Origin of the sequence: Micromonospora sp. NPDC005173 (assembly GCF_040608515.1) — a bacterium.
Classification (GTDB): Bacteria; Actinomycetota; Actinomycetes; order Mycobacteriales; family Micromonosporaceae; genus Micromonospora.
This window is the reverse complement of sequence record NZ_JBEXIK010000003.1, coordinates 335,871-392,564: the sequence shown is the minus strand read 5'-3', so window position 1 is coordinate 392,564 and position 56,694 is coordinate 335,871. Positions and strand designations below refer to the sequence as shown.

Genomic DNA, 56,694 nt, shown 5'->3' with positions numbered 1-56,694 from the left:
GTCACCGTAGCGGGTCGTTGGCGACCCGGCGTACCCCGCCGGCCAGCCCGCACTAGGGTCGATGGCGTGAGCAGCGCAGCCCCCACGGCCCCCGACGCCGCCCCTGAGCAGGCATTCCGCCGCTCCGATCAGATCAACCGCCTCGCCTGGGCCGTCCGGCTGCTGTCCGCCGTTCACCGGCACCGGGCGGACCTGCTGGTCGCCTTGATCTGCACTGTCCTGGCTGGCTGGCTGACCCACGGCCTGTGGCCCGACCCGGGCGGGCGGGTCATGGCGCTCAACCCCGAGGACCAGGCCCTCTACGAGTGGTTCCTGGCGGTCGACGCGCGAGCGCTCCTCGGCGACTTCAGCCTGCTCACCGACCGGCTCAACGCCCCCGACGGGGTCAACATGATGGCCAACACCACGGTCATCGCGCTCGGCATCGTCTGTGCACCGATCACCCTGCTGCTCGGCGCGCCGGTCACCTTCGCGCTGCTCGCCGCCGCCAACCTGGCCGGCACCGCCGTCGCCTGGTACCTGCTGTTCCACCGGACGCTGCACGCCCGCCGGCTCGCCGCCGCGCTCGGCGGAGGGCTGTGCGGGTTCGGCCCGGGCATGATCTCGCAGACCAACAGCCACCTGCACATGACCGCCCAATGGCTGGTGCCGGTGATCGTCTGGCTGGTGATCCGGCTACTGCGAGCGTCCGACCCGAAGCCCACGTCGCCCGCCACCCACAGCGGGATCGACGGCGCCCGGCCCGCAGGGCTGGACCGGCGGCGGATCTTCAGCTCCGCGGCCGGGCTGGCCGCCGCCGTCACCGCGCAGGTCTTCATCGGCGAGGAGGTGCTCTTCCTCGCCGCCGTCACGCTGCTGGTGATGGCGGTCAGCTACGCCATGGCGGACCGGGACCTGGCCCGGCGGGCGCTGCCCGCGTTCGCCGGCGGGCTGGCCATCGCCGCCGGGCTGGCCCTGCTGGTGCTGGGGTATCCGCTGTGGTTCCAGTTCGCCGGGCCGCAGGGGGTCGCCGACGGGATGTTCAGCCCCGACTACTTCTCGGCCGACCTGAGCAGCTGGTGGACAGTCTCCCCACTGTCGGTGGCCGGCAGCGACGAATCCGCCCGGCTGACCACCGGCCCGGCCGAGTACAACACGTTCCTCGGCTGGCCGCTGCTGCTGGTCGCCGTGGCCAGCGCGATCTGGGCCGGGCGGCGCCGGCTGGTGCTCGCGTGCGTGGCAGCCGCCCTGGCGATGGGCGCGCTCTCGCTCGGCCCGGAGGTGGTGCTCGGCGGCACCCGGACCGCGCTGCCCGGCCCGTACGCCCTGCTGGCCGGGCTGCCGGTGGTGGACGGCGCCCTGCCGATGCGGTTCGGCCTGGCGCTGCTCCCGATCGTCGCGACGCTGCTGGTGCTGGCGGTCGACCGGGCACTGCAGAGCACCGGTCGGGCGCGGCGGCTGGTGCCGCTGGCCGTCGTCGCGGCGCTGCTGCCGATCTTCCCGGCCCCCCTGCCGACCGCCGAGCGACCCGCCCTGCCGGAGTTCATCACCGGCGGGCACTGGCGGCAGTGTGTCCGCCCCGGCGGGGTGCTGGTCCCGGTGCCGCTGCCCACTCCCAAGGAGCCGTGGCCGATGCGCTGGGCGGCCGCCGCCGACGCCGGCTTCGGTCTGCCCGAGGGCTTCTTCATCGGCCCGTACGGCCGGGGCGGCACCGCGGCGATGGGCACCTTCAAGCAGCCCACCTCCGCGCTGCTGGCGGACGTGGCCCGACGCGGCGACCAGCCGCCCATCGGTGACGAGCAGCGCCGGCAGGCAGCCCGGGACGCGGACTTCTGGGGCGCGTCCTGCGTGGCGCTGGCCGACGACGCCCCCCACGTGGAGAGCCTGCGCGCAACCCTGGAGCAGCTCTACGGCCCGGCCACCCGGATCGCCGACGCCTGGACATGGCGGGTCTGACCCGGACGTCGAACAGGGCCCCTCGCGGCACCAGGAACGGTGCAGCGGGGGCCCTGTTCGTCGATCGGGTCAGACGCGGGGGGCGCCAACCGGCTGGGACGCCTCGACGAACTCCTCGCGCGGGTCGTGCAGCTGGCCCAGGGCGACCACCTCGCGCTTCAGGAAGAACGCCAGCGACCAGTCCACCACCACCCGGACCTTGCGGTTGAACGACGGGATCCGGCTCATGTGGTACGTCCGGTGCATGAACCAGGCCGGCCAGCCGGTCATCTTGATCCCGTACACCTGGGCGACGCCCTTGTGCAGACCGAGGCTGGCCACGCTGCCGACGTGCTTGTGCTTGTAGTTGACCGGCTCGCGGCCTCGGATCACCGCCGCGATGTTGTCGGCCATCTGGGCGGCCTGGCGGACCGCGTGCTGGGCGCTCGGCGAGCAGTAGTTGCCCGGCTCCTTGGTCAGGTCGGGCACCGCGGCGCAGTCACCGGCGCTCCACGCGCCCTCGACCACCCGGTCACCGTCGACCACCTGGAGGGTCGGCAGGCAGGTGACCCGCCGACGGTCGTCGCGCGGGAAGTCGGTGGCGTCCAACATCGGCGACGGCTTCACGCCGGCCGTCCAGACGATCGTGTCGGAGCGGAAGCTGTCACCGTCGGAGAGCTTGACCACCCCGTCGACGCAGGACTCCAGCCGGGTGTCCAGCCGGATGTCCATGTTCCGCTTGAGCAGCTGCTGCACCGTGTAGGCACCCATGTCCCGGTCCACCTCGGGCAGCACCCGCTGGGTGGCCTCGACCAGCACCCAGCGCATGTCCTCCGGCTTCAGCTCCGGGTAGTAGCGCATGGCGTCGCGGGCCATGTCCTCCATCTCGGCGAGCGCCTCGATGCCGGCGTAGCCACCACCGACGAAGGTGAACGTCAGCGCCGAACGGCGGACCTCCGGGTCCGGGGTGACAGCCGCCACGTCCAGCCGGTCCAGCACGTGGTTGCGGAGGTAGATCGCCTCACCGATGGTCTTGAACCCGATGCCGTGCTCGTGCAGGCCGGGGATCGGCAGCGTCCGGGACACCGAACCGGGGGCCACGATCACGTGGTCGTACGCGATCTCCCGGACCGGGCCGGCGATCGGCTGCACGGTGGCCACCTTGCGGTCGTGCTCGACACGGGTGACCGTGCCCGCCACCACCGTGCACCGACGCAACTCCCGCCGCAGCGGCACCACGGAGTGCCGGGGGGAGATGTTGCCCGCTGCCGCCTCAGGCAGGAACGGCTGGTACGTCATGTGCGGCTGGGGGTCAACCACGATGACCTCAGCCTCACGGGAGCTGAGCTTCTTCGACAGGCGCAGGGCGGCGTAAAGACCGACGTGCCCGGCACCCACCACAAGGATCCGCTTCGGATTCACGTCATCTATCTTTCCCCGAGCGGCTCAGGTAATCCCGCTCGCGCCCCCCATCTGTGACGGAACACAACCCCTGTGACCCGGGTAACCCGGTCGGCACGCCCGGTTTACCTGCGGCGCAGCAGCCAGCCGAGCAACCCGGCCGTCCCCACCGCCACCAGCAGCCCCAGCACGGTGGCCCACTGGTGGCCGCTGTCCCCGCCCAGGCCGGCCACCTGCAACAGCAGCACCCCCAGCACGGCGGTACCCAGCAGCACCGCGGCCGCCCGCAACAACCAGCGAGTGATCAGCTCCGGGTCCACCACCCCGTCATAGGGCAGCAGCGCGGCCAACGCGCACAGGGTGTGCGCCAGGTAGAGCAGCGCGGCGAGGGCAAGCAGCCGCCACAGCGCCACCGGCCGGCCGTACCCATCGGTGGCGAGCAACCAGCCACCGACCGTGACCAGCGCCGTGAAGGTCGGCCAGACCCGGCGCGGGCCCACCGCGGGCAACAGCGCGGCCACCGCCATGAAGAGCAGCGGCCGGCCGGTCAGCACCTCGGCGGGGAACGCCAGCGCGAACCCGGCCAGCACACTGACGAAGATCCCGGCCCGGACCATGAGCGGGGCGGGGCTGATCCGGGCGAAGGCGTCCTGCGCCGCCCTGACCCGCCCGGTGACGGTGTCGATCATGGATGCCCGCCCTCACTCCTCGCGCTCACCGGCCACCAACCCTCGGGGCGGTGGCCAGCCGGGCGACGTCCCGCAGCACCTGGTCCAGGCTGCCGGCGCCGGCCCAGCGCACCACGGGCACCCCGTGCTCCCGGAGCTGCCCGATCATGGTTTCCCGGTCCAGCCGCCACAGCCGGTACGCCACCTCGGCCCAGCCCCGGTCCCTGGGCGGCGTCAGGTCGGTCGGCAGCGTGTCGACCGCCACCACGAACCGCCCGGCGCGGGTCAGCCGGGCCAGCATCTGTGCCGACCGCTCGTCCAGCAGCGGGGTGAGCACCACCACCAACGCGTCCGACGAGAGCAGTTGAGGGCCGAACACCTGGTCGTACGGCTCGTGCTGGGAGGCTTGGGCGCGCACGTCGAGCAGCCACTCCAGCACCGTCAGGTACTGCCGGCGACCGGCCGCCGGGCGCAGCCGCCGGGCCGCCGGGCCGTACTCCAGCAGCGAGACCCGGTCGCCCCGGTGCAGGTAGTGCTCGGCGATCGCGGCGGTGGCCCGCACGGTGGTGTCCAGCACCGAGGCCGCGCCGCCCACGCCGCCGGACCGGCCGGCCTCGGCGAGCACGTCGAGCAGCACCACCACCTCCGCGTCCCGGTCGGAGAGGGTAGCCGCCACGTGCAGTTGCCGGGCACGCAGTGAGACCCGCCAGTCGATGCGGCGCAGCCGGTCACCGGGGGCGAAGATCCGGACGCCGGCCAACTCGCCGCCCTCGCCCGGCCGGCGGGAGTGGTGTGCCCCGACCAGGCCGGCGGCCCGGGGCATCGCCTCCACCGCCTCGAACGGCTCGGTCCGCGGATAGACCCGCACCCGGACCGGCTCGGTGATCACCGCCCGGGAGACCAGCAGGCCACCCGCCGTGGCGACCCGGGCGCCGGCCGGACCGACTGGATGCCGACCCCAGCGCAGGGCCCGGCCGGCCAGTTCCAGGTCCACGGCCTCCGACCTCGGCACCGAGGTCACGAACGGCCGATCGGCGACAGAGCGGCCCGTCCCGCCGGTCGGTACCGCACCACCGTTGGGGGTCGCACCACCGTCGGGGGTCGCGTCGCCGGGCGACTCATCGCGGGCGAAGCCGGCCCGCTCGATCCGCAGCCACGGCGACACCCGGGACCGCACCACCACCAGGTCGTAGTCGACCGTGTCCGGATTGCCGACGCTCACCGCCGCCGTCACCTCGCCGCCCTCGACCAGCGGCCCATCGTCACCCGGGGTGATCCAGACCTGCGGCAGCGCGGTGGGCCGGCGGCGCAGCGCGTACGCGGTGCCCAGCGCGAACGGGGCGGCCAGCACGATCAGGTCGACCCGTCCCAGCAGCACGCCCGCCACCAGCAGCAGGCCGGCGAGCAGCACCGCCCGGCTGAGCGCCCAGGTGGGTGCCCAACCGGTCGCCGGCTCCGGCTCGGTGGATCGCGGCACGGGCACGGTCGGTCCGGTCATCAGCGCCGGGGCCCGCCGGCGGCGTAGCTGGGCAGTGCGCCGCTGGCCGGCGCGGGGGTTGCCTCCAGCACCTCGCCGACCACGAACGCCGGGTCGACCCGGCGCAGCCACATCTCCGGGCGCAGGGTGATCCGGTGGGCCAGCGCGGGCGCCGCCACCTCCTTGACGTCCTCCGGCACCACATAGTCCCGGCCGCCGAACACCGCGCGGACGCGGGCCAGCAGCAGCAGCGCCAGCGAGCCACGCGGCGAGGCGCCGACCAGCACCGACGGGTGCTCCCGGGTGGCCGCCGTGAGCGCCACGATGTAGCGGCCGATGGAGTCCTCCACCACGACGTCCTCCAGCGCGGCCTGCATCGCCCGCAGGGTGGCCGCGTCGACCACCGGCTTGATCTCCGCCTCCTCGCGGCGGCGGCTCATCCGGCGACGGAGCACCTCCCACTCCTCCTCGTGGTCCGGGTAGCCGAACGAGACCCGGAGCAGGAAGCGGTCCAGCTGCGCCTCGGGCAGCGGGTACGTGCCCTCGTACTCGATCGGGTTGGCGGTGGCCAGCACGTGGAACGGCTCGTCCAGCTTGTAGGTCACCCCCTCCACCGAGACCTGCTTCTCCTGCATCGCTTCGAGCAGCGCGGACTGGGTCTTCGGGGGCGTCCGGTTGATCTCGTCGGCGAGGAGCAGGTTCGTGAAGATCGGGCCGGCCCGGAAGGTGAAGTCGCCGTTGCGCTGGTCGTAGAGGAACGAGCCGGTGACGTCGGCGGGGAGCAGGTCCGGGGTGAACTGGAGCCGTCGGAAGTCCAGCCCGAGCGCCTGGGCGAAGGAGCGCGCGGTGAGCGTCTTGCCCAGCCCCGGCAGATCCTCCAGCAGGACGTGCCCACCGGCCAGGATGCCGGCGAGGACAAGCTCCAACGCGTCCCGCTTGCCGACCACGACGGTGCCGACCGCATCCAGGACCGCCCGGGCCAGCTGGCCGACCTCGGCGGCGGGCAAGCTCCGGTCCACGTCGTTCATCAGATGTTCTCCAGTTCGGCGACGATCACCGCGAGGTCGCGCGGCGACGGGGGGCGGCGAGGCGGGCTTTCCAGGAACGTCCACAGTCGGTCGCCCAGCAGGGCACGGGCGCGGGCCGGGTCCGACTCACGGGTGACGCCGTGTTTCAGGCGCATCCGCTCGTCGGCCAACTCACCGATCCGGGGCAGGATCACGCTGCTGAAGCGTTCGGGTCGCGTGTTGGACCAGTCGAGCGGCCACTCCCAGCGGTTGATCGCGGCGCGCAGCGCGTCCCGGGCTCCCCAGTTGTAGCTGCCGTCATCCTCTCCCGTCGCCACCCGGCCGCCCGGTGGCGGTGGCGGTGGCGGCGCGAGCAGGGCGGTGACCCGGCGAACCGCCAGCACGGCCAGCACCCCGGCGATCAGCACGGGCAGAGAGACCTGGAGGCCGACCCCGCGGAGGCCGACGACCAGCACCACGACCACCGCGGCGGCGATCGCGAGCGAGCGCAGCACCAGTCGGGACCGACCGCCACGCGACTGCGGGCCGACCGGCGCCGGCTCCTCCTCGAAGGCGAGCAGGTCGTCGATGCTGGTGCTGCTCAAGCCGGCACCTCCGAGGTGGGTGCCACCGTGGCCAGTTCGTGGCGCAGCCGGCGCAGCGCGGCGCGGGCCTGGTCACGGGTGCGCTCGTCGACCGGTCGGGTGGCGTACCGGGCTTCGCGGTAGACGTGCGCGAACTCCGCCAACACGTCGGTGCTGACGATCGCCGGCACCCCGGCCGCCGGATCGCCGCGCAGCAGACGGGTGACCAGGTCGGTGGGGGTGTCCCCGGCCCGCCGGGAAACACCGGCTGCGCCAGCGGCCTCCTCCAGGCGGACCCAGCAGGCGATCACCGCCACCCGGGGGTCGGTGTCCCGGTCGTCGAGCTCCACCAGGCCGGCGTCGAGGGCGGCGACCACCTCCCGGGCGGTGCCCTCGGCCGTACGCCGGGGCCACTGTCCGGGCAGCGCGCGGGTGGCCCGGCGGCGGCGGAGGCCCCGCAGCAGGATCCAGCCGAGGTAGCCGAGAGCGGCGAGGATGGCCAGCCCGAGCAGCACCATCGCGACCGTCGCGATCCACTGCGGGATGTGCGCCTGGGTGGCCTCGCCGGCGTCACGCGGCTCGACCGGAATCGACGGCGGCGGCTCGGCGGTCGGGTACTCGGGGACCCAGGGGACCTGCTCCACCGGCGGGATCCGGCTGGCACCGATCGACGAGTGCGCGGCGGCCAGCGTGGCCCCGACGAGCAGAGCGGCGACCGCACCAACCGGCCACCAACGGCGGAGCAGGCCGACCGCCGGACGCAGCACCCCCGCCTCGGTGGCCGGGGACGGCGTGGGCGGGCGCGTTCCGTCCGTCATCGCCACCACCCCACGCGCTCAGTCCACTCCGGCCAGCTGCTTGGCCCGACCGAAGACATCGTCCAGCATCACTGGTGTCAGCCGCCCGGTGAAGGTGTTCTGCTGACTGACGTGGTAGCAGCCGAGCAGCTCCGGTGCGGCCGTGCCGGACCAGTGTGCCCCATGGCCGAACGCCGGTCGCGGGCTGGGCGGGCGCTGCCCGTACACCTGGCGCAGCACCGGCCACCACGCGGCCCACGCGAACGCACCGAGCGCGACCACGACGCGCAGGGTGGGCCGGATCAGCGTGACCTCGCGGTGCAGCCAGGGCGCGCAGGTGTCCCGCTCGACCGGGGTGGGCTTGTTGTCCGGCGGCGCGCACCGGACGGCCGCGAAGATCCGAGTGTCCCGCAGGGCCAGCCCGTCGTCAGCGGCGACACTGGTCGGCTGGTTGGCCAGCCCGGCCCGGTGCAGGGCGGCGAAGAGCACGTCACCCGAGCGGTCACCGGTGAAGATCCGGCCGGTGCGGTTGCCGCCGTGCGCGGCGGGCGCCAGCCCGAGGATGGCGATCCGCGCGTCGGCGGGGCCGAACCCCGGGACCGGGCGGCCCCAGTACTCCTGGTCGCGGAAGGCGGCCCGGCGGGTGCGAGCCACCTCCTCCCGCCACCGGACCAGGCGGGGGCAGGCGAAACAGTCGCTCACCGCGGCGTCCAGGTCGGCCAGGTCGGTCGCCCACGCTGCGCGGGCGACCACCTGCTCCGGGGTACGCGGCTCAGCCAAGCTTGGCCCGGAAGAGTTCCAGGGTGCGGGCGAAGGCGCTGGCGGCGGCGCGCTGGTCGAACGCCTCCGGCCGGTCGTCGTTGAAGAAGGCGTGCGAGGTGCCCGGGTAGTCGTAGAGGTGGCAGGTGCCGCCGGCCTCCTCGATGGCCTGGCGGGCGGTCTGCACGCCCTCGGCGGCGGAGGTGCCGTCCTCTTCGGAGCAGTGGATGACGGCGGCCTTGCCGGCGTAGTCGCCCCACACGGGGCTCATCGACTCCCAGGGCAGCACGGGGTAGAAGCCAGCGGTGGCGACGATCCGCTCGGAGAGGGTCGCCGACCAGAGGGCCAGGCTGCCGCCAGCGCAGAAGCCCACCGCACCGACCTTGCCCGTGACCTCCGGTCGCCCGGCGAGGTAGTCGGCCGCGCCGGCGATGTCCTTCGCCGCCTCGTTCATCCGCATCGCCATCAGCAGCCGCTGCGCCTCGTCCGGCTCGCTGGTGGTCTCACCGTGGTAGAAGTCCGGGGCGAGGGCGACGAAGCCGGCCTCGGCGAACCGGTCCGCCACCGACCGGATATGCGGGACCAGGCCCCACCACTCCTGGATGACGATGACAGCGGGGCTGGCCAGGCCGCTGGCGGGTATCGCGAGATACCCCTCGCTCGTCCCCCCGTTGCTGCGGTAGCTCACCATCTCGCCCATCGGCCGTCCTCCTAGCGGTCAGTCATCGTTGGCTGGTCGCCCAGTGGTCCTACGTGCCGGTAGCCTGCCACGCCACGCCACCCCCCGGGAAGACGCGGGAACAGTGGCATTCACCTCCCGTTCGCCAGGCGGTGACCCCGGGTACGCCGACGGCGGCGGGGGAAGCTTCCCCCGCCGCCGTCGTTCGTGCTGCTGCCGTCTGTCGGTGCTCCGGTCAGGCCTTCTTCGTCAGGCACAGCAGGTAGCCCGTCTTGCCCGGCTCGATGTTGTAGAAGACGTAACCCTCTTCGCCTTCCTTCAGGTACTGGTCGCAGGCGGTGCCGGCCTTGGCCTGGGCCTCGGTCTGCCCGTCCACCCGACCGACCACGCTGTACGCCGCGTCCGTGGAGGTGCACTCCACGACCTTGGCGCCGTCGACCTCCTCCTCCTCGGTGCCGGTGATCTCGGGCAGCTCGGCGATGCAGTCGCCAGCTTTGGCGTCGGCGGTCTCGTCCTTGTTCAGGTAGTTGCCGATCGCCGAGCCGACACCGAACTTCAGGCCGGCGATGACGACGAACACGAGGATCGCGCCGACGATGCCGAGCGCCTTCTTTGCACCGGACTTCTTCGCCTCCGGCTCGGCCGGCGGCGGCGTCTCGGCGGCCGGCTGGGGCGGCACGGCGTCGGACGCGGGGGGCGGTGCGACCTGCTCTGACACGGGGGGTCCTTCCGAGGGATTGATGAGCAGACGACACCGTAACGATCATTGATTTACGGCGTCGTCCCGCTCGCCTCGTCCGTTCAGCTATTTCCCAGCTTCGTCTGCATGATCCAGTTCACATCGCCGCTCACCCCGTCGCGGTGGGAGTCGGTTCGCCACTCGGGGTGCTGGTCGGCGTCGCGGTCGGGCCCGCCGTGGGCTCGCCGGTGGCCGTCCCGGGCGTCGTGGCCGGGGGCGCCGTCGGCGCCGGGCTCGGCGTCGTCGCCGGAGCTGCGGTCGGTGCGGGCGCGCCCGGAGCCCGAGGTCCGAACGGCGCCTGGTCCGGGCAGTACGGGTACGCCCGCAGCAACGGCTTGGCATAGGCGTCGGCCAGGTCCACGCAGTCCGGGTAGCCGAGCCGGATCGGGTCGCCGTTCTGGTCGAAGAGCCGGGCATTTTCCACGAGCCGGCCCTCGCTGTCGTAGACGAAGACGTCCCGGACCCGGTCGTACGGATTGTCGACCGACGTCGGGTCGTAGCCGTAGTCGCCGTAGCGCATCCGGTCCTCCGCCTGCATCAGAGCGGCGAGCGCGAAGACCACCAGCACCGCGCTGCCGACCTGCATCGCCGATCGCGGCCAGCGGGTCAGTCGGGCGGAGCGACGACCGAGCCAGATCGAGGCGAGCACGAAGCCGACCAGCATGATCAGCCCGGCGAGCAGTTCGCCGCCGAACCGAGGCAGCAGACCGAAGCTGCCGCCGGTGCTGATCACGGTGACGAGCATCGCCGCCAGGTAGCCGCGCAGCACCCACCAGCCGGGACGTAGCAACCGGAGGAAGTCGCTGGCCGTCTCGTACCCCAGCGGTGGACCGAGCCGGGTATCGACGGCACGCAGCCGGCTGCGGAACCGGACCACGGTGGCGGCGACCCGCTGGTCGAGGTTGCGCCCGCTGGCCGGGGCACCGGCGGCGGCCCGCAGTTCGGCGGCGTACGCCTCGGGCTCGCCCAGCCGCTCGACCAGCGTGCCGTCGGCCTCGGCGGCCACCTCGGCGAGGTGGTCGGGCAGGTCCTCGGTCAGCTCGTCGCGCTGGGCGGGCGGCAGGTCGGCCAGCGCCGCCCGGACCCGTGCCACGTAGTCGGTGATTTCCTGCTCCGTGACGGTCATGCCGCCATCCCCCGATCGTCGAGCAGACTGTCCATGGTGGTGGCGAACGAGCGCCAGAGCTTGCCGGAGCGGGTCAACTGGTCACGCCCGGCGGCGTTGAGCGAGTAGTACTTCCGGTGCGGCCCGGATTCGCTCGGCACGACATAGGTGGTGAGCAGGCCGGCGGCGAAGAGGCGGCGCAGCGTGCCGTAGACCGAGGCGTCGCCGACCTCTTCCAGGCCGGCCTCGCGCAGCCGGCGCAGGATGTCATAACCGTAACCGTCCTCCTCCCGGAGCACGGCGAGGACGGCCAGATCGAGCACGCCCTTCAGCAACTGTGTGGTGTCCACGCACTGCACACTACTGTGCAATGCGAAGTAGCGTCAACGAAACGCGCCGCGCGGTCGAGCCACGCACCTGGATCGCCTCCGGACGCTCGCCCGGACCGCGTACGTGAGCAGCTACTTCTCCCGCAGCGGGCGTTCGCCCCCGACTCGCCTGCGGCCTCGGACAGCCGGTCAGGATCGCAGGATGAAGCTCACGACACCACCCGCCAAAGCTGGTTCTGGCTGCTGTTGCACACACCATAGGAAACCTGCTGGCCGGGGCCCTCGGAGGTCAGGCACCCGCTCGTGTTCCGCTTGCGGAGCTGACGCCTCTCCGAGTCGTAGACCCACCCGAAGCCGTTTCCGCTGCCGACCGATGACAGCACGCCGACCCCGTCGTAGCCGACGGTGAGCTGCTTGGAGGGTGCGGACTTCACGACCAGGGCATCGCCAGACGACTCGAGTTGCCATCTCTGGCCGGGAAGGTTCCGCCAGTCGGCGGTCACCACCTTCGAGCCGTCGTTCGTGCCGGTGGTGCTGAGAACGGCGCCGTCGGAGCTCACGATCACCATGTTGTCGGGGTTGAACGGCCCCGAGGGCAACGCCGGGGCACGAGGAGCGGTCTTGGTCGGTTCTGCGGTGCCCGAATCGTCCTTGGCCGGCGCCGCACCGACCGAAGGGCTGGTAGCCGCATTTGGGCCACCGCTAGCCGCCCCTGGGCCACCGCCGGGCGTACCGGTCACACCGGGCGTACCGGGCGCGTTCGGATCGTTGGCAGGGCTGGAGGTCCCGTCGACAGGCGGGGAGGAGACGGCTGCGGCGGCAGCACCGATCGGAGAGTTGCCGACCGAAGGGTCGCGGGGTGTCGCGCCGCCATTGGCGAGATAGGTCCCGCCCAGTACCGCCACAAGCACGCCGATCGCCGCGGCGATAGCCGGTCGACGCCATTTCCGGCGCCGGGTGTCGATCGGCGACATGGCATGGGTCGTCAGATCCGGTAGCTTCGTCGGGTTCGCGGCGACCGGCTCGGGAACGGTATCCCGTCCAACAGCGACGGTCGTGAGCCCGTCCGGGCCGATCGATGCGGTGGCGGTCAAAGTCGGTGCGAGGCCGGTCAGAGTGGGTGCGAGGCCGGGTGGCCTGACCGGGATGGTCAAAGCGGTCCCGGCCTGGGGAAGGGTCTCCTCAAGGCCGACGGGCAGCCAGCCTTGCCCGGCGGCTGCCGCGCTGCGGTCGGTGTAGGCGGCGATGACGTCCTGCGACGTCGGGCGCAGATGCGGCTCCTTGGCCAGGCACCGACTGATCAGCTCCCGCAGTCCCGGATCGGTGATTCCGTCAAGATCGGGTTCGCCCTGCGTGACACGGTAGACGAGCGCCACGTCGCTGCCGGCGCGGAACGGAGCCCTCCCGGTGGCGGCGAAGGCGACGACCGAGCCGAGCGCGAAGACGTCCGTGGCAGAAGTGGATCGCTCCCCGCGCAGTTGTTCCGGTGACATGTAGGACGGGGTGCCCATCCGGATGCCGGTCTGAGTGAGGTCGAGCTCGCCGTCGGCCCGGGAGATGCCGAAGTCGATGACGCGGGGGCCGTCGGCGGCGAGCAGCACGTTGCCGGGCTTCAGGTCTCGGTGGACGATGCCGGCGGCGTGGATGGCTTTGAGGGCTTCGGCCACCCCTGCGGCGAGTCGCCACACGCCGTGCAGCGGCAATGTTCCGTGGCGCGCGACGGCGACGGCGAGATTGGGGCCTGGCACGAAGGCGGTCGCCAGCCACGGGCGGACGGCTTCGGAGTCGTGGCTGACCACGGGGGCGGTGAACACACCGCCGACCCGCCCGGCGATCGCGGCCTCGCGCGCGAAGCGGGCGCGGAAGGAGGGATCGGTCGAGTAGGGATCCTTGACGACCTTCACCGCCACAGCCCGGCCGGCCTGGGTCACTCCAAGATAGACACGACCCATGCCACCTTCGCCTATCCGGCCGAGCAGCCGGATGTCGCCCACCGCATCGGGATCGCCTGGGTCGAGAGGGAGGAACTCCAGCCCCAGATCGGGCAAGGTCGGGATGAAGTCGTTCACTCAGCGCTCCCTCGTCGTCGCAGCGATGCTACAGAGTTGGAAAGGCCGCGACGCGTCGGCACTGTCTAATCACGACGGACGGGTGATTGACGCCCCTTCAGCGCGATTCATCCAACACCGTGAACGTTTGTCACGGAACCCGTGCCTCGCCATGCAGCCGTGAACGGGTAATCCGCGCTCCGTGGAGCGGTGGTGGTCGCCGAGCCGGTCCCCCGACATCCCCGATCTCTTGTCGATCAACCCAGCTAGTTCGAGGCCGGCTGGAGGCTCCAGGCGATGCCGTCGAGGATGTCGTGCTCCGAGGCGACCACCGATGGCATCCCGGCCCGCTCCATGATCACGCGGAGCACCAGCGCGCCCGCCCCGATCACGTCGGCCCGACCCGGGTGCATCACCGGGATCGCCAACCGCTGCTCACGGGTCTGACCCAGCAGGTCCGCCGTCACCTGAGCCACCGCCTCGTACGACACCCGGGCGTGGTGGATCCGCTCCGGGTCGTACTCCTGCAGGCCCTGCGCGATGGCGACCACGGTGGTGACCGACCCGGCGAGGCCGACCAGCGTGGCCGCCTCCCGACCGGGCACCGCCGCGAGCGCCCGGTCCACCGCGGCCGCGATGTCGGCCTGCGCGGCGGCGACCTGCTCCGGCGTCGGTGGGTCTCCGGCCAGGTGCCGCTCGGTCATCCGGACACAGCCGATGTCCACCGAGATCGCCGCACGGACCCCGTCGGCCCGGTCACCGACCACGAACTCGGTGGAGCCACCGCCGATGTCGACGACCAGGAACGGCTCCTTCGCGTCGGCGGGCAGCCCGCGTACCGCACCGGTGAACGAGAGCCGGGCCTCCTCGTCGCCGGTGACCACCTCGGGCGCGGCCCCGAGGGTGCGCTGCACCATCTCGGTGAAGTCGGCGGCGTTGGCGGCGTCCCGGGAGGCCGAGGTGGCACACATCCGCACCCGCTCCGCACCCAGCTTCTCGATGTCGGCGGCGTACGACGCCAGCGCCACCCGGGTCCGCTCGATCGCCTCCGGCGCCAGCCGGCCGGTCCGGTCCACGCCCTGCCCCAGCCGGACGATCTCCATGCGCCGGGTCAGGTCGACCAGCGGAGCCTGCGGCCCGGCCGACGAATCGGGCAGGTCGGCGACCAGCAGTCGGATCGAGTTGGTCCCGCAGTCGATGGCCGCCACACGCGTCGTCACGGCAGCAACCTTACGGTAGGACCGGCGGCCATCCGGCGGCTTGTCCAGCCGAGGGCCACGCCTCGGAGCAGGCCGCGTCCGGGCCCGCCCCCAGCACACCCGCACCGAGCGGTGTCACGTGGTGCCGGACGGCCCCGCCGTCCCGCTCGCTGGCGATCAGGCCGGCCTCCCGCAACGCGGTGGCGTGCTCCGACGCCGACGAGAGACTGATCCCGACGGCCCGGGACAGCGTGGTCGTGCTCAGCCCGCCCTCGTCCGCGAGCCGCCGCAGCACCAGCGCCCGGGTCGTGCCGAGCAGCCGCCCGAGGGAGTCGCCCCCCGCCGTGGCTGGCCGGTGCGGCATCGGCGCCGGATAGACGAGCAGGATCGGGCGGCCCGGCTCGACCAGCACCCGGGGGCGGGGACCGGCCAACGGGGTGGGCAGCAGGAGGATCCCGTGGCCGGTGCCGCTCAACTCCCCATCCCACCAGGTGCGCACCTCCAGCACCGGCTCACGCCACCGGATCGCCGGGTGAAGCCCCCCGAAGAGGCCGGCCAGGCCGTGCAGCGCCAGTCGCTGGCTGGCGCAGGTCACCTGCTGGCGGTGCGTGGACACCAGGTCGGGCCAGTGCGGCGCGAGGACGACATCGAACCAGGTGCGCACGGCCTGACCGAACAGGTCCAGCACCTCCGGGTCGGCCGCCGCGAACCGCCGCCGCAGCGGGGTGGCGGCCGCGTCGGCGTACGACTCGGTGACCTCGGCGCGGACCCGCCGCGCCGGCGTGGCCCGGATCGCTTCGAGGCCGGCCGCCACGGACTCCAGACCGTCGAGGGGGGTGACGAAGTCCGGCAGACGCCCCCGGTCGGGCAGCAGGTGTCGCAGGATCGCGGTGGCGGCCTGCGCGTCGCCGGCGCCCTCGACCGCCGCCGCCCGCTCAGCCAGGGCCGGCGCCATCACCGCGACCGTCGGATCGCGCAGCCACTGACCGGCCAGCAGCGCGGTCCCGACCGGGTGCAGCCGGTCACCGAACCGCACCCGGCACAGGTCCGCCGGCCCGAGCCGAAGCCGAAGCATGGGAACAGCCTGCCCGCCTTCGCCCTGGACCGAAAGGGTTGATCCACGAGTGGAACACGCCCACTGTGGACCACGGGTCGACGAGGGGTGGCCGACGTGCGACGGATGTTGGCATTGCTGACGGGGCTGTGCCTCATCGTGGTGGTCGCGGCGTGTGGTCAGCGGGGGCGACCCTCGTCGACCCTGTCCGCACAACCCTCGGCGTCGACCGAACGCCCGGCGCCCGGCGACCACCGGCTCACCCTGCGACACAACGGGGTGGACCGCGCCTACCTGCTGCACGCCCCGCCCGGGTACGACCCGAACCGGCCGCCCGCCCTGGTCATCGCGCTGCACTTCTACCCCGGAACCGGCCCCTTGATGCAGGAGCTGGGGGGCCTGGACGCCAAGGCCGACAAGGACAACGTGCTGGTCGCCTACCCCGACGGGCTGGGCGGTGGCTTCAACGCGCTGATCTGCTGCGGCAAAGCGGACGACGTCGGTTTCCTCACCACCCTCACCGACCACCTGGTGCAGACCTGGCGCGCGGACCCGAACCGGGTCTTCCTCACCGGCATCTCGAACGGCGGCGACATGAGCTTCCGGGCGGCGGTGGAGGGCGAGGGCCGGTTCGCCGCGATCGGGGTGGTCAGCGGCGGCTACAGCGGATCCCTGACCACGTCCGAGAGCTACGTGCCGAAGAGCCCGGTCTCCGTGATCACCTTCATCGGCGGCCAGGACCGGTACGCCTCGATCTTCCAAACCGGCATGCAGACCTGGCAGCAGCGGCTCACCTGCCGACCGAGCCCGAAGGCGTCCGGGGTGCCGGGGGTGACCCGGACGGTGGCGGGCTGCGCGGACGGCAGCGAGGTCAGCGTCTACACCATTCCCGACATGGGCCACAGCTGGCCGGGAGCGACATCCGGGCAGCTCGCCGCATCCACCGCGGGCCTGTCGGCCACCGACCTGATGTGGGAGTTCTTCGCCGCGCATCCCCGGCGGGCCTGACTACAGGCGCAGCAGCATCCGGGTGTTGCCCAGGGTGTTCGGCTTGACCCGCTCCAGGTCCAGGAACTCCGCGACACCCTCGTCGTACGAGCGCAGCAGCTGCTCGTAGACCGGCTGCGGCACCGGCGCGCCGTCGATCGCCCGGAACCCGAACGACGCGAAGAACCGGGTCTCGAAGGTGAGCACGAAGATCCGCGCCACACCCAACTCCCGGGCCGCGTCGATCAGCTCGCCCACCAGCCGGTGGCCGATCCGCAGGCCCCGACACGACGGATCCACCGCGACCGTGCGGATCTCCGCCAGGTCCTCCCACATCACGTGGAGCGCGCCGCAGCCCACCACGGCGCCGTCCTCGGGCCGAACCGCCACCCGGAACTCCTGCACGTCCTCGTAGAGGGTGACGGTGGCCTTGCTCAGCAGCCGCCGGTCGTCGGTGTACGTGTCGACCAGCCGCCGGATGCCCCGCACATCCCCGGTGCGGGCACGCCGCACCGGGATCTGACCGTCGGCACCCGCTACCGGGGACACGGCGTCCGCGCTCATTCGGCCGTCGGCATGTCCACGCACGGGCCGGCCATCCACCAGGGTTCGACCAGCTCCAGCGTCTCGTCGCCGAACGGGTTCACCCCGGGGCCTGCGCCCAGCGCGTGCCCCAGGTGCACGTGCAGGCACTTCACCCGGCCCGGCATCCCGCCGGCCGAGATCCCGGCGATCTCCGGCACCTCGCCGATCGCCGCCCGGCGGGCGAGGTAATCCTCGTGCGCGGCCCGGTAGTGGGCGGCCAGCTCCGGATCCGTCGACAGCCGCTCGGCCATCTCCTTCATCAGCCCGGCCGACTCCAGCCGGCTGCACGCCGCCGTGGCCCGGGGGCAGGTCAGGTAGTACAACGTCGGGAACGGGGTGCCGTCGGCGAGACGGGGCGTCGTCTCGACCGCGTCCGGCAGGCCGCACGGACAGCGGTGGGCCACCGCCCGGGTACCCCGGGGCGGGCGGCCGAGCTGCGCGGCCACCGCGGCCAGGTCGGCCTCAGTGGCCGGCTCGCGCTGCGGCAGGGGTACGGAATCCGCCGCCGACTCCGGCGGTGGTACGACAGTCACGGTGCCCATCTCTCCTGGTGCGCTGGTCGGTGGATCACTTGCCCGGCTGTTGGCTGTCCGCCGCCTGGACGCTCGACCAGAGCGTGTCGTACCAGGTCACCGGACCAGCCGGGGCGCCCGAACCGGCGGGCTTCCCGGCGTCCCGGGCGGCGCCCTCCGGGTCGTGCAGCACCACCATCATCTTCTCGCCCGGCCGGCCCATGAAGAACCGCTCCCGGGCCTGCGTCTTGATGTACTCGGCGTCCTGCCACTTGGCCGCCTCGCTGGCGAGCTTGGCGATCTCTTCCTCCTGCGCCGCCTGGGCGGCCTCCATCCGCTCGATGTCGGCCTGCTGGTCCAGGTAGACCCGGACCGGGTAGGTGTAGGCGAGGGCAAGGGCGATCAGCACCGCGAACAGCACGGTGGCCCGGCCGGTGAAGCGACGGGGGTGGGGTGCGGCGAGCCGCTTGACGGCACCGCCAGCGGCGGTCCGTCGGGCCGCGGCGGGGCGGTTCGCGGAGCGGACCCCGTCGGCACCCCGGGCCGCGCCCGGTGCCCGACCGGCGGCGCCCCGCGGCTCGGCGCGTACGCCGGCCTCACGGACCGATCCCCGGGTGGCCCGGCCACCGCCCGGCCGGCCGGACTGACCCGACCGGCGGGCGGGACGCTGGCCACCCGGTGTGCGGCGCTGCTGCATCGTCACACCCCTCCCCCGAGGCTTCTCGCGTCTCAGGCCGAACGGTAGCGCGGGAACGCGCCGGCACCGGCGTAGCGCGCCGCGTCGGCCAACTCCTCCTCGATCCGGAGCAGCTGGTTGTACTTGGCGACCCGGTCCGAGCGGGCCGGCGCGCCGGTCTTGATCTGACCGCAGCCGGTGGCCACCGCCAGGTCGGCGATGGTGGTGTCCTCGGTCTCGCCGGAGCGGTGGCTCATCATGCACTTGAAGCCGGCCCGGTGGGCCAGGTCCACCGCGTCCAGGGTCTCGGTCAGCGAACCGATCTGGTTGACCTTGACCAGCACCGCGTTCGCCGCCTTCTCCGCGATGCCGCGGGCGATGCGCTGCGGGTTGGTGACGAACAGGTCGTCGCCGACGATCTGCACCCGGTCACCGATCGAGGCGGTCAGCGTCTGCCAGCCGCTCCAGTCGTCCTCCGCCAGCGGGTCCTCGATCGACACGATCGGGTAGTCGCCGGCCAGCTTGGTGTAGTAGTTGCTCATCTCCTCGGCGGACTTCGCGGCCCCCTCGAAGGTGTAGGTGCCGTTGTCGAAGAACTCCGTCGCCGCCACGTCGAGGGCGAACACGATGTCGGTGCCGAGCCGGTAGCCGGCCTTCTCGACCGCCTCGGCGATCAGGTCCAGTGCCGCGGCGTTGGTCGGCAGGTTCGGCGCGAAGCCACCCTCGTCGCCCAGCCCGGTCGACAGGCCCTGCTTCTTCAGCACCGACTTCAGCGCGTGGTAGACCTCCGCGCCGGAGCGCAGCGCCTCACGGAAGGTGGGCGCGCCGATCGGCGCGATCATGAATTCCTGGATGTCGACGTTGGAGTCGGCGTGCGCGCCACCGTTGAGGATGTTCATCATCGGCACCGGCAGCAGGTGCGCGTTCGGGCCGCCCAGGTAGCGGAACAGGCTCAGCTCAGCGCTGCCGGCGGCCGCCTTCGCGACCGCGAGGGAGACGCCGAGGATGGCGTTCGCGCCCAGCTCCGACTTGCTGTCGGTGCCGTCGATGTCGAGCATCTTCTGGTCGATCAGCCGCTGCTCGCTGGCCTCGTACCCGATGATCTGGTCGACGATCTTGTCTTCGACGTTGGAGACCGCCTTCTCCACGCCCTTGCCCTGGTAGCGGTCGGCGTCACCGTCGCGCAGCTCGATCGCCTCGAAGGCGCCGGTGGAGGCGCCGGAGGGCACCGCGGCGCGGGCCACCGTGCCGTCGTCCAGGCCGACCTCGACCTCGACCGTCGGGTTGCCCCGCGAGTCGAGAATCTCCCGGGCGACGATTCCCTCGATGGTTGCCACTGAGTCGCTCCTCGTTGTTGTGATCCGGTCCGTGGGTGGGCCGCGACGGTGCGGCTGAGGCAGGTGTTGAACGCAGCGTATCGGGCCACGGGAACGGGCACGGCGTCGCCCGCGCACCCGAGTCGCCTCCCACTGACGGACATTCCCGGATTTCCGGGCGTCAACCGGCAACTGGTTTGCGCTGCGCCGACCCGATCCACCAGGCTGGTCGCCATGCCCGCCGCCTCGACCACCCTCCGCATGCTCGCCGTGTCGGTCATCGCGTCGCTCACGGTCACCGGCTGTCAGACATTCGAGGACGCCGGACGCGCCATGGGGCGTTCCGATCTCGTCAACGACCTCGCCGCCCGGCTCGACCGGGCGCTGGAGTTGACCTACTCGGCCGAGTATCAGCTCCCCGGCGGCGAGAGCGCCGCGATAGCGCAGGCGCAGGACCCGGCCCGCTCCACGTACAGCTACCCGGGTGGGCGGCTCACCGTCACCCCGGAGGCGGTAACCCGGTGCACGGCGGCCGGCGGCCGCACGGAGTGCACCATCGTCGCGCCGCCGACCCCGGCCAGCAAGCCCACCGTGGCGCTCTTCGACGAGGCCAACCGGCAGGGCCTGGTCACCCCGCCGGTGGTGGTCGGGCTGCTGACCGCCGCCGCACTCGACCCGCAGGCGGTCATCAAGCAGAGCGACACCACCATCGCCGGGCACCACGCCACCTGCGTCGAGGTCCAGCGGTCGGACGGCGACTTCACCGCCTGCGTGACCACCGACGGCGTGCTGGGCAGCTTCACCGGGCCGATCGACGGCAAGCCGATGGAGCTGGCGCTGAGCCGCTACTCCGAGACGGTGGCGAAGGACGCGTTCGACCCGCCCGCCGGCGCCGGGGTGGTGGACCGCCGGCCGGGCGGCTCGTGACCGGCCCGACCCTCGGGTCCGCGCCGCACGTCGGGTTCCAGCCGGCGGCCGACCTCGGCCGCCCGCCCGCGCCCACCGACCTCGCCCTGCCGGTGATCGGCGCGAAGCTGCTGACCGCCGCCGACGGGACCGTGGCGCGGGTCGCCGACCTGCCCGCCGACATCCGATGGGTGCCACTGGGCACCCTCGACGGGGTGCCCGCATGGGCGACCGAAGTGGCCACGGCCGACGAGTTCCCCGGCCGGGCGCGCGGCTGGGCGTCACTCGCCGCCGAGGTGCCCGAGCCGCTCGCCACCCTGGCCGGCCGAGCGTTGGCGGTGATCACCTGGCGGCGTACCCACCGGTGGTGCGGCGCCTGCCGGGCCGAGCTGACCGACCTGCCCGGCGAGGCGGCCCGCCGCTGTCCCGACTGCGACCTGTACGTGCCGATGCAGCTCTCCGCCGCGGTACTGGTCGCGATCACCCGGCCAGGCCGGGCCGGCCACGCGGACCAGTTGCTGCTGGTCCGGCACGCCACCGGGCCGACCGGGCTGTGGGCACTGGTGGCCGGCTTCGTCGAGGCCGGTGAGACGCTGGAGGCGGCCGTGCACCGGGAGGTCGGCGAGGAGGTCGGGCTGACCGTCGACGGGCTGGCCTACTTCGGCAGCCAGCCGTGGGCGATCTCCGGCCCCGGGGTGCTGCTCGCCGGCTTCACCGCCCGTGCCGCCGACCCGCATGCCGAGCCGGTGGTCGACGGCCGGGAGCTGACCCAGGCCCGCTGGTTCGGCCTGGACGCGCTGCCGGCGGAGCTGCCGCCCGCGTACTCCATCTCGCGCTGGCTGATCGACGCCACGGTGACCGCCGCGCGGCGCTGAACGCACCTGGACGGCGCTCGATCGGGGCGGGTCAGACCCCGAGCAGGGTCCGCAGGTGGCGCGGGGGCGGGCAGTCGTGGGCGAGCATGGCGTCGTGCCAGTCGCGCACCGACACCCCGTCCGGGCGGGCGGCGGCGATCTCAGCCACCTCGCTGTACCCCACGAAGTAGGTGGAGAGCTGGGTGGAGGTGAGCAGCGACCGGCGCCACTTGCCGGCCGCCTCGCCCTCCTCCTGGAAGCCGCGCTCCGTCATCAGCGCCATCGCCTCGGCCTCAGGCAGATCCTCGGCGTGCACCAACTGGTCGAGCAGCGCGTTGATGGTCATCCGCAGCTGCATCTTGAGCTGCTGCAACCGCACCGGGAGGCCACCGAAGCCAAGGCCGGCCATCAGCTCCTCGGCGTAGACGGCCCAGCCCTCGATGAACGGGCCGGACCTGGCCAGCGCCCGGACCCGGGTGCCGCCGACGTAGTGCCGGGCGTGGGCGAGCTGGAGGAAGTGCCCGGGCATCGCCTCGTGCACGGTCAGGTTGCGGATCATGTGGTCGTTGTACTCACGGTAGAACGACTCGACCCGGTGCGCCGGCCAGTCCGACGGGGTGGGCGCGATGCAGTAGAAGGTCGGCAGGGCGGCGGTCTCCAGCGGGCCGGGAGCATCGCAGTACGCCACCGCGACGCCCCGGGCGAACTCCGGCATCTCCTGGATCACGCACCGGTCGTCGACCAGAGAGACCAGGTCGTGCGCGCGGACGAAGTCGGTCGCCTCGTCCAGGGTCACCCCGGCCAGCTCGACGATGGTCCGGTCGTCCGGGTGCTCGGCGGCGAGCACGTCCAGCGCCCGGCGTACCGCCGCGTCGTCGGCCTGGCCGCCGACCAGCTCGACGGCCGCCTCGCGGATCTCCGCGGTGACCCGGTCCAGGTTGGCCCAGGCGCGGCGCTGGATCTCGGCGGCGCCCAGCTCGGTGTCCAGGGTGTGCCAGAGCCGGGCCTCCCAGCGGCGGCGGCCCAGCCGGGGGTCACGGCCCGGGCTGGCGTCGGCGGCCAGGCCGATGCGCAGCCAGGCGACGAACTCCTCCAGCGCGGCGATCGCCGCGGTGGCCGCCGGCTCCACTCGGTCCAGGCTGCTCGGCGCCTGGGCGAGCAGCGCCGGCAGCTCGTCGCGGATCAGCGCGGCCGTGCCGGTGAACTGCCCGACCGCCGTCTCGGCGTGGATCCGCGGCATGTCCCGCAGCGTCGCGCGCGCGGTCGCCAGGGCGTCCGGTACGGCGGCGAGCCGGCCGGCCAGCTGGGTCAGCCGCACCTCGGCCGGGGCGTACGGGCGGGCCAGCAGCGCATGCAGCAGCGGGCCCGGGTTGTGGCGCAACGGGTTCCACTCGTGCGACCGGATCTCGGTCAGCTCGAACAGCTCCCGATCCACGAAGGAGGTGAGCAGCGCGTGATCGACCTGCTCCTCGACGTCGAACGAGTCGGGGTCCTGTTCGGACAGCGCGTTCGCCGCGTCGGAAAGCATCGCCCGGTCGGCGGCGAGCGCGTCGGCGGACAGGTCCGGCAGCCGATCGTCGTACCGATGGTCCCCGGCTGCGGTGGCGGCCCCCGGCCGACTCTCCAGCAACGCCTCGACAACCCGCTCCGCCAAAACCCCGAACGCTTCCACCCCCCGACCCTACCGACCGCCGTCCGCCAGCCGCGTTGATCAAGAGGTTTGCGTCAGGATCCGGCCGGAAGCCGACGCAAACCTCTTGATCAACGTCACTCAGTGGGGGGTTCGGCGGGTGGGGTTTCGGCGGCGCGGACGGCCTTGGCGTACGCCAGGGTGGTGCGGCGTAGGGCGGCTTCCGGGTCCAGGTTGGCCTGGCGGGCTGCGGCGACGGTGGCCAGGAGGCTGGCGCCGAGCCTTGCCTCCTCGTCCAGCTGGGAGTCGGCCAGTGGGGGCGGGACGGCCAGACCGACCCGGGCGGCGCGGTCCAGGATCGTCGCGGCCAGGGCGAGGGCGGGCTGGCTCAGCGCCACACCGTCCAGCACCGAGTCACGTGCCTTCTCGGCCCGCTTGATCCGTTCCCAGTTGGCGGTGATCTCCTCCAGCGTCCCCGCCTCGGCACCGGCGAAGACGTGCGGGTTGCGCCGGATCATCTTGTCCACCAGGCCACCGGCGACGTCATCGACATTCCAGCGCTCGCCCTCGGGCAACTCCTCGGCGAGCCGGGCGTGCAGCACCACCTGCAGCAGCACATCGCCCAACTCCTCGCGGAGCGCGTCGGTGTCGTCGGCGCTGATCGCGTCGTACGCCTCGTAGCTCTCCTCCAGCAGATAACCGGCGAGGCTGCGGTGCGTCTGCGCCCGCTTCCACGGGTCGCCGCCCGGGGAGGCCAGCCGATCCAGCACGGCCACCGCGTCCAGCAGCCGCGCGCCCGGCGGATCCCACGAGCCGTACATCAGCTCCAACTCGGCCAGACCCGGCTCCCGGGCCAGCCGTAGCCCCAACTGCCGGGCCAGCGACTCGTCGCCGGCCGGGCCGGCCAGCCAGACCACCGTGCCGTGCGCCGCGACCGTGTCCAGCAGCGGCTGCGTCGCCGGGCCGTCCACGAGGGTGACCTCGGCGCCCGCCTGGCGCATGGCCGTGGTCAGCTCGCTCACCGCGCCGGTCAGCACCGGGTGCGCGCGTACGACATCCCAGGCGGCGGAGGTCAGCAGGCCGGCCGGTAGTCGGGGCGAGGTGACCAGCAGGACGATCCGTGCCGTCATGCTCAGCTGGCCGTGCCCTCGGCCTCCGGGGCCGCGCTCGACGGCACCGGCTCCGGGGTGGAGATGTCGGTGACCGGGCCAGCCTCGTTGATGTACGGAAGCGAGTAGAAGACCAGGGCCTCGCCGGTGCTCACGACCGACGGCACCCCGACCGCCCGGTAGCGCGGGTTGATCGAGACGTCGACCTTGGTGGCTTCCTCCTCCAGCGCGGTGCTGAGCGCGGTGGCGGCGCGGACGAAGCCGCCGTCACCGAACGCCCGGCGGACGTCGGCCACCGACATCCCGCCCTGGATCGCGCCGGTCTTCGTGAGGGCCTGGTAGACGGCCATCATCGAGTCGTCGCTCAGGTCAGCCGGCGGAAGCTGCTGGTTGAGCACCTGGAGCAGGTCGATCCACTCGCCCCAGAGCTTGGCGTACTCGGTGCTGGCCGGCACCCGCAGGTTCTGTTCCAACTGCTGCGGGGTCACCTCGTCGGGCACCTGGAGGTTCTTCGCCGCCGCCACCCGCTTGCCCAGCTCAAGGCTGATCAGCAGGTTCACCACGTCCTGCCGGGTGACGGCGGACCGCAACTGCTCGGGCGAGGGCGTCGCACCGGCCTGGCTGGCCTCCTGCCGGACCGCGTCGCCGAACTTCGCCTGCACGTCGGCGTAGATCGCATCGACACGGTCCACCGAGTAGGTGGCGTCACCGACGTACGCGGCGACGTCCGGTGCGGACTTTCCGCAGGCGGCGAGGGAGAGGACACCCAGGGCCGCGACGCTGGCGGCGGCGATCAGACGGCGAGCACGCATGCCCGCCACTCTCTCATGCCCTCTCCCGTGCTGTGACGGCCCCCACCTCACCCGGCCGCGACCGCCAGCGGGGCGGGGGCGCCCAGCACATCGGAGAGCAGTTGGGCGCACCACTCCAGCAGCGCCTGGTCGCGCAGCGGCTCGCCTCCGACCCGACGGGTACTCGGCCGGGGCACGCTGACCTGGTCGGTGGCCTGCTTGTAGACCGCGTCCGGGTGGTAGCGCTTCAGCCGTAGCTGCTTGGAATCCGGCAGCGGCAGCGGCCCGAACCGCACGTGCTTGCCCTGCATCGACACGTCGGCGAGGCCGTACCGGCGGGCCAGCAGGCGGAACCGGGCCACCGCGACCAGGTTCTGCACCGGTGCCGGCGGCTCGCCGTACCGGTCGGTCATCTCGGCGACCACCTCGCGCAGCCGTTCCTCGTCGCGCGCCTCGGCGAGCTTGCGGTACATCTCCAGCCGCAGCCGCTCCACGCTCACGTAGTCGTGCGGCAGGTGCGCGTCGACCGGCAGGTCGATCTTGACGTCCGCCTCCTCCTCCGGCCGTTCGCCCTTGAACGCGGAGACCGCCTCGCCGACCATTCGCACGTACAGGTCGAAGCCGACCCCCTCGATGTGCCCGGACTGCTCGCCGCCGAGCAGGTTGCCGGCGCCCCGGATCTCGAGGTCCTTCATCGCCACGTACATGCCGGCGCCCAGCTCGGTGTGCTGGGCGATGGTGGCCAGGCGCTCGTGGGCGTGCTCGGTGAGTGGCTTCTCCGGTGGGTAGAGGAAGTAGGCGTACGCCCGCTCCCGGCCCCGGCCGACCCGGCCACGGATCTGGTGCAGCTGGGCCAGGCCGAGCAGGTCGGCCCGCTCCACGATCAGGGTGTTGGCGTTCGGGATGTCGATGCCGGACTCCACGATCGTGGTGCAGACCAGGACGTCGAACTCCTTCTCCCAGAAGCCGACCATGACCTTCTCCAGGGCGTCCTCGCCCATCTGGCCGTGCGCCACAGCGACCCGCGCCTCGGGCACCAGCTCGCGCAGCCGCCGCGCCGTCCGGTCGATCGACTCAACCCGGTTGTGCAGGTAGAAGACCTGCCCGTCACGGAGCAGCTCCCGGTGGATCGACGCGGCCACCTGCCGGTCGTCGTGCGCACCGACGAAGGTGAGGACCGGGTGCCGCTCCTCCGGCGGCGTGGCGATGGTGGACATCTCCCGGATGCCGGTGATCGCCATCTCCAGGGTGCGCGGGATCGGGGTGGCCGACATGCTCAGCACATCGACCGAGGCCCGCAGTGTCTTCAGGTGTTCCTTGTGCTCGACGCCGAAGCGCTGCTCCTCGTCGACGACCACCAGACCCAGCTGCTTGAACCGGGTGGCGGTCTGGAGCAGCCGGTGGGTGCCGATCACGATGTCGACGGTGCCGTCGGCGACCATCTCCAGCGTCCGCTCGGTCTCCTTCGGGGTCTGGAACCGGGACAGCTGCCGGATCTCCACCGGGAACTGACTCATCCGCTCGGCGAAGGTGTTGTAGTGCTGCTGCACCAGCAGCGTGGTCGGCACCAGCACCGCCACCTGCTTGCCGTCCTGCACCGCCTTGAACGCCGCCCGGACCGCGATCTCGGTCTTGCCGTAGCCGACGTCGCCACAGATCAGCCGGTCCATCGGGACGGTCTGCTCCATGTCCCGCTTGACCTCGTCGATCGCGGCGAGCTGGTCCGGCGTCTCCTGCCAGGGGAAGGCGTCCTCCAACTCCCGCTGCCAGGGCGTGTCCGGCCCGAACGAGTGACCCTTGGACGCCTTGCGGGCGGCGTAGAGCTGGATCAGCTGCGCGGCGATCTCCCGGACCGCCTTGCGGGCGCGGGCCTTGGACTTCTGCCAGTCCGAGCCGCCCATCTTGTGCAGGGTCGGCTGCTCACCGCCCACGTAGCGGGAGAGCTGGTCGAGCTGGTCGGTCGGCACGAAGAGCCGGTCGCCGGGCTGGCCCCGCTTGCTGGCCGCGTACTCGATGACCAGGTATTCCCGGCTGGCGCCGTTGACGGTGCGCTGCACCAGCTCCACGTACCTGCCGATGCCGTGCTGCTCGTGCACCACGTGGTCGCCGGCCTTGAGCTCCAGCGGGTCGATGGTGTTGCGCCGCCGGCTCGGCATCTTGCGCATGTCCCGCGTCGAGGTGCCCCGGCCGCCGGTCACATCGTTGCCGGTGAGCACCACGAAACGGGACGCCTCGTCGACGAACCCGCTGCTCAACGCCCCACAGGTGACCACCAGCTCGCCGGGGACCGGCGCGGTCGGCACCTCCTCGACCAGCCGGGCGCCCAGCCCGGCGTCGCGCAGCACCTCCACTGCCCGCTGGGCGGGACCGTGCCCCTCGAAGACCAGCGCGATCGACCAGCCCTCGCCGGCCCAGCGCTTGAGGTCGTCGACCAGCCGCGCGGTCTCACCGTGGTAGAGCGGGGCCGGCTGGGCCGCCAGGGTCACCGCGATGGCGTCGTCGGGGCTGACGGCGGCCTGCTCCGGCGCGTCCTCCCAGGGCTGTCGCGTCTCGGCCGTCTCCGCCTCGACAAGGCCGAACGGGGACAGCGTCCACCACGGCTGGCCGAGCTTGCCGGCGGCGGCCCGCACCTCACCCAGGGTGCGGAAGGCGGCGGCGCCGACGTCCACCGGGGCCTGGCCGCCGATCGCGGCGGCGGCCCAGCTGGCCTGGAGAAACTCCTCCGAGGTACGCACCAGGTCGTGCGCCCGGGTGCGGATCCGCTCCGGGTCGCAGAGCAGCACGTGGGTGCCGGCGGGCATGGCATCGAGCAGCAGCTCCAGCGAGTCGGGGCCGACCAGCACCGGCGCCAGCGACTCCATCCCCTCCACCGGGATGCCCTCGGCCAGCTTGTCCAGGATCTCCGCCAGCTCCGGGTGCTGCTCGGCGAGCGCGGCGGCCCGATCGCGGACCGGCGGGGTGAGCAGCAGCTCCCGGCAGGGCGGCGCCCAGAGCAGGGGGACCTGTTCGATGGTCCGCTGGTCGGCGACGGCGAAGGTGCGGATCTCCTCCACCTCGTCGCCCCAGAACTCGACCCGGGACGGGTGCTCGTCGGTGGGCGGGAAGACGTCCAGGATGCCGCCGCGCACCGCGAACTCACCGCGCTTGGTGACCAGATCGACCCGGGCGTACGCCATGTCGATCAGCCGGCGGGCGACCTCCTCCAGGTCCGCCTCGTCGCCCGCGGCGAGCTGCACGGGCTCCAGGTCACCGAGCCCCTTGAGCTGCGGTTGGAGCAGCGAGCGGACCGGGGCCACGAGCACCCGCAGCGGCCCGGTGCGGCCGTGCGCGTCGGCCGACTCCGGGTGCGCCAGCCGGCGCAGCACAGCCAGCCGCCGGCCGACGGTGTCCGAGCGGGGGGAGAGCCGCTCGTGCGGCAGCGTCTCCCAGGATGGGAAGACCGCCACCTGGTCGGCCGGCAGCAACCCGCCCAGCGCGGCGGCCAGGTCGTCGGCCTCCCGGGTGGTGGCGGTCACCGCCAGCACGGGCCGCCCGGCCCCGCCGCCGGTGCCGTCGGGGTCGGCCGCGACGGCGGCCACCGCGAACGGGCGCAGCGCCGATGGGGCCGTGATGTCGAGGCCGTCGACCTGCGCGGCACCGGAGCGCGCCAGGTCACGCGCCCGGGCCAGCCCGGGGTCGGCCAGCGCGGCGGAGAACAGACCGGTGAGCATGTGATCACTTCCAGGGGATTCGACGCACACGACTGCTACCCCTCGTCCGGTCGGACGGGGGGTGCACGAGAACCAGCCTATCCCCGTCCACCGACATGCACCCCCTTCCGCCCAGGTCCACGCCGCGCGCCGTCACCCCGCGCCCAAGATCCACGCAGTTTCAGGGAAATAGTGGCCTCAGCGCGCCGGGACACCACTACTTCCTTGAAGTTGTGTGGATCTTCCCGCACGGACCGCGCGGACAGACCCGTGATCCCGCGCGGACCGATTCGCGATCCCGCGGACCGCGCGGATATAGATCTTGACGGGTACTGGGGGTCGTGATCAGGTTCGGGTATGAGCGGGCAGTGGAGGGCGCAGTTCGACGCTGAGGTGAGCTTCGCCAATGGAGGTGGGCTGCGCACCGAAGGGTTCCGGCTGGACATCCCGGGTCGGGAGATCACCGACGAGGACCTGGCCGCGTTGTTCGTCCGGCATCTCGGGCTGCTGATGGTCGCCGAGGTCCGGATCAGCGCGAAGACAATCATCGAAGAGCCGCACAAGGGCGGCCGAGGAGTCACCGTCGCTGAGCCCGGCGCTGGCCGTCGGCTCGTCGAGCTGAGCCACGTGATCAGCGACGGGATGACCACTCTGCCCGGCTGGCCAGGGCCCCGGATCGGCGACTGGCTGACCTTCGCGGCGTCGCGGGCGAACTACGCGCCGGGCACCGAGTTCCGGGTGGCCCGGATCGACATGATCGCCAACACCGGCACGTATCTGGACACTCCCGCCCACCGCTGGTCCGACGGAGACGACCTGGCCGGGGTGCCGCTGGACCGCCTCGCCGACCTGCCCGGCGTGCTGGTCCGGGTGCCGGCGGGGACCCGCGCGGTGGACCGGCTGATGCTGGCGCCGTACGAGGTGGCCGGGCGCGCGGTGCTGCTGCACACCGGGTGGGATGCGCACTTCGGCACCGAGCGGTACGGCGCGCCGGAAGCGCCACACCTGACCGGGGACGCCGCCCAGGCGCTGGTCGACGCCGGTGCGGCCCTGATCGGCATCGACTCGATCAACATCGACGACATGAGCCCGGCGGCCGGCGGTGAACGCCCCGCGCACAGCATGCTGCTCGCCGCCGGCATCCCGATCGTGGAGCACCTGACCGGTTTGGACGCGCTGCCGCCGAGCGGTTTCCGGTTCACCGCCGCCCCACCGATGGTGGCCGGCATGGGCACCTTCCCGGTCCGTGCCTTCGCCACCCTCGACGCCTGACGCCGGCGTCGCGGGCGCCCCAGCGGACGCGGAGGTCCCGGTCGACACAGCTCTTGCCGCTTGCCAGCGTGCGACCGGAGACACCTCACGAGCCATGCACGCCAGGGCCGAGCACGGTCAGACCAGCGACCCGGGCCAGCCACTCGGCGCGTGCCAACTCCCGCTCCTGGGCGCCGACGTGCACGAAGACGGTGTGCTCGTCGGCCGGCTCGGTGGCCCAGATGTCCGCGGCGTTGAGGACCAACTGGACGTACGCGTGCTTGAACTGCCCGGGCAGGTCCCGACAGGGCACCGCAGGCCAGCCGTAAAGCCACCAGTCCAGCCGCGCCCGGTCCGGCCCGACGGCCTCCGCCAGCCGCCCCTCCAACAGGCCGAGACCGCACACCACCACCTCGACGTCGAACGGCGGATCCGCAGGGTCCTGCGGCCCCGTCTCGTCCTCCCGGGCCAGCTCCGCCCACATCCGGTCCTCCCGTCCGCGCCCAGCCAATGGCCGTACGCGTCGAGGTAGCGGGGCAGACCCGAATGCCGCCCGGTACGCGCCCAGAGCTGCACCTCCGTGTCGCGCAGGTTGGCCACGCTCAGCAGGTGGCCGACGGCGTGCAACGCCCGGTCGACGTCCGTCGTCCGCAGAATCGGGTACGCCCGCGAGTTGCTCATCAGTAGCGCACGGAGATCCGGCGCTCGACGGCGTCGACGAGGACCTCCCCGCCGTACGGGATGATCAGCTGCGGGTCGGCGTGCCCGAAGTCGACGTCGAAGACCAGCACCGAGTCCGGGGCGTACTCGGCGCATGCCCGGGTCACGGCGGCTCGCTGCGCCGCCGCGTACGCCCGGCGCTGGTCGAGGGTGTGCGGCCGGTCGAAGTCCCACGCCTTGGCCCGGCCGACCAGCACCGCCGGGAAGCCGGCGAGCAGGCCACGCTCCCCCAGGTTGCGCAGGATCCGGTACACCTCGGTGTCGGAGGGCAGCTCCTGCGAGGTCTCGATCAGCAGGACCGACCCGGCCAGGGCCGTCGCCGAAGGGACCCGGTCGGCGGCGAGCAGCCAGTGCAGCACCTCCAGGTTGCCGCCCCAGGTGCGCCCCCGCACCACGCTCGACGGCCCCTGCCAGTGCCAGCCCTCGCCGGGGAACATCACCGGCTCGTCGGCCAGCGTCGCGGGATCCCGCCAGTCGCCCGGCTCGTCGCCCCACTCGGTCGCCGGGGCGAGGTCGTACCAGCCGGTGGTGAACAGCGCCGCCCGCAGCGAGTCGAAGGTCAGCGGGTGCGGCGCACCCGGGCGGCCGAGGTGCACCAGCACCGACCCGCCGTGGTACCCCACGATCCCCAGCCCGTACAGGTGGTTGAGCACGTTCGTGTTGTCGGAGTAGCCGAAGTACGGCTTCGGGTTGGCCCGCAGCACGTCGTCGTCGAGGTGCGGGGTGACCGTGATCAGGTCCTCCCCGCCGACGGTGGCGAGCACCGCCGTGATCGTCGGGTCGGCGAAGGCGGCGGTCAGGTCGCAGGCCCGGTCGCGCGGGTCGGCCCCCATCACCCGGGTGGTCGGGTACTCCACCGGGTCCAGGCCGAAGTCCTCGCGCAGCCGCCGCAGTCCCAGCTCGTAGACGTGCGGGAACAGAGCCGGCAGACCGGCGGAGGGGGAGACGACGGCGACCCGGTCGCCCGGCTTCGGCTTGGTGGGATATCGGGGCGCGTCCATGATCAAACGGTAGCGGGCGGGGCCAGCGGATTTCGCCCGGCGAAACGCCGCAAGCCGGACAACGGCCGCCCTAGGCTGGGCTGGTGGACGAGGTGGTGCGCGGGCTGACCGCACTGCTCGCCGCGACCCTGGTCCGGGGCCGTCGGGCGAGCACCCGCGCGGGGCGTTGAGTGATCTCCGAGGTGTTCCGCGTCACGGCGCACCATGCGGAGAGCCCCTCCTGCCACCCGTCCCCGCGCGGATACCATCCAGGTAGTCGGACAGCGCTGTCCTTCGTACTCACGTAAGGAGCGCATCGTGACCGACCAGCATGACCACGACGGCCCGGACGCCGCGCTGCGCGCCGACATCCGCCGGCTCGGCACCCTGCTCGGCCAGACGCTGGCCCGCCAGGAGGGCCGACCGCTCCTCGACCTCGTCGAGGAGATCCGCGCCCAGGTACGCACCGACGCCCCGGCGGCCGCCCAGCGGCTCGGCGGGCTCGACGTGACCACCGGCACCAAGCTGGCCCGCGCCTTCTCCACCTACTTCCACCTGGCCAACATCACCGAGCAGGTGCACCGCGCCCGGGACCTGCGCCGCCGCCGCGCCGTGCAGGGCGGCTGGCTGGACCAGGCGGCCAAGATGATCGCCGAGCGCGGCGTGCCGGCCGAGGAGATCGCCGCCGCGGCCCGTCGGCTGGCGGTCCGGCCGGTCTTCACCGCGCACCCCACCGAGGCGGCCCGCCGCTCGATCCTGTCCAAGCTGCGGGCCATCGCCGACGAGCTGGACACCGAGACGGCCAACGCGATCCTCTACGGCGCCAGCGACGAGGGCCCGGCGAACCGCCGGCTGGCCGAGCTGCTGGACCTGATGTGGCAGACGGACGAGCTGCGGCTGGACCGGCCGGACCCGACCGACGAGGCCCGCAACGCGATCTACTACCTGCGCGACCTGTACGCCGAGGCCGCCCCCCAGGTGCTCGACGACCTGGCCGACACGCTGCGCACGCTCGGCGTGGAGACCTCGCCGACGGCCCGCCCGCTGAGCTTCGGCACCTGGATCGGCGGTGACCGGGACGGCAACCCGTTCGTCACCCCGGCGGTCACCCGCGAGGTGCTGACCATCCAGCACGAGCACGGCATCGCGGCCACCGAGAAGGCGATGGACCACCTGATCAACGAGGTCTCCGTCTCCCGCCGGCTGCGCGGGGTGTCACTGGACCTCTCCGCCAGCCTCGCCGCCGACCTGGACGCGCTGCCCGAGGTGGCGCCCCGGTTCCGCCGGGTCAACGCCGAGGAGCCGTACCGGCTCAAGGCGCGCTGCGTGAAGGCCAAGCTGGCCAACACCCGGCAGCGGCTTCGTCAGGGCACGGCGCACACGCCGGGCCGGGACTACCGCGGCTCCGCCGAGCTGATCGCCGACCTGGAGCTGCTGCGCGCCTCGCTGGCCCGCAACTCCGGGCAGCTCACCGCCGTCGGCCGGTTGGCCTCCACCATCCGGACGGTCTCCGCGTTCGGTCTGCACCTGGCCACCATGGACGTCCGGGAGCACGCCGAGGCGCACCACGCGGTGCTCGCCCAGCTGTACGGGGCCGTCGGCGAGGTCTCCGACTACCCGGCGCTGACCCGGCTGGAACGCACCAAACTGCTCGCCGACGAGCTGACCGGCCGTCGGCCGCTGTCCACCCTGGACACTCCGCTCTCCGAGGCGACCCGCAAGACGTTCGACGTGTTCAGCACCATCCGCGAGGCACAGGACCGGTTCGGCGCCGAGGTGATCGAGTCGTACATCATCTCGATGACCCTGGGCGTGGACGACGTGCTGGCCGCGGTGGTGCTGGCCCGCGAGGCCGGGCTGGTGGACGTGCACAGCGGTCGCGCCCGGATCGGGTTCGTGCCGCTGCTGGAGACCCCCGCCGAGTTGAACGCCGGCGGCGAACTCCTCGACGAACTGCTGTCGCTGCCCGCGTACCGGGCGCTGGTGGCGGCCCGGGGTGACGTGCAGGAGGTCATGCTCGGCTACTCGGACTCCAACAAGGAAGCCGGGATCACCACCAGCCAGTGGTCGATCCACCGCGCGCAGCGCGCGCTGCGCGACGTGGCCGCCCGACACGGGGTGCACCTGCGGCTGTTCCACGGCCGGGGCGGCACGGTGGGGCGCGGCGGAGGGCCGACGCACGAGGCGATCCTGGCCCAGCCGTACGGCACCATGGACGGCGCGATCAAGGTGACCGAGCAGGGCGAGGTGATCTCCGACAAGTACACCCTGCCGTCACTGGCCCGGGAGAACCTGGAGCTCACCCTCGCCGCGGTGCTCCAGGCGACGCTGCTGCACACCGCCCCCCGACAGCCGGCGGAGATGCTGGAGCGCTGGGACGCCACGATGGACGTGGTCTCCGAGTCGGCGTACCGGTCGTACCGGACGCTGGTCGAGGACCCGGACCTGCCTGCGTACTTCTGGGCGTCCACCCCCACCGAGCTGCTCGGCGCGCTGAACATCGGCTCCCGGCCGGCGAAGCGTCCGAACACCGGCGCGGGACTGTCCGGGCTGCGGGCCATCCCATGGGTGTTCGGCTGGACGCAGACCCGGCAGATCGTGCCGGGCTGGTTCGGCGTCGGGTCCGGGCTGGCCGCCGCCCGGGAGGCCGGGTTGGCGGACGTACTGGCCGAAATGCACCGCAACTGGCACTTCTTCCGCACGTTCCTGTCCAACGTCGAGATGATGCTGACCAAGACCGACCTGAGCATCGCCCGCCGGTACGTCGAGACGCTGGTGCCGAAGAAGCTGCACCCGATCTTCGAGCAGATCGAGCAGGAGTACGAGCTGACCAAGCGGGAGGTGCTGGCGGTGACCGCCTCGCCCGCCCTGTTGGAGAACTCGCCGGTGCTCCAGCGCACCCTGGCCGTACGGGACACCTACCTGGAGCCGTTGCACCACCTTCAGGTGGCGCTGCTGCGGCAGTACCGGGAGTCCGGTGCCGCCGGACGGGCGGTGGCCACCGCACCGGGTGGCCGACGCGCCCCGAGCGATGGCACGGCCCTGGAGCGGGCGCTGCTCACCACGGTGAACGGCATCGCCGCCGGGATGCGCAACACCGGCTGAGCGACGGCACAGACGGGCCCCGGTCGCGGTGACCGGGGCCTGTCCGCGTGTCACTCAGCGACGCTCACCAGTCGCCGCCGCCGAAGTCCCCGCCACCGAAGTCACCGCCGCCAAAACCGCCACCGCCGAAGTCCCCACCCGCGTAGTCGCCACCGCCGAAGTCGCCGCCCGCGTAGTCCCCGCCGCCGGCGTCGCCACCCTGGTCCGCGCCGCCGAAGTCCTGGTCGCCGCCCTGGTCACCGCCGTCCGCGCCCTGCTCGGCACCGTCACCGCCTTCTTGATAGCCGGGGTCGGCGAAGGCCGGCGAGAACAGCGCGTCGGCGATCAACATGCCGCCGAGCACACCGGCGCCAGCGCCCAGCGCCGTCTTCCACCACGGCGTCGAGTACCAGCCGGACGGCACCGGCCGGCCCTGGTACCGGCCACCGGGGTAGTAGTAGGGCGTTTCCCGGCCGGGTTGCGGGCCGGCCCGGAAGGTCTGCCCCTGCACGTCGACCTCGCGCTCCTTGGTGAGCTGCCCGACGCCACGCGCCGCAGCCAACTGCGGCACCTCGGGGCCGGGATCGATGCCCAGCGCCGTCCGTGCCGCCCGGATGTACGCCAGCCCCTCCAGAGCGGTCTCCCGGGCCAACCCGAACTGGTGCGGCGTACGCGCCTGCTCCAGCTGCGAGCCCGCCGCGTTGTACCGCTCACCGGCGTCGGACAGGGCCTGGCGGACCGCCGGCTCGTCACCGTGCAGGTTCATCAACTGCCCGCCGAGGCGCTCGTACCAGCGCTGCGCCTCCGCGCGGGCGTCGCCGAGCTCGGTACGCCGACGGGCGGTGGCCTGGGTACGGATGAGCGCCGCGGCGCCCAGCGCGCCCACCAGCACGATGGCGAGGCACAGCACAAGTTCCATGTATCCGAACGTACCCCCGGGTGTCCCGTCGTATCCGTCTGGCAAGCTCCGGTGATGGACGTCTCGACGCTGCTCCTGGTGATCGTGTGCCTCGGCACCGGTGGGGCGGTGGGCTGGCTCGCGGCCCGGTCGCGGTCGGCGGCCGACATCGCCCGGCTGGATGCCACCCTGACCGCCACCCGGGAGGGCGAGGGGCGGCTGGAGCAGTCGATGCGGGCGTTGAGCTACGAGGCCACCGCCCAGTCCCAGGAGGCGGTGGCCCGCGCGGTGGCGCCGCTGCACGACACCCTGCGCCGCTACGAGCAGCGGGTGGCCGAGCTGGAACACGACCGGGTCGACGCGTACGCCGAGTTGCGTGAGCAGGTCCGCTCGATGAGCGCGGTCTCCGGCGAGCTGCGCACCGAGACCAAACAGCTGGTGGCCGCGCTGCGGGCGCCGCAGGTGCGGGGCCGCTGGGGCGAGCACCAGCTGCGCCGGATCGTCGAGGCTGCCGGCATGCTGGAGCACTGCGACTTCTCCGAGCAGGTCACCGCCGACGCCGACGGGCAGGTCGTCCGCCCGGATCTGGTGGTCCGGCTGCACGGCGGCCGGTCGGTGGTGGTGGACGCCAAGGCGCCGTTCGACGCGTACCTCACGGCGATGGAGGCCCGCGACGAGCGCGGCCGGGACACCCACCTCGACGCGCACGCCCGGCACCTGCGCGGGCATGTCGACGCGCTGGCCGCCAAGTCCTACTGGACCGCGTTCGACAGCTCGCCCGAGTTCGTGGTGCTGTTCGTCCCCGCCGACCCGTTCCTCGACGTGGCGCTCCAGCGTGACCCGACGCTGCTGGAGCACGCCTTCACCCGCAACGTGGTGCTGGCCACGCCGGCCACCCTGGTCGCCCTTCTGCGCACGGTGGCCTACTCCTGGCGACAGGAGGCGCTGGCCCGCAACGCGCTGGCGGTGCACACGCTGGCCCGGGAGCTGTACAGCCGGCTCTCCACCCTCGGGGACCACGTGGGCAAGCTCGGGTCGTCGCTGGCCGGGGCGGTGACCGCGTACAACCGGGCGGTCGGCTCACTGGAAGCCCGGGTGCTGGTCAGCGCCCGCAAGCTCGCCGAGCTGGGGGTCTCCGACGAGGAGCTGGCCAGCCCTGCCCAGGTCGAGCTGACTCCCCGCCAGCCCCAGGCACCCGAGTTGCTGGACGACGTCATCCCCGCCGACCGCGACCGCTGAGCGACGCCGCCGGTCGCCGGTCGGTGGGCTGGCCCACCGGCCGGGGTCAGCTGCGGTGCGCGCCCTCCACGACGAACGGGGTGCCCTGCTGGCAGGTGGTCATCACGCCCGGCTCGACCCGGCCGGTGACGGTCACCCGGGCACCGGCGGTCAGCACGTCCCGGGGGCCGCCGATCAGCAGGTAGCCATCCAGCAGCACACAGTTCGGCTCCACGCCGCGCGTGATCGTGCCGGTCAGCTCGGTGGCCCCGACCGGCGGTGGGAGGGTCGGTCCACCGGGTGGCTTGAGCGTCGAGGAGGGTGCGGGTGTCGCCGGCCCGGAGGGCGACGGGACGGTCGCGGACGGGCTGGGCTGCCCGGTGACCGGTGCCGGCCCGCTCGAGGCGGGGGTGCCGGGGCCGTCCGTTTCGCCGCAGGCGCTCAGCGCCGCGCAGACCAGCAGGGCGGGGACGACGAGCCGAAGGGTCCTCATGCCCGGTTCGACGTGCCGGGGCGGCGGGGCGTTCCCGCCGGGACCCGGTCGACGCTGATCAACCGCGGGCCGCTGCGGCCTTCATGTCCCGCTTCAGCTCCTGCGGCAGCGAGAAGGTGAGCCGCTCGTTGGCGGTGGTGATCTCCTCCACGTCGGCGAACCCGCGCGCAACCAGGTGCTCCAGCACCTCCTGGACCAGGTCGTCCGGGACGCTCGCGCCGGAGGTCACGCCGACGGTGCGGGCACCGGTCAGCCAGGCGTCGTCGATCTCGCGGGCGAAGTCGACCAGGTGGCCGGCGCGGGCGCCGGCGTCCAGGGCCACCTCGACCAGCCGGACCGAGTTGGAGGAGTTCGTCGAGCCGACGACGATCACCACGTCGCACTCCGGGGCGATCTCCTTGACCACGTGCTGCCGGTTGGAGGTGGCGTAGCAGATGTCGTCGCTGGGCGGGGACTGGAGCAGCGGCAGCCGCTGCTTGAGCCGGGCGACCGTCTCCAGCGTCTCGTCCACCGACAGCGTGGTCTGGGAGAGCCAGACCACCTTCTCCGGGTCACGGACGGTGAGCTTGTCGACGCCGTCGGGGCCGTCCACCAGTTGGATGTGCGCGGGAGCCTCACCGGCGGTGCCGACGACCTCCTCGTGCCCCTCGTGGCCGATCAGCAGGATGTCGTAGTCCTCGGCGGCGAAACGCTTCGCCTCCTGGTGCACCTTGGTGACCAGCGGGCAGGTCGCGTCGATCGCCTTCAGCGACCGCACCTTTGCCTGCTCGTAGACCTCGGGGGCCACGCCGTGCGCGGAGAAGATGACGGTGGCGCCCTCCGGCACCTCCTCGTTCTCCTCCACGAAGATCGCCCCCAGCGCCTCCAGGGTCTGCACGACGTGCTTGTTGTGCACGATCTGCTTGCGGACGTAGATCGGGGCGCCGTAGAGCTTCAGCGCCTCCTCGACGGTCTGCACCGCGCGGTCGACGCCCGCGCAGTAGCCGCGGGGCTTGGCCAGGAGCACGCGCTTGCCGGTCTGGGGGGTCGCCTGAGCCTCGGTCACGAGCCCATCGTACGTGTCCCGCCTCCCACCGACAGCGCCTGCGAGCCGCACCACACCCCACGCCCCCTCTCCCCGCCCCGCCCACGCCTGGCCTCGGTGATCAAGAGGTTTGCGTCAGAAACGCGCCCGGACCTGACGCAAACTTCTTGATCACCGCGAGGGTCCGTAGGGTGGGCGGGTGAGCGACGGGGCGCGGAGCAGTGCGGAGGAGCCGTGGCCGGTTCGGGTTGTCAGCCAGAAGGTGGGCGCCTGGATCGCGAAGCTCGGCTGGGTGTGGGTGGACGGCCAGGTGGCGCAGATCAGCCGCCGACCCGGGGCCAGCACCGTCTTCCTCACCCTGCGTGACCCGTCGGCCGACCTGAGCCTGACCGTCACCACCAACCGGGACGTGCTGGACGCCGGCGCGCCGGAGCTGCGCGAGGGCGCCCGGGTGGTGCTGCACGCCAAACCGGAGTTCTACGCCGCCCGGGGCACGCTGAGCCTGCGGGCCGACGAGATCCGCCAGGTGGGGCTCGGCGAGCTGCTGGCCCGGTTGGAGAAGCTCAAGAAGCTACTCGCCGCCGAGGGGCTGTTCGACCGGGCACGCAAGCGCCGGCTGCCGTTCCTGCCCGGCCGGATCGGGCTGATCACCGGCCGGGCGTCGGCGGCCGAACGGGACGTGCTGACCAATGCTCGACGGCGCTGGCCGGCGGTGGAGTTCCGCACCGTCAATGTGGCCGTGCAGGGCCCATCGGCGGTGCCGCAGATCATCGACGCGCTCAAGGTGCTGGACGCCGACCCGAGCATCGAGGTGATCATCATTGCCCGGGGCGGTGGCGGCATCGAGGACCTGCTGCCCTTCTCCGACGAGGCGCTCTGTCGCGCGGTGTTCGGCTGCCGTACCCCGGTGGTCAGCGCCATCGGCCACGAGACGGACGCGCCACTGGTTGACTACGTCGCCGACGTCCGTGCCTCCACCCCGACCGACGCGGCCAAGCGGGTGGTCCCCGACCTCACCGACGAGGTACGCCTCATCGGCCAGGCCCGGCACCGTCTCCAGCGGGCGGTACGCAACCTGGTCGACCGGGAGTCCCACCGGCTCGACGCGCTGCGTTCCCGACCGGTGCTGGCCCGCCCGCAGGTGATGGTGGAGCAGCGGGCGACCGAGCTGGCCGCGCTGCGCCAGCGTGCCGGACGCTGCCTGGACCACCGGCTCGGCGCGGCCGACGACGAGCTGCGACACACCCTGGCCCGGCTGCGCGCCCTCTCCCCCGCCGCCACCCTCGACCGGGGGTACGCGATCGTGCAGCGCGCGGACGGTCACGTGGTCCGCGCGGCGGCCGAGGTCGGCAAGGGCGACCCGCTGCGGGTCCGGTTGGCCGACGGCGAGCTGGCCGCGACGGTGGACGGCTGAGTGGCGGGGCGCGACGGCCGACGAGTGGTGTGCTGAGATGGACGCGATGACTGACGACACGAAGGCCGGGCCGGACGAGCGGCTCAGCTACGAGCAGGCCCGCGCCGAGTTGGCCTCGGTGGTCGAGCGGCTGGAGGCCGGCGGGACGTCCCTGGAGGAGTCGCTGGCGCTCTGGGAGCGTGGCGAGGCGCTGGCGGTGATCTGCCAGCGCTGGCTGGACGGCGCCCGGGCCCGGATCGAGGCGGCCCGGCAGGACCCCGCCTCCTGACCGCCGGTGGGGCGACCGGAGTCGCCCCACCCATTCGCCGCCACCGAGTCGATGGCGAACACCACGACGACGGTCAGTTGAACAGGCTGTACAGCTCGGCCGGCGCCTCGACGACCTGGGCCGCCGGCGGCTTCTGCGCTGCGGTGGCGGCACCGTAGTCGGAGTACGTCATCCGGATCTCCTGGGCAGCGGTCTGCCCGGCGGCCGGCATCTGCAGCACCAGCTCGGTGAGCCGGCCCTGCGGGTCCACCTTCGCGGTGAACGGGACGGTCTTCGCCTGCGTACCCAGCGCGGCGATCGTGGCGGCGTTCAGCGAACCGGCCTCGGCCGCCTTGGTGACGTCGATGGTGCCGGCGTACGTGCCGGTGCCGGTGCTCCGGACCTCGGTGATGCCCTGGGTCAGCACGGCGCTGCCGGCCGGGTCGACCTTGTCGAAGTCGAAGCCGAGGCTCCGGTTGCCCTTGATCCGGGTCTGATCCAGGTGCTGGTACTTACCGAGGTTGAGTTGTTTGATGGCGGGCAGGCTGTTGGCGGTGGGGCCGGTCAGCTCCAGCTTCACCCAGCTGTCCGGCTTGAAGTGGATCACGTCGAGCTTCATGGCGAGGTCGGATGAGGGACCGCCGATGGCGATCTTCATGGCCGCGCTCTGGCTCGGCTGGTGCACCTGGCCCTCCGCCGTCGAGCCGGCGCCGGCGAGGGTGAACCGGAAGTTCCCGTTGCTGATCTCCTTGGTGGAGTCGAGCAGCGCCTGCTTGGCATCGCCCGCGACGGGCGTGCCGGAAGGGGCCGCCGCGCCGGACGCGGTCGCCGTCGGCGACGCGGTCGATCCGGCGGTACCGGTCCCACCGTTGGTGCAGGCGGCCAGGGCGGGCGTGAACAGCGCGGCGGCCACCAGGCCGGCACTGAGTCGTCGAACAGTCATGTGTGTCTCCCAAGGGGGTCACCCGACGACCTGGTCGGCGCCGGAAACCGGACGACGCAGCAGCACCGTCGGCTGCGCCGCGCGACCCGGGCCGAGCAGCGCGCCCGGGTCACTCCCTCTCTGTTCCCTGCCGACGCGCCGGACAATCACCGTTCCGTCCGATTACCCGAAGGTGATCGGTGCCAAAAAGACCGGACCGGGGTGCCCCTGGCCACCCCGGTCCGCCCTGTCGACCTACTTGAACAGCTCGTACGTCTCCGCCGGAGCCTCGACGACCTTGTCCGCCGGCGGCTTCTGCGCACCGGCGCCGGTCCCGTAGTCCGCGTAACCGATCTTGATGTCGTGCGCCGCGGTCTCGCCGGCGGCCGGCACGGAGATGGCCAGTTCGGTAAGCCGGCCCTGCGGGTCCAGCTTGGCCGTGAACGGCAGCGCCTTGGCCTGCGCGCCCAGCGCCGTGACGACCTCCTCGTCGAGGGCGGCCGACTCGGTGGCGGCGGAAATGTCGATCTTGCCGGTGTAGGTGCCCTCACCGGTCTTCTGCACCTCGGTCACGCTCTTGACCAGCGCGTCACTGTCGAGCGGGTCGAGCGTCTCCGGGTCCAGCTGGAGATCCTTGACATCCTTGATCTTGGTCTTGTCGAGGTGCTGGTACTTGCCCTTGTTCTTCGCCGCACCGGGGACGGCGGCGAACATGGCGCCACCGAGGTCCATCTTGACCCAGCTCTCCGAGTCGATGTAGATCAGGTCCATCTCGATCGACATGTCCTCGGACGCGTCACCGAACTTCACGGTGAACTGGGCGCTGTTGCTGGGCTTGTGCACCAGGCCGCCGCCGGTCGTACCGTCCCCCACCAGGGTGAAGGTGAAGTTGCCCTTGGCGATCTCCTTGGTAGAGGCGAGCAGCGCTTCCTTCGGATCGGCCGGGGTGGACGGGCTCGGGGCGGCGGCCGGCTCGGCAGCGTCGGAGTTGCACGCGGCCAGGCCTGGGACGAGCAGGGTGGCGGCGAGGACGCCGACGCTCCACCGTCGAATGTTCACAAAAATCTCACTTCGCCGAGACGGACATGGCCCGGCGTGCATGGTGCAGCCGGACCGAGCCGGGGCAGCCTAGCGAATGGCCCCCCGGCCATGGAGGGCGTACGGAACGGGGCCGGTCAGCGCAGTGCGCCGGCGAGTTGGCGCAGTTCGTTGTCCCGAGCGTCGCCGACGACGACGACCGTACGGGTCGGCTCCAGCAGGACCAGCGCCTGCTGATTGCCCCGGGCGGTGTAGCGCTGCCAGGTGCGTCCGGCCAGCTCCGTCGGGCCCTGCGGCTGGGCCTGGTCGGTCAGCTCGGCCGGGAGCAGGCGCTCTGCCGGCACGCTGCTCTGCAACAGCTGCACACCCCGTCCTTCCGGGGTGAGGTAACCGATTCGCAGATTCGCGCCGCCCTCGACGGTCTGGTACCGGGCGCTGACCGTACGCCAGTCAGAGCCGAGCCCTTGCGGCCGGCTCACCGGGAAGGCGTTCGCCGACTGGGCCTGGTCGATCGCTGGCGCCGGATCGACCGTGGCGGCCTGGTCGCCACCGAGGAAGCCCCGGTAGAACGCCAGCAGCAGCGCGATCGGGACCAGCAGTACCAGCAGCGATATCGCCATGTCCTTCGGCGACCGCTCGGATCGGGCTGATTGCACAGGCGGCGGCGGTGCGGGCCGCTCGCCGGTCTCCACGGCGTCGACCCCGGCCACGGGTCGGCCCGGGGCCGGTTCGTTCACCGGTGGCGCGGCGGCCGGGCCCGACGCGACCAGGGCCGGCTCGCCGGCCGGCGGCGTCGTCGGGTCGGTCGCGGCGGGCTCACCACCGGCGCCGGTGGGGACGGCGGCCGGCGGCTGGCCGGCGGGCGGCGTGCGGTCGGCGGGTACGCGGTCGGCTGGCTGAGCGGGTTCCACCCTGCCATCTTCGCAGCCGCCCGACCGGCGGTATCCGGCCCATCACCGCCCCGCGCCGAGGCCGGGTCAGCCATCGTGTGAGGATCAGCGACAAAGCCGGCAGCGGGCCACGCCCTGCCGGTCGTCCCCGCACCGTCGCGAGGAGGAGCAGCCGTCATGACGAACACCAGGACGCGGATCCCACAGGATCTCGACCGTAACCTTGCCCTCGACCTGGTCCGGGTCACCGAGGCCGCGGCGATGGCCGCTGGCCGCTGGGTCGGCCGGGGCGACAAGGAGGGCGGCGACGGGGCCGCCGTCGACGCCATGCGCAAGCTGATCAACTCGATCCAGATGCGCGGCGTCGTTGTGATCGGCGAGGGCGAGAAGGACAACGCCCCGATGCTCTTCAACGGCGAGCAGGTTGGCGACGGCACCGGCCCGGAGGTCGACGTCGCGGTGGATCCGGTCGACGGCACCACGCTGATGAGCAAGGGCATGCCGAACGCGTTGGCGGTGCTCGCCGTCTCCGAGCGGGGTGCGATGTTCGACCCGAGCGCGGTCTTCTACATGGAGAAGCTCGCCGTCGGGCCGGCGTACGCCGACGTGGTGGACATCAACGCCGGGGTCGCCGAAAACCTGCGCCGGATCGCCAAGGTCAAGGGCACCGACGTCTCCGAGGTGACGGTCTGTGTGCTGGACCGCACCCGCCACGACGACCTGGTCACCCAGATCCGCCGGACCGGGGCGGGGATCCGGTTCATCTCGGACGGGGACATCGCCGGCTCCATCGCGGCAGCCCGGGGCGAGTCGGACGTCGACGTGCTGATGGGCATCGGCGGCACCCCCGAGGGCATCATCTCCGCCTGCGCGCTGAAGTGCATGGGCGGGGCGATGCAGGCCAAGCTCTGGCCGCGTGACGCCGAGGAGCGGGAGAAGGCGCTGGCCGCCGGGCACGACCTGGATCGCGTGCTGAGCACCGACGACCTGGTCACCGGGGACAACTGCTTCTTCGTGGCGACCGGCGTCACCTCCGGCGACCTGCTGCGCGGAGTTCGCTACCGGGCCGGCGGCGCGTACACCCAGTCGATCGTGATGCGCTCGAAGAGCGGGACCATCCGTGTGATCGACTCGTACCACCGGCTGGAGAAGCTGGCGCTCTACTCGGCCGTCGACTTCGACGGTCGGCCGCTGGCCGAGCAGGAGTGACCGCCACCGGCACTGCGACACCGCAGTCCCTCTCAGCCACCCGCCGGATCACCGGCGTCGCGCTGGCGTCGGTCTCCGGGGTCGCGGTGGCGGTGCAGTCTCGAATCAACGGCGAGCTGGGGGTACGCCTGGCCGACGGGTTCGCCGCCGCGGTGGTCTCGTTCGGCCTCGGCCTGCTGGTGCTGCTGGTGCTGGTGCCGGCCACCCCGGGCGGCGACGGGGTCTGGTCGCGCTGCGGGCCGCCCTCACGGCGGGCGCGCTGCGGCCGTGGCAGTGCCTGGGCGGAATGTGCGGGGCGTTCCTGGTGGCCACCCAGGGGCTCACCATCGGCTCGTTGGGCGTGGCGGTCTTCACCGTGGCGGTGGTCGCCGGCCAGACCGGCAGCAGCCTCGCCGTGGACCGGGCGGGGATCGGGCCGACGGGCCGGCAGCCGATCACCCGGCAGCGGCTGGCCGGTGCGGTGCTCACCGTGCTGGCCGTCGGCCTGGCGGTCGGCGACCGACTCGAGGACCCGGGCACGCTGGCGCTGGCCCTGCTGCCGCTGCTGGCCGGGGTGGGCATCGCCTGGCAGCAGGCGGTCAACGGCCGGGTCCGGGCGGCGGCCGACAGCGCGTTGACCGCCACACTGGTCAACTTCACCGTCGGCACGGTCACCCTGCTCGTCGCGTTCGCGATCGACCTCGCGGTACGCGGCTGGCCGACCGGCCAGCTGCCGACCGAGCCGTGGCTCTACCTGGGTGGCCCGATCGGCATCGTGTTCATCGCGATCGCCGCGGCGATCGTGCGCTTCACCGGTGTGCTGCTGCTCGGCCTGGCCACCATCGCCGGTCAGGTCGTGGGGGCCGTCCTGTTGGACCTGCTGCTGCCCACGGCGGCCTCGCACCTCGGCGTGGACACCCTGCTCGGGGCAGCGCTGACCATGGTGGCCGTGCTGATCGCCGCGCTCGCCCCGCCGTCCCGCCGCTGAGCCACTGGCAGGTCGGCGGCGGGGACGGGCGGGTTCAGCGGCGCAGAGCTGCGACGATCTCCGTGAGCGCGTCGTCCAGCGGGGTCGGCTCGACACCCAGGGCGGCGGTGGCGGCGGTCGAGTCCATCAGGAACGGCCGGTCGAACTGGTAGGCGGTCTCCCGCAGTTCCCGGACGAACGGATTGGCCAGGCCGCCCAGCCACAGCACCGGGTAGGGCATCCGGGTCAGCCGCGGCACGGGCACTCCGGCCAGCGCCGCCGCCCGGGTGGCCAGCTCACGCATCGGTGCGGCCGGCGCGCTGGGCACGTGCCAGGGCCGTCCCCACGCGCCTGCATCGGTCGCGGCGGCGACGAGGGTACGGGCGACGTCCGGAATGTACGTCCAGGTGTGCGGGGCGTCCCAGTCGACCGGCAGGAAGACCCGCTGCCCGGCGAGCACCCGGGGCAGCACCATCATCGCCAGCGAGGTGCCGCCCACACCGAGATAGTCGGAGCCCCGTACCTCGGTGACCCGAGCCCGACCGGCCCGGTGGGCGGCGAGAGCGTCGGCCCACATCTGGTTGCGTACCCGCCCCTTGGTGCCGGTCGCCGCCGGTGAGGTCTGCTCGGTCATCGGGCCGTCGACGGGTCCGTACCCGTAGAGGTTGCCGACCGTGGCGAGCACCGCGCCGGACCGCTCGGCGGCGGCGAGCAGCGCACCGGCCAGCGGCGGCCAGTCGATGGACCAGCGGTGGTACGCAGGGTTCGCGCAGTTGTACAGCGCCTGCGCGCCGTCGGTCAGCACGCTGAGCCGGTCGACGTCAGCGGCGTCGGCGGCGATCCGTTCGATGGACGGGTGCTCCGGCCCGGCACCCCGGCGACTGATCACCCGGACCCGCTCACCTCGTTCGGCGAGAAGGCGGGCGGTCGCGGTGCCGACCGGGCCGGTGCCGACGATCACGTGCAGTGCCATGGGGACTCCTTGGAAGCGGGGGTACGAATCAAGAGCGGCGCTCTCGGTTGCTCACCCAGCATGGCCTACCAACACGACTGCGTCAAGAGCAGTGCTCTCTTTTTTGATTGGCGCTCCGATCCGTGGCAGACTGGCCCCATGCCCGCTTCCTCGATCCGCGCCCGGGTCCGCGCCGAAATGCTCGACGAGATCAAGGTGGTCGCCCGCCAGCACCTCGCCACCGATGGCGCGAACCTCTCGCTGCGCGCGGTGGCCCGGGACATGGGCATGGTCTCGTCGGCCATCTACCGCTACTTCCCGAGCCGGGACGACCTGCTCACCGCGCTGATCATCGAGGCGTACAACGCACTCGGCGAAACGGTGGAGGCGGCTGCGGTCGCCGCCCCCGACCGGGTCGACCTCCGCGCCCGCTGGCAGGCGGCCTGCCGGGCGACCCGGGACTGGGCACTCGCCCACCCCGCCGAATACGCGCTGCTCTACGGCAGCCCGGTCCCCGGGTACGCCGCCCCGGACGACACCGTCGGCCCGGCCCAACGCCCCCCGCTGACCCTGGTCAGCCTGCTCCGCGAAGGGCTGGAGGCCGGCCTGCTCAGCCCGCCGCCCGCCGAAGAGCTGCCGACGCCGCTGCACGACGACCTGACCGAGCTGGCCGACGCGTTCTTTCCCGGCTTGCCCCCCGCCCTGCTGGCCCGGGGCATGGCCGGCTGGACCCAGCTCTTCGGGCTGATCAGCTTCGAGCTGTTCGGCCGGCTCAACCGGACCATCGAGCACCGGGACGCGTACTTCGACCACCAGGTCGGGCTGCTGGCCGACCTGATCGGCCTGCCCCAACCGCGCTGACCGGAGTGGACGTCGCCGGTCAGCCCGGCGGCACCGACGTCCACGGCGGCGGGTAGGACGGTTCGACGTGGACGCGAACCGGGTCCGGCAACCGGGCCACCCACCAGGCCAGCAGCAGGCCGGGCACGGCGGCCAACCCGGCCAGCAGCAACGCCACCCGACCTCGCTCCGGAGCGCCGTACAACCAGCCGGTCAACGGCAGGCCAACGAGAATCAGGGTGAGCAGGAACCCGCCGGCCACCCGGGCGGTCCACCGACGGGTCCCACCCGCGTACCACGCGGAGCCCAGCATGACGATCGCCGTCAGCGCACCCAGTGGCAGCACGGCCATCAACACCGCCAGCACCGTGCCGAGATCATCGCTGCGGGGCCAGACCGCCGCCAGGGCCACCACGACGAAGGACATCGACAGCGCACCGGCGAGGCCGGGCCAGAAGGGGCCGCCGCGGCGGCGGACGGTCAGGTGGGCGGCGACGACGGTAACCAGGAACCCGAGGGTGAGCGCCACCGCGACGACAAGCAGCACGTCGGTCTGCCGCTGACCCGGCCCGCCATCCTCCAGCGCCGGCAGACCCCTCCAGTACGTTCCCTGTGGACCCTCCTGCCCGAGGAAGCCGTCGCGCCGCCATTCGCCGTCCGGCAGGCGGCGCAGGAAGCCGTCCCGGCCGTTGGCGACCAGCACCCCGTGACCACCGTTGACGGTGGGATAGACGATCAGTTCGCGGGAGGCGAAGTGCCGTTGGATGTCACCCGGGTTCGGGAACCGGCGGGCCAGCTCCTCACGCCGCCCGTCCGACACCTCCCAGGCCGCCCGCCAGCTCACACCGGCGTCGTCGCTCTGCTCCACCCGCAGCTGACCCGCGACCACCCGGTAGCACCGCCGCGGCTCGGCCGGCACGCACGCCTGCCGGTGCGGATCGTCGAGGTCGGACAGTCGCGGCTGCTCGGCCTCCGTGGCGAGCCGCCAGGTGGTCGCGCCGTCGTCGCTGACCGCCCACTGCCCGTCCGCCGCACGCTGCGGCCAGGACGTGGCACCCGAGCCGACCGAGATCGCCGGACGGTCGTCGAGCAGGGAGACGCCGAGGGCGTACGGAAAGTAGGCCGGGCTGGTGGCGGTCACCGCGACCAGCGCCAGCGGCACCACCACCAGCAGCCGTACCAGCCGGGCCAGCCGGTATCGCACCGGCCGCTCACGGGCCCGCGTCCAGCTCCACCAGGCCAGCGCGAGCGCCGGCAGGGTGAGCAGGTCGGTGGGGTCGGCCCGGACCAGCGACGGCCCGGCCAGCGCGCTCCAGGCCGACGAGGCGACGTCGGCGGCGTACCCGCTGGATTTGACGACCGCGAACCCGGCGCCCACCGCGACCAGCCCGGCCAGCGCGGCGGCCCGGGCCGGCAGGCGCGGCACCAGGAGGGTCAGCAGCACCGCGACCAGTGGGGGCGCGAGCAGCAGGCCGGCGACGTCGCTGAGCTTGCCGGTCAGCAGGCCGGGGAAGGCCGGCTTCAGCAGGTGATCGTTGACCACCAGGACGAGCAGGGCGAGCAGCGTCGCCGGGTGGCAGAGCCAGGCCAGCGCCGTGGGTGCGCCGTCGTGCGGTGTCTCGGGACCGCTCATCCCATCAGGGTCGCGTCGGGGCGTCTCGGTCCGGCTACGGAGCGGTCTGCTTCCGATACCGGCGTTCAGCCGGCGTCGGAGGAGTGCCCGGGGAACAGGTGGGCGCTCGGGTCGATGGCCACCGCCGCGTTGTTCACCGCCGTCGCGGCCTCGCCGAAGCCCGTCGCGATCAGTCGGACCTTGCCCGGGTACTCGGTGATGTCACCGGCCGCGAAGACCCGGGGCAGGTTCGTCGCCATCGCGCTGTCCACCAGAATGTGCCGGCGGTCCAGCCGCAGCCCCCACTCGGCGAGCGGGCCCAGGTCGGCGGTGAAGCCGAGTGCGGCCACCACAGTGTCCACCGGCAGCGTCTCGGCCGCTCCGCCGCGCACGGTCACCTCGGCACCGGTCACCGTGCCGTCCCCCAACAGCCGGGTGACCTCGGCGTTGACCACCACCCGCACGGGCAGCGACAGCACCCGGGCGACCGTCGAGGCGTGCGCCCGGAACTTCTCGCGTCGGTGCACGAGGGTCACCGAGCGGGCCAGCGGTTGCAGCGTCAACGCCCAGTCGAAGGCCGAGTCGCCGCCCCCGACGATCAGCACGTCCCGGTCGGCCAGCTCGGCCGGCTCGGTGACGAAGTAGACGATCCCCGCCCCAGGAGCGCCGTCGGCGCAGGGCAGCGGCCGAGGGCTGAAGCTGCCCAGCCCGCCGGTGACCACGACCGCGCCGCAGGCCAGCTGCTCACCGCCGGCCAGGCCGAGCACCGGCCGGTCGTCGGCGTACGAGAGCTTCTCGGCCCGGGTGCCGAGCAGGTACTGCGGCCCGAACGGGGCGGCCTGGGCGACCAGGTTTGCCACCAGGTCGCGGCCCTTGACAGCGGGGAAGCCGGCCACGTCCAGGATCAGCTTCTCCGGGTACATCGCGGTGACCTGTCCACCGGGCTCCGGCAGCGCGTCGATCACCGCCACCGACAACCCTCGGAACCCGGCGTAGTACGCCGCGAAGAGGCCGGCCGGACCGGCCCCGATCACGGCGATGTCGACCTCGCGCATGGCGTACCGTCGCTTTCCGCTCACGGATCAACGCTTGCTGATCTCGACGGTAGGCGGGTGGCAGCGGTCGGGCAAGCACGTCCCAGGGGCGCGCCGAGGAACCGGTCAGGACAGGCTGAGGGTGGACCCGGAGTAGTCGGGACCACCGGCGACCGGCCGGCGACGGCGGAACAGGATCGCGGCCACCACCCCGCCCAGCAGCCCGAACAGGTGGCCCTGCCAGGAGATCCGCTCGTCGGTGGGAAGGATGCCGACCAGTTGCCAGCCGTAGAGCAGGCCGACCAGCAGGAAGACCGCGAAGTTCCACCAACTGCGCTCGAAGATGCCCCGCGTGAGCAGGATGCCCAGGTACCCGAAGATCACCCCGCTGGCGCCGACCACGACCGAGTTGGGCGAGCCGGTGAACCAGACGCCGAGCCCACTGACCAGGATGATGATCAGGGTCGACCAGAGGAACCGGCGGGCGCCGGCAGCGAGCACGAAGGTGCCCAGCAGGATCAGCGGGATGCTGTTGCTGTAGAGGTGGTCGAAGCCGTGGTGCAGGAACGGGGAGAAGAAGACCCCGTCCAGCCCGTCGATGCGCTTCGGGATGATGCCGGCGGTGGCGTCCAGGCCGAACGCCAGCCCCTGGTCGACGGCCTCGATGAGGAAGAGGAACGGGACCACCGCGCACATCGCGACGAAGGCCCGGCCGAGCGCCGCGTAGAACGCCTCGGTGCCGAACCGGTTGGGGTCGCCGCTTCCAGGGTGCAGGGTCACTCCACAACTGCTATCAGCAAAATGGCTCAGCCGCCACTCGCGTCCCGCCCTGGCGGGCCCGGTACGCGCGATGGCGGGGCGGGTGGTCGCCCACCCTGCCCCGCCATCGACACCGTCAGTAGTGGCCGTTGCTCTGGAAGTAGCCCCAGGCACCGCAGGGCGTGTCGTACCTGCCCTTGATGTAGCCCAGCCCCCACTTGATCTGGGTGGCCGGGTTCGTCCGCCAGTCGTCGGCGACGGTACCCATCTTGCTGCCCGGCAGGGCCTGCGGGATCCCGTACGCACCGGACGAGGAGTTGCTGGCCTTGTGGTTCCAGCCGCTCTCCTTGGTCCAGAGCTTCTCCAGGCACGGGAACTCGGCGATGCCGAAACCCGCCTCGATCATCATGGCGCAGCCGATCTTGCGGTTGCCGCTGAACTCGGCGCAGGACGCCGGGATCGGCCCGTCGTACGGCTTGGGGGCGGCGTTCTGGGCCTCCCGCTCGCGCTTGCGGGACGCCGCGGCTGCCTCGGCCTTACGGGCCCGCTCGGCGGCTTCCTTGGCGGCCTGCGCCGCCCGCAGCTTGGCCTGGTACTCGGCGGCCCGCTGCTTGGCGAACTTCACCTGGTGGGCGGACTGCCGCTCGCGCTGGTACGCGAAATCAGCGCGGTCGACCTCGAGGCCGACCTGCGCGGTCAGGCCCTGTTGCTGGGTTTCCCGGTCGTCGCCCAGGTAGAAGCCACCGGCAACGCCCACAGAGAGCAACGCGACAGCAGCCGTACGGGCGCCCAACCGGCTCCACAGCCGACTCACGAAGTGGTCCCTTCGTCGGGGGCAAGGACGCGGCGCGGCGTCAGGCCACAGGAGGGCCGTCAGCCGTACCGCGAGCGCCCCGACCGGTGCCGGTCGCGCCGACGCACCGACCTTCGCCGATGTCCGCCCATCTCGGGACGAACGATCACCAACGATGCCCGTGGTGCGTGGACGCTCGTGGGACACCATCGCGCACAGTGAGGCTGATGGGAAACCAACCGACCCGTTTGTGATCTGCGCCACACAAAAAATGCGGACAAAACCCTATATAAGCACCATCAGAGTGGGATGTCCTCCAACAGATCCGTCACCATCGCTGCGATCGGCGACCGCTCCGAACGGCTGAGCGTGACATGGGCGAAGAGCGGATGGCCCTTGAGCGCCTCGATGACCGCCGTCACGCCGTCATGCCGGCCAACCCGCAGATTGTCCCGCTGGGCCACGTCATGGGTGAGCACCACCCGCGAGCCCTGCCCGATCCGGGACAGCACGGTCAGCAGGACCCCGCGCTCCAGAGACTGGGCCTCGTCCACGATCACGAAGGCGTCGTGCAGGCTGCGCCCACGGATGTGGGTCAGCGGCAGCACCTCCAGGATGCCCCGCGAGGTGACCTCCTCCAGAACGTTCTCGTGCACCACCGCGCCGAGCGTGTCGAAGACCGCCTGGGCCCACGGCGACATCTTCTCCGACTCCGACCCGGGCAGGTAGCCCAACTCCTGGCCGCCGACGGCGTACAGCGGGCGGAACACGATCACCTTCTTGTGCCGACGGCGCTCCATCACCGCCTCCAGCCCGGCGCAGAGCGCCAACGCCGACTTGCCGGTGCCGGCCCGACCGCCCAGCGAGACGATCCCGATCGACTCGTCGAGCAGCAGGTCGAGGGCGACCCGCTGCTCGGCCGAGCGGCCGTGCAGCCCGAACGCCTCCCGATCACCCCGGACCAACCGCACCGACTTGTCCGGCAACACCCGGCCGAGCGCGGAACCGCGCGCCGAGTGCAGCACCAGGCCGGTGTGGCAGGGCAGCCCGGCCGCCTCGTCGATGTCGAGCGACTCACCGGCGTACAACCGACCGATCTGCTCCTCACCCAGCTCCAGCTCGGACATCCCGGTCCAGGTCGGATCGCTGGCCTGGCCGTGCCGGTACTCGTCAGCCCGCAGGCCCACCGAGGCGGCCTTGACCCGCAGCGGCATGTCCTTGCTGACCAGGGTGACCTCCCGCCCTTCGGCGGCGAGGTTGAGCGCCACGGAGAGGATGCGGGCGTCGTTGCTCTCGGTGCGGAACCCGGGCGGCAGTACGCCGTCGTCGGTGTGGTTCAGCTCCACCCGCAGCGTGCCGCCGACGTCGTTGGCAGGCACAGGCCGATCCAACCGACCGTGCTGGATCCGCAGCTCGTCGAGCATCCGCAGCGACTGTCGGGCGAACCAGCCCAGCTCCGGATGGTGCCGCTTGCCCTCCAACTCGGTGATGACCACCAGTGGCAGCACCACCTCGTGCTCGGCGAACCGGTGGAATGCCGCCGGATCGGAGAGCAGCACGGACGTGTCCAGGACGAACGCCTGGCCGGCTGGTCGCGGCTCCTTGGGATCGGCCGGCGCGGCGGCCGCCGTACGGCGGCTCCGGGTGGCGCGGCGGGTCGTGGCAGTCGCGGCCGGGGTCTGGTCGGCACCGGCGGTGGTACGGCGAGTCGTCACAGGCCTGCTCCGACGGATGGGCACCCGGCCACCCGTGTTCCGCCTCGTCCGGTGCCCGGAGACACGGGGTCGGATGCGGGCCCCGTGCGCGAGGTCGCAGGTCCGGGCGGGCCGGTTGGCTCGGGAGAACCCCGTGCCATGCCTAGACGCTAGCGGCGGCGGACCGTCCCGGCTAGAGGGCGATCGTGGATCTCCGGGGACGGCCGTGCGAACAGCCCGCCGACCGGGGCGCTGGCCGGCCGGGAGAAGTACGGCCGGGATTGGCGCGGCGAAGCCGGCCGGGATGCATGCCCCCTGCGCGCATCCCGGCCGGCGGGGCCACCGTCACCGGTCTGACGTGGCCCCGACGGTGCGTGTCCGCCGCGGACGACGCACCGCGCTCGTGGTGGCGGTCGGCGGGTCCGCGCTTGACGGCCCGCCGACCGACCTCAGCCGGTCCGTCGGACGAGCGTGCCGGTCGGGTGCCGCCCGGTGATCGGGGCGGCCGGCGCGGTGAACGACGAGCCGGTGTAGGTGGTGCCGGGGCCCACGACAGTGCCGGCCCGGGCGACGGTGCCGGGGCCCGCGCCACTGCCGGCGCGGGCAACGGTGCCGGCGGACCGGACGGCGCCCGTTGGAGAGACCGACAGGGCGGAGGCGATCGCGGCCTGGGCGTCGCGGCGGCGCCGGTTCCAGGCACCCCGGTCGCCGTCGAAGTAGCCCTGCCGGTAGCCGAAGCGGTAGCCGATGCGGTAGCTGAGCTGCCCATGCAGCCGGCCGGCCGCGTAGCTGGTCGCACCGAGCACCAGGACGAGGAAGACCGCGAGGAATGGGCTCATCGGGCGGCTCCGGCCGGCCCCGGACGTCGGGTCATCGCTCCTCCGGCTCGACGGTGGTGGGATCCGCGACCAGCAGCCGGTCCAGGTCGTCGGTGCTGACCTCCTCGACCAGCTCGACGCTCATCCGGCAGCCGTCCAAGACGACCTCGGCGACCGAGGAGCGGCGGATCTCGCCGCCCGCGTCATAGACCCGGACGCTCAGCTCGGGGCAACCGAGATGGGTACGCCAGGAGTTCCACTCGTCGCGGTCGCCGACGCTCAGCGACAGGTAGCGGCAGCCTCGGGCGAGGTAGAGGCGCCAGGGGGCGCTCAGCCCTGCGGCTACTCCCTCGGCGATCAGCCCGAAGGCCTGGGCTCGGGTGGCGAGCTCGGTCACCGCACCTCCCAGGCACCGGAGGCGTGACGCATGTGAGCACCAGTCGTCTCATGCACGAGACACACCGTAGATTGTCCCATGAGCGTGACAGTATCAGCTTTTCGGGCGTTTACCGCCACCACTAGGAGCATCTATTCTGCCCGGGTGAGACCCCTCAAGAGCGGCGCTGGATCGTTTACCAGAAATCCGAAGCATCCGTCACGTTCGCGTGACAGCAGCGTGCCAGAGCACGCGCCCACAGCCGGGTGGCCGTACCGTCACGGGGTGACCGAGACGGCCAACGCGCGGAAGATCGCCTTCGCCACCTTCGTCCGGCGTGCGCTCGACGAGGCGCGGGCGACCCGGGCCTGGAGCGGCACCGAGGTGTCCCGGCGCACCGGCGTCTCCCGGCAGACCATCAACCGGTGGGTCCGGGGCGACTGGGCCAGTGATCCGGAGGCCGAACGGGTGGTCGCCTTCTGTGAGGGCCTCGGGCTGAATCCGGCCGCCGCCTTCGCCGCGCTCGGCTGGGACCGCACCGCCGCCGGCCCTCGCGCCGGCCAACCGGCACCTCCGATGGACCCGGACGTGGAGGCGTTGCTGCGCCGGCTGGTTGATCCGAACGTGTCGGACGCGGAGAAGTTCCACATCCGCGAAACCATCCGTTATCTCGCATACCGACCAACGTTGCCGACCGATGTCCGAAAAAGAGGGAATCAAGCAGGGTAGTTCCTCAGATGGCGAAAGAACGCCTGGTCGGGTTCATTCGTTTGCCTCCGGGGCCGGAACGGGCACGCTAGCGTCCCTATTCGTACTGCTTGGGCTCGTCATCGGCGGGGGGACGGGACAAGGCCGAACCCAGCCCTGCGGGACAAAAGGAGGGGTCTGTCCATGACCCTGAAGTGGTTGGCAGTCGTGGTCGCCACGGTGTCGATGACACTGTGGCTGACCGGCAACGTGGTGACCCTCGCGGTCAACGGCGGGCAGCTTCCAATGCTCGTCAACCTCCTCGCGCTCACCAGCGCCGGCACCGCGGTCATCCTGGCCGTCGTCGCCGAGCTGCACGAGCGGCTGAACGACCGGATCAGCGCACTCACCGAGTTCCTGGTCGCACGGCTCAATGAGATCGAGAACCACACCGGTGATCGCAACACCGGGTTCGTGGAGGGATATCTGCTGAGCCACGGCCAGGATGCTGCGGTGGTGCCGTTCGGCCGCCGCGGACGAGGGGCCGCCGAACGCTGACCACGCGCCGCCGAACGGGTCCGCTCGGCCAGGAATGAGCCCCGATCGCCGGGGTACGCTGACGCGCGTGCCGCCGTTGAATCTGGGCAATCAGCAGCCGAGGACCCCGTTGAACGCCGACCAGGCCTGGCGAACCACCGCCGGCCGGGCCGGGGGGACCGTGCTCTTCTTCGACTTCGACGGCACGCTCGCGCCCGTCGACGACGATCCGACCGCGGTACGCCCCGCTCCCAAGGCGCTGGCCGCCATCGAGGCGCTGGCCCTGGTGGTACAGCGGGTCGCGATCGTCTCCGCCCGACCGGTCGAGTTCCTCCGGGACCAACTCGGTGGGCTCGCCGGCGTGGATCTCTACGGCCTCTACGGGCTGGAGCACAGCCACTCCGGCGGCGAGACCGTCACGGAACCGGCCGCGCTGCCCTGGGTGCCGACCATGGCGGAGCTGGCCGACCTGGCTCGGGCGGAGCTGCCGCCGGGCACGCTGGTCGAATACAAGCGGCTCTCCGTCGCGCTGCACTGGCGTACCGCGCCGCAGCTCGGTCCGACCGTGCAGCAGTGGGGGCAGGCGCAGGCCGACCGACTGGGGCTGCGGGTGCAGGCCGGGCGGATGGTGCTGGAGCTCAAGCCGCCCGTCGACCGGGACAAGGGCATGGTCATCGGCGAGGTGGTCCGGGATGCCACCGGCGCCTGGTACTTCGGCGACGACGTCTCGGACATCAAGGCGTTCGCCGCGCTGCGCGCCCGGGCCGCCGCCGACCCGGACTTCTTCGGCGTCTGCGTCGCGGTGGCCAACCCGGAGACCGGCCATGAGGTGGCCAATGCCGCCGACCTGACCATCGAGTCCCCGGCCGCTCTGGGTGACTTCCTCACCCGAGCGCTGACCCACCTGCCCTGAGCGGGCCGGGCGTCTGAGTGGCGCTGCCCGCTCAGACGCCGTAGCGGCGTTGCCGGGTGGCGTACGAGCGGAGTGCGCGCAGGAAGTCGATATGCCGGAAATCCGGCCAGTTGAGCTCGCAGAAGTAGAACTCCGAGTGCGCGGACTGCCAGAGCATGAAGCCGGACAGGCGCTGCTCGCCACTGGTGCGGATGACCAGGTCGGGGTCGGGCTGGCCGCGGGTGTAGAGGTGCTCGCTGATGTGCTCGACGTCCAGCACCTCGGCCAACTCCTCGATGGTGCCGCCGGAGGCGGCGTGCTCCAGCAGCAGCGAGCGGACCGCGTCAGTGATCTCCCGTCGGCCGCCGTAGCCCACCGCGATGTTGACCTCCGCGCCGCCGCTGCGCTCCCGGGTGCGCTCCTCGGCGCCCTTGAGCGCCGCCGCGGTCTGCGCGGGCAGCAGGTCGAGCGCGCCGACGATGCGCAGCCGCCAGGGGTTGCCCTCCTCGGCCAACTCCACCACCAGATCCTCGATGATCTTCAGCAGCGGG

General features: G+C 72.5%; 53 protein-coding genes and 1 pseudogene (1 of these 54 cut by a window edge). 15 read left to right on the top strand and 39 right to left on the bottom strand.

All coding sequences use genetic code 11. From position 1 onward, the window contains the following. Positions 1-66 precede the first annotated feature (66 nt). Positions 67-1,935, top strand: a complete 1,869-nt coding sequence (locus ABZV00_RS07140; protein WP_355602571.1) for a hypothetical protein — start codon at positions 67-69, stop codon at positions 1,933-1,935. Positions 1,936-2,004: 69 nt separating this feature from the next. On the opposite strand, the gene ABZV00_RS07135 is transcribed toward ABZV00_RS07140, so the two are convergent. From ABZV00_RS07135 to ABZV00_RS07070, 14 genes are all read right to left on the bottom strand, one after another. Further along, complete coding sequence (locus ABZV00_RS07135) at positions 2,005-3,336, bottom strand: NAD(P)/FAD-dependent oxidoreductase (protein ID WP_355602569.1); 1,332 nt, start codon at positions 3,334-3,336, stop codon at positions 2,005-2,007. A 104-nt stretch (positions 3,337-3,440) separates the two neighbouring features. Then, positions 3,441-4,004 (bottom strand): hypothetical protein, encoded by a 564-nt coding sequence (locus ABZV00_RS07130; RefSeq protein ID WP_355602567.1) that lies wholly within the window; start codon positions 4,002-4,004, stop codon positions 3,441-3,443. Between the two features lie 25 nt (positions 4,005-4,029). After that, positions 4,030-5,481, bottom strand: a complete 1,452-nt coding sequence (locus tag ABZV00_RS07125) for a DUF58 domain-containing protein (protein WP_355602565.1) — start codon at positions 5,479-5,481, stop codon at positions 4,030-4,032. Continuing rightward, on the bottom strand, positions 5,481-6,488 hold the full coding sequence (locus tag ABZV00_RS07120; RefSeq protein WP_328423601.1) for a MoxR family ATPase: 1,008 nt from the start codon (positions 6,486-6,488) through the stop codon (positions 5,481-5,483). The genes ABZV00_RS07125 and ABZV00_RS07120 overlap by 1 nt, the downstream gene beginning before the upstream one ends. Continuing rightward, positions 6,488-7,072, bottom strand: coding sequence for a hypothetical protein (locus ABZV00_RS07115; protein ID WP_355602563.1), 585 nt, complete (start codon positions 7,070-7,072; stop codon positions 6,488-6,490). The genes ABZV00_RS07120 and ABZV00_RS07115 overlap by 1 nt, the downstream gene beginning before the upstream one ends. Further along, positions 7,069-7,869: a DUF4129 domain-containing protein gene (locus tag ABZV00_RS07110; protein ID WP_355602561.1), complete on the bottom strand. Its 801-nt coding sequence runs from the start codon at positions 7,867-7,869 to the stop codon at positions 7,069-7,071. Before ABZV00_RS07110 ends, ABZV00_RS07115 begins: the two co-directional genes overlap by 4 nt. Positions 7,870-7,887: 18 nt before the next feature. Continuing rightward, on the bottom strand, positions 7,888-8,601 hold the full coding sequence (locus ABZV00_RS07105; protein WP_355602618.1) for a uracil-DNA glycosylase: 714 nt from the start codon (positions 8,599-8,601) through the stop codon (positions 7,888-7,890). Positions 8,602-8,620: 19 nt separating this feature from the next. After that, positions 8,621-9,307 carry a dienelactone hydrolase family protein gene (locus tag ABZV00_RS07100; protein ID WP_355602559.1) on the bottom strand — a complete coding sequence of 229 codons (687 nt, stop codon included), beginning with the start codon at positions 9,305-9,307 and terminating at the stop codon, positions 8,621-8,623. Between the two features lie 214 nt (positions 9,308-9,521). Then, positions 9,522-10,004 (bottom strand): hypothetical protein, encoded by a 483-nt coding sequence (locus ABZV00_RS07095; protein WP_355602557.1) that lies wholly within the window; start codon positions 10,002-10,004, stop codon positions 9,522-9,524. A 130-nt stretch (positions 10,005-10,134) separates the two neighbouring features. After that, positions 10,135-11,151: a hypothetical protein gene (locus ABZV00_RS07090; protein ID WP_355602555.1), complete on the bottom strand. Its 1,017-nt coding sequence runs from the start codon at positions 11,149-11,151 to the stop codon at positions 10,135-10,137. Then, the gene (locus tag ABZV00_RS07085) at positions 11,148-11,480 is read right to left on the bottom strand and encodes a PadR family transcriptional regulator (protein WP_074316865.1); all 333 of its coding nucleotides are present in this window, start codon (positions 11,478-11,480) and stop codon (positions 11,148-11,150) included. The genes ABZV00_RS07090 and ABZV00_RS07085 overlap by 4 nt, the downstream gene beginning before the upstream one ends. A gap of 188 nt (positions 11,481-11,668) precedes the next feature. Beyond that, positions 11,669-13,528 (bottom strand): protein kinase, encoded by a 1,860-nt coding sequence (locus ABZV00_RS07080; protein WP_355602553.1) that lies wholly within the window; start codon positions 13,526-13,528, stop codon positions 11,669-11,671. A gap of 245 nt (positions 13,529-13,773) precedes the next feature. Next, a complete protein-coding gene (locus ABZV00_RS07075; RefSeq protein ID WP_355602616.1) occupies positions 13,774-14,715 on the bottom strand; it encodes a Ppx/GppA phosphatase family protein in 942 nt (313 codons plus the stop codon). Positions 14,716-14,737: 22 nt separating this feature from the next. After that, entirely contained in the window at positions 14,738-15,781 is a 1,044-nt protein-coding gene (locus tag ABZV00_RS07070; RefSeq protein WP_355602551.1) for a helix-turn-helix transcriptional regulator, read from the bottom strand. A gap of 105 nt (positions 15,782-15,886) precedes the next feature. Here ABZV00_RS07070 and ABZV00_RS07065 point away from each other — a divergent pair, with 105 nt between their 5' ends. Then, on the top strand, positions 15,887-16,768 hold the full coding sequence (locus ABZV00_RS07065; protein ID WP_328423587.1) for a PHB depolymerase family esterase: 882 nt from the start codon (positions 15,887-15,889) through the stop codon (positions 16,766-16,768). Here ABZV00_RS07065 and ABZV00_RS07060 read toward each other — a convergent pair whose 3' ends face one another. The 4 genes from ABZV00_RS07060 to eno are packed head-to-tail and all read right to left on the bottom strand — an operon-like array spanning position 16,769 to position 19,857. Continuing rightward, positions 16,769-17,311, bottom strand: a complete 543-nt coding sequence (locus tag ABZV00_RS07060; protein WP_355602549.1) for an amino-acid N-acetyltransferase — start codon at positions 17,309-17,311, stop codon at positions 16,769-16,771. It lies immediately after the preceding gene. Then, complete coding sequence (locus tag ABZV00_RS07055; RefSeq protein ID WP_355602614.1) at positions 17,308-17,865, bottom strand: DUF501 domain-containing protein; 558 nt, start codon at positions 17,863-17,865, stop codon at positions 17,308-17,310. Before ABZV00_RS07055 ends, ABZV00_RS07060 begins: the two co-directional genes overlap by 4 nt. 34 nt (positions 17,866-17,899) lie before the next feature. Continuing rightward, positions 17,900-18,541 (bottom strand): septum formation initiator family protein, encoded by a 642-nt coding sequence (locus tag ABZV00_RS07050; RefSeq protein WP_328426311.1) that lies wholly within the window; start codon positions 18,539-18,541, stop codon positions 17,900-17,902. Positions 18,542-18,573: 32 nt separating this feature from the next. Beyond that, positions 18,574-19,857 carry a phosphopyruvate hydratase gene (eno, locus tag ABZV00_RS07045; protein WP_328423581.1) on the bottom strand — a complete coding sequence of 428 codons (1,284 nt, stop codon included), beginning with the start codon at positions 19,855-19,857 and terminating at the stop codon, positions 18,574-18,576. A 213-nt stretch (positions 19,858-20,070) separates the two neighbouring features. Here eno and ABZV00_RS07040 point away from each other — a divergent pair, with 213 nt between their 5' ends. Together ABZV00_RS07040 and nudC are read left to right on the top strand one after the other, a co-directional pair. Beyond that, a complete protein-coding gene (locus tag ABZV00_RS07040; protein ID WP_355602547.1) occupies positions 20,071-20,763 on the top strand; it encodes a hypothetical protein in 693 nt (230 codons plus the stop codon). Next, positions 20,760-21,617 carry an NAD(+) diphosphatase gene (nudC, locus tag ABZV00_RS07035; protein WP_355602545.1) on the top strand — a complete coding sequence of 286 codons (858 nt, stop codon included), beginning with the start codon at positions 20,760-20,762 and terminating at the stop codon, positions 21,615-21,617. Before ABZV00_RS07040 ends, nudC begins: the two co-directional genes overlap by 4 nt. Before the next feature lie 31 nt (positions 21,618-21,648). Here nudC and ABZV00_RS07030 read toward each other — a convergent pair whose 3' ends face one another. The 4 genes from ABZV00_RS07030 to mfd form a co-directional block, all read right to left on the bottom strand. Next, on the bottom strand, positions 21,649-23,268 hold the full coding sequence (locus ABZV00_RS07030; RefSeq protein ID WP_355602543.1) for a DUF885 domain-containing protein: 1,620 nt from the start codon (positions 23,266-23,268) through the stop codon (positions 21,649-21,651). A gap of 95 nt (positions 23,269-23,363) precedes the next feature. Next, complete coding sequence (locus ABZV00_RS07025) at positions 23,364-24,356, bottom strand: nucleoside triphosphate pyrophosphohydrolase (RefSeq protein ID WP_355602542.1); 993 nt, start codon at positions 24,354-24,356, stop codon at positions 23,364-23,366. A gap of 2 nt (positions 24,357-24,358) precedes the next feature. Further along, the gene (locus ABZV00_RS07020; protein WP_355602540.1) at positions 24,359-25,147 is read right to left on the bottom strand and encodes a hypothetical protein; all 789 of its coding nucleotides are present in this window, start codon (positions 25,145-25,147) and stop codon (positions 24,359-24,361) included. 47 nt (positions 25,148-25,194) lie between these two features. Then, the gene (gene mfd, locus ABZV00_RS07015; protein WP_355602538.1) at positions 25,195-28,836 is read right to left on the bottom strand and encodes a transcription-repair coupling factor; all 3,642 of its coding nucleotides are present in this window, start codon (positions 28,834-28,836) and stop codon (positions 25,195-25,197) included. Positions 28,837-29,172: 336 nt separating this feature from the next. Here mfd and ABZV00_RS07010 point away from each other — a divergent pair, with 336 nt between their 5' ends. Next, entirely contained in the window at positions 29,173-30,087 is a 915-nt protein-coding gene (locus tag ABZV00_RS07010) for a cyclase family protein (protein ID WP_355602536.1), read from the top strand. A gap of 85 nt (positions 30,088-30,172) precedes the next feature. On the opposite strand, the gene ABZV00_RS07005 is transcribed toward ABZV00_RS07010, so the two are convergent. Together ABZV00_RS07005 and ABZV00_RS07000 are read right to left on the bottom strand one after the other, a co-directional pair. Further along, on the bottom strand, positions 30,173-30,550 hold the full coding sequence (locus ABZV00_RS07005) for a hypothetical protein (protein WP_355602534.1): 378 nt from the start codon (positions 30,548-30,550) through the stop codon (positions 30,173-30,175). 196 nt (positions 30,551-30,746) lie between these two features. Next, on the bottom strand, positions 30,747-31,787 hold the full coding sequence (locus ABZV00_RS07000) for a S66 peptidase family protein (RefSeq protein ID WP_355602532.1): 1,041 nt from the start codon (positions 31,785-31,787) through the stop codon (positions 30,747-30,749). A gap of 297 nt (positions 31,788-32,084) precedes the next feature. Between ABZV00_RS07000 and ppc the strand changes: the two genes are divergently transcribed. Then, positions 32,085-34,871: a phosphoenolpyruvate carboxylase gene (gene ppc / locus ABZV00_RS06995; RefSeq protein ID WP_355602530.1), complete on the top strand. Its 2,787-nt coding sequence runs from the start codon at positions 32,085-32,087 to the stop codon at positions 34,869-34,871. A 64-nt stretch (positions 34,872-34,935) separates the two neighbouring features. Here the strand turns inward: ppc and ABZV00_RS06990 are convergent, their stop codons facing one another. Beyond that, positions 34,936-35,769 carry a hypothetical protein gene (locus ABZV00_RS06990; protein ID WP_355602528.1) on the bottom strand — a complete coding sequence of 278 codons (834 nt, stop codon included), beginning with the start codon at positions 35,767-35,769 and terminating at the stop codon, positions 34,936-34,938. 54 nt (positions 35,770-35,823) lie between these two features. Here ABZV00_RS06990 and ABZV00_RS06985 point away from each other — a divergent pair, with 54 nt between their 5' ends. After that, on the top strand, positions 35,824-36,987 hold the full coding sequence (locus tag ABZV00_RS06985; RefSeq protein WP_355602526.1) for a DNA recombination protein RmuC: 1,164 nt from the start codon (positions 35,824-35,826) through the stop codon (positions 36,985-36,987). Positions 36,988-37,033: 46 nt separating this feature from the next. Here the strand turns inward: ABZV00_RS06985 and ABZV00_RS06980 are convergent, their stop codons facing one another. Together ABZV00_RS06980 and ABZV00_RS06975 are read right to left on the bottom strand one after the other, a co-directional pair. Beyond that, positions 37,034-37,459: a hypothetical protein gene (locus ABZV00_RS06980; protein WP_355602524.1), complete on the bottom strand. Its 426-nt coding sequence runs from the start codon at positions 37,457-37,459 to the stop codon at positions 37,034-37,036. Positions 37,460-37,517: 58 nt separating this feature from the next. Further along, complete coding sequence (locus ABZV00_RS06975) at positions 37,518-38,504, bottom strand: 4-hydroxy-3-methylbut-2-enyl diphosphate reductase (protein WP_355602522.1); 987 nt, start codon at positions 38,502-38,504, stop codon at positions 37,518-37,520. Between the two features lie 178 nt (positions 38,505-38,682). Here ABZV00_RS06975 and xseA point away from each other — a divergent pair, with 178 nt between their 5' ends. Beyond that, positions 38,683-39,897 carry an exodeoxyribonuclease VII large subunit gene (xseA, locus tag ABZV00_RS06970; RefSeq protein ID WP_355602520.1) on the top strand — a complete coding sequence of 405 codons (1,215 nt, stop codon included), beginning with the start codon at positions 38,683-38,685 and terminating at the stop codon, positions 39,895-39,897. A 46-nt stretch (positions 39,898-39,943) separates the two neighbouring features. Beyond that, on the top strand, positions 39,944-40,165 hold the full coding sequence (locus ABZV00_RS06965; RefSeq protein ID WP_203174416.1) for an exodeoxyribonuclease VII small subunit: 222 nt from the start codon (positions 39,944-39,946) through the stop codon (positions 40,163-40,165). Positions 40,166-40,238: 73 nt separating this feature from the next. On the opposite strand, the gene ABZV00_RS06960 is transcribed toward ABZV00_RS06965, so the two are convergent. The 3 genes from ABZV00_RS06960 to ABZV00_RS06950 all read right to left on the bottom strand — a co-directional run bounded on the left by ABZV00_RS06960 (position 40,239) and on the right by ABZV00_RS06950 (position 43,015). Continuing rightward, positions 40,239-41,087, bottom strand: coding sequence for a hypothetical protein (locus ABZV00_RS06960; RefSeq protein ID WP_328423546.1), 849 nt, complete (start codon positions 41,085-41,087; stop codon positions 40,239-40,241). Between the two features lie 234 nt (positions 41,088-41,321). After that, entirely contained in the window at positions 41,322-42,125 is an 804-nt protein-coding gene (locus ABZV00_RS06955; RefSeq protein ID WP_355602518.1) for a hypothetical protein, read from the bottom strand. A 116-nt stretch (positions 42,126-42,241) separates the two neighbouring features. Beyond that, positions 42,242-43,015 (bottom strand): DUF4245 family protein, encoded by a 774-nt coding sequence (locus tag ABZV00_RS06950; RefSeq protein WP_355602516.1) that lies wholly within the window; start codon positions 43,013-43,015, stop codon positions 42,242-42,244. A gap of 156 nt (positions 43,016-43,171) precedes the next feature. Here ABZV00_RS06950 and glpX point away from each other — a divergent pair, with 156 nt between their 5' ends. Together glpX and ABZV00_RS06940 are read left to right on the top strand one after the other, a co-directional pair. Next, the gene (glpX, locus tag ABZV00_RS06945) at positions 43,172-44,203 is read left to right on the top strand and encodes a class II fructose-bisphosphatase (RefSeq protein WP_328423540.1); all 1,032 of its coding nucleotides are present in this window, start codon (positions 43,172-43,174) and stop codon (positions 44,201-44,203) included. Then, positions 44,200-45,170 (top strand): annotated as a pseudogene (locus tag ABZV00_RS06940) (DMT family transporter). Before glpX ends, ABZV00_RS06940 begins: the two are co-directional and overlap by 4 nt. Before the next feature lie 34 nt (positions 45,171-45,204). Here the strand turns inward: ABZV00_RS06940 and ABZV00_RS06935 are convergent. Further along, positions 45,205-46,122, bottom strand: a complete 918-nt coding sequence (locus ABZV00_RS06935; RefSeq protein ID WP_355602514.1) for an NAD-dependent epimerase/dehydratase family protein — start codon at positions 46,120-46,122, stop codon at positions 45,205-45,207. A gap of 138 nt (positions 46,123-46,260) precedes the next feature. Here ABZV00_RS06935 and ABZV00_RS06930 point away from each other — a divergent pair, with 138 nt between their 5' ends. Continuing rightward, complete coding sequence (locus tag ABZV00_RS06930) at positions 46,261-46,962, top strand: TetR/AcrR family transcriptional regulator (RefSeq protein WP_355602512.1); 702 nt, start codon at positions 46,261-46,263, stop codon at positions 46,960-46,962. 19 nt (positions 46,963-46,981) lie between these two features. On the opposite strand, the gene ABZV00_RS06925 is transcribed toward ABZV00_RS06930, so the two are convergent. From ABZV00_RS06925 to ABZV00_RS06895, 7 genes are all read right to left on the bottom strand, one after another. Next, positions 46,982-48,574 (bottom strand): hypothetical protein, encoded by a 1,593-nt coding sequence (locus tag ABZV00_RS06925; protein ID WP_355602510.1) that lies wholly within the window; start codon positions 48,572-48,574, stop codon positions 46,982-46,984. Between the two features lie 65 nt (positions 48,575-48,639). Then, entirely contained in the window at positions 48,640-49,608 is a 969-nt protein-coding gene (locus tag ABZV00_RS06920; RefSeq protein ID WP_328426309.1) for an NAD(P)/FAD-dependent oxidoreductase, read from the bottom strand. 105 nt (positions 49,609-49,713) lie between these two features. Continuing rightward, complete coding sequence (locus ABZV00_RS06915; protein ID WP_355602508.1) at positions 49,714-50,367, bottom strand: rhomboid family intramembrane serine protease; 654 nt, start codon at positions 50,365-50,367, stop codon at positions 49,714-49,716. Positions 50,368-50,482: 115 nt separating this feature from the next. After that, positions 50,483-51,160, bottom strand: a complete 678-nt coding sequence (locus tag ABZV00_RS06910) for a lytic transglycosylase domain-containing protein (RefSeq protein ID WP_328423524.1) — start codon at positions 51,158-51,160, stop codon at positions 50,483-50,485. A gap of 278 nt (positions 51,161-51,438) precedes the next feature. After that, a complete protein-coding gene (locus ABZV00_RS06905) occupies positions 51,439-52,854 on the bottom strand; it encodes a PhoH family protein (protein ID WP_355602506.1) in 1,416 nt (471 codons plus the stop codon). Positions 52,855-53,282: 428 nt separating this feature from the next. Continuing rightward, positions 53,283-53,672 (bottom strand): hypothetical protein, encoded by a 390-nt coding sequence (locus ABZV00_RS06900; protein WP_355602504.1) that lies wholly within the window; start codon positions 53,670-53,672, stop codon positions 53,283-53,285. Positions 53,673-53,703: 31 nt separating this feature from the next. Beyond that, entirely contained in the window at positions 53,704-54,048 is a 345-nt protein-coding gene (locus ABZV00_RS06895; RefSeq protein ID WP_355602502.1) for a hypothetical protein, read from the bottom strand. A 264-nt stretch (positions 54,049-54,312) separates the two neighbouring features. Between ABZV00_RS06895 and ABZV00_RS06890 the strand changes: the two genes are divergently transcribed. The 3 genes from ABZV00_RS06890 (at position 54,313) to otsB (ending at position 56,164) form a co-directional block, all read left to right on the top strand. Beyond that, positions 54,313-54,756: an XRE family transcriptional regulator gene (locus tag ABZV00_RS06890; protein ID WP_328423519.1), complete on the top strand. Its 444-nt coding sequence runs from the start codon at positions 54,313-54,315 to the stop codon at positions 54,754-54,756. Positions 54,757-54,918: 162 nt separating this feature from the next. Beyond that, a complete protein-coding gene (locus tag ABZV00_RS06885; RefSeq protein WP_355602500.1) occupies positions 54,919-55,272 on the top strand; it encodes a hypothetical protein in 354 nt (117 codons plus the stop codon). Positions 55,273-55,339: 67 nt separating this feature from the next. After that, entirely contained in the window at positions 55,340-56,164 is an 825-nt protein-coding gene (otsB, locus tag ABZV00_RS06880) for a trehalose-phosphatase (protein ID WP_355602498.1), read from the top strand. Positions 56,165-56,195: 31 nt separating this feature from the next. Here the strand turns inward: otsB and ABZV00_RS06875 are convergent, their stop codons facing one another. Continuing rightward, positions 56,196-56,694, bottom strand: partial view of an isoprenyl transferase gene (locus ABZV00_RS06875; protein WP_328423513.1) — the 3' portion only. Its footprint extends 272 nt past the window's final position; 499 of the gene's 771 nt are visible here — the last part of the coding sequence; the start codon falls outside the window, past its right edge — the gene reads right to left on this strand; it ends in the stop codon at positions 56,196-56,198.

Excerpts from the sequence above, each read along its gene's own strand:
- ABZV00_RS06920 (WP_328426309.1), bottom strand. The coding sequence starts at position 49,608 with ATGCGCGAGGTCGACATCGCCGTGATCGGGGCCGGTCCGGCCGGCCTC.
- ABZV00_RS07130 (WP_355602567.1), bottom strand. The coding sequence starts at position 4,004 with ATGATCGACACCGTCACCGGGCGGGTCAGGGCGGCGCAGGACGCCTTC.
- ABZV00_RS07005 (WP_355602534.1), bottom strand. The coding sequence starts at position 30,550 with ATGTGGGCGGAGCTGGCCCGGGAGGACGAGACGGGGCCGCAGGACCCT.
- ABZV00_RS06990 (WP_355602528.1), bottom strand. The coding sequence starts at position 35,769 with ATGGAACTTGTGCTGTGCCTCGCCATCGTGCTGGTGGGCGCGCTGGGC.
- ABZV00_RS07065 (WP_328423587.1), top strand. The coding sequence starts at position 15,887 with ATGTTGGCATTGCTGACGGGGCTGTGCCTCATCGTGGTGGTCGCGGCG.
- ABZV00_RS07060 (WP_355602549.1), bottom strand. The coding sequence starts at position 17,311 with ATGAGCGCGGACGCCGTGTCCCCGGTAGCGGGTGCCGACGGTCAGATC.
- ABZV00_RS07020 (WP_355602540.1), bottom strand. The coding sequence starts at position 25,147 with ATGCGTGCTCGCCGTCTGATCGCCGCCGCCAGCGTCGCGGCCCTGGGT.
- ABZV00_RS07025 (WP_355602542.1), bottom strand. The coding sequence starts at position 24,356 with ATGACGGCACGGATCGTCCTGCTGGTCACCTCGCCCCGACTACCGGCC.
- ABZV00_RS07110 (WP_355602561.1), bottom strand. The coding sequence starts at position 7,869 with ATGACGGACGGAACGCGCCCGCCCACGCCGTCCCCGGCCACCGAGGCG.
- ABZV00_RS06935 (WP_355602514.1), bottom strand. The coding sequence starts at position 46,122 with ATGGCACTGCACGTGATCGTCGGCACCGGCCCGGTCGGCACCGCGACC.
- ABZV00_RS06925 (WP_355602510.1), bottom strand. The coding sequence starts at position 48,574 with ATGAGCGGTCCCGAGACACCGCACGACGGCGCACCCACGGCGCTGGCC.
- ABZV00_RS06965 (WP_203174416.1), top strand. The coding sequence starts at position 39,944 with ATGACTGACGACACGAAGGCCGGGCCGGACGAGCGGCTCAGCTACGAG.
- ABZV00_RS06980 (WP_355602524.1), bottom strand. The coding sequence starts at position 37,459 with ATGAGGACCCTTCGGCTCGTCGTCCCCGCCCTGCTGGTCTGCGCGGCG.
- ABZV00_RS07100 (WP_355602559.1), bottom strand. The coding sequence starts at position 9,307 with ATGGGCGAGATGGTGAGCTACCGCAGCAACGGGGGGACGAGCGAGGGG.
- ABZV00_RS07090 (WP_355602555.1), bottom strand. The coding sequence starts at position 11,151 with ATGACCGTCACGGAGCAGGAAATCACCGACTACGTGGCACGGGTCCGG.
- ABZV00_RS07000 (WP_355602532.1), bottom strand. The coding sequence starts at position 31,787 with ATGGACGCGCCCCGATATCCCACCAAGCCGAAGCCGGGCGACCGGGTC.
- ABZV00_RS06885 (WP_355602500.1), top strand. The coding sequence starts at position 54,919 with ATGACCCTGAAGTGGTTGGCAGTCGTGGTCGCCACGGTGTCGATGACA.
- ABZV00_RS06960 (WP_328423546.1), bottom strand. The coding sequence starts at position 41,087 with ATGACTGTTCGACGACTCAGTGCCGGCCTGGTGGCCGCCGCGCTGTTC.
- ABZV00_RS06900 (WP_355602504.1), bottom strand. The coding sequence starts at position 53,672 with ATGAGCCCATTCCTCGCGGTCTTCCTCGTCCTGGTGCTCGGTGCGACC.
- mfd (WP_355602538.1), bottom strand. The coding sequence starts at position 28,836 with ATGCTCACCGGTCTGTTCTCCGCCGCGCTGGCCGACCCCGGGCTGGCC.
- ABZV00_RS07010 (WP_355602536.1), top strand. The coding sequence starts at position 29,173 with ATGAGCGGGCAGTGGAGGGCGCAGTTCGACGCTGAGGTGAGCTTCGCC.
- ABZV00_RS06930 (WP_355602512.1), top strand. The coding sequence starts at position 46,261 with ATGCCCGCTTCCTCGATCCGCGCCCGGGTCCGCGCCGAAATGCTCGAC.
- ABZV00_RS07040 (WP_355602547.1), top strand. The coding sequence starts at position 20,071 with ATGCCCGCCGCCTCGACCACCCTCCGCATGCTCGCCGTGTCGGTCATC.
- ABZV00_RS07050 (WP_328426311.1), bottom strand. The coding sequence starts at position 18,541 with ATGCAGCAGCGCCGCACACCGGGTGGCCAGCGTCCCGCCCGCCGGTCG.
- ABZV00_RS07070 (WP_355602551.1), bottom strand. The coding sequence starts at position 15,781 with ATGCTTCGGCTTCGGCTCGGGCCGGCGGACCTGTGCCGGGTGCGGTTC.
- ABZV00_RS07125 (WP_355602565.1), bottom strand. The coding sequence starts at position 5,481 with ATGACCGGACCGACCGTGCCCGTGCCGCGATCCACCGAGCCGGAGCCG.
- ABZV00_RS06985 (WP_355602526.1), top strand. The coding sequence starts at position 35,824 with ATGGACGTCTCGACGCTGCTCCTGGTGATCGTGTGCCTCGGCACCGGT.
- ABZV00_RS07120 (WP_328423601.1), bottom strand. The coding sequence starts at position 6,488 with ATGAACGACGTGGACCGGAGCTTGCCCGCCGCCGAGGTCGGCCAGCTG.
- glpX (WP_328423540.1), top strand. The coding sequence starts at position 43,172 with ATGACGAACACCAGGACGCGGATCCCACAGGATCTCGACCGTAACCTT.